This window comes from Janthinobacterium sp. FW305-128, assembly GCF_020858135.1.
Classification (GTDB): Bacteria; Pseudomonadota; Gammaproteobacteria; order Burkholderiales; family Burkholderiaceae_D; genus Janthinobacterium.
Window position 1 is genome coordinate 1 of the sequence record NZ_JACYMK010000005.1, and the last position, 57,671, is coordinate 57,671.

Genomic DNA, 57,671 nt, shown 5'->3' on the forward strand with positions numbered 1-57,671 from the left:
GGCATTCGGCGTGCTCAGGTCGGGAAAAATATTTGATCCGGCCTTGCACGCCGCTTGACGGGGATAACAGTATCTACGTGAGCCATGGTTTCAGCCGATCAGCTTCAAGCCCGGCGGCAGCGCCTCGCCCAGCATGCGCCGGGTAGCTGTTTCATCCAGCTGTGTCACTTCGCTGACCATCGTTTGCCACAGGGGCGGGGCGCCCACGGCTTTCAGGCGGACGAGGATGGTGGCCCGCAGGTCGTCGCCGATGTCGCGCGAGCGGTCGCCCGTCATGCGCGCCAGGTGGGCGGCGGCAAACGCCGCCGGTTCCACTTTTTTCCAGTCCAGCGCCAGCAGCATCGTGAGCCATTCGGCCACGATGGCGCTGTCGACCACTTCGTGCGCGCTGCCGTGGAAGGGCTGGCGCGCGCCGACCCTGGCCAGCGCCCACAGGGTATTTGTGTCCGCCGCTTCGCCCCTTTTATCGGCCTTTTGCAGGCGCTTGATCAGCCAGGCGCCCACTTCGGCCTTGTAGGCGCCGGGGATGCGCTCGAGCGATGCGCCCAGGCGCAGCATGTCGTCGTCGCTGCCGTTCACGAGGGTGACGGGGCGGCTGCCGCGCTGGGCCGCATCGGCTTGCAGGTTGAAAGCGAAGTCGTCGAGCAGGCGCAGCTGCTGCTCCGAACTCAAGCCGCCGGCGACCCTGCGCCACAGGGTCCACCATTCGGCGCACACCTGGTTGTCCTTGTGATGCTGGACGCCCGCGTCGAACAGGGCCCACAACTGCTCGATGCGCCACGGGTCGAGCGCATCGCCATAACCGGGCCGCAAACAGTAGCCGGCCAGATTCAGCCACACCCGCTCATGCTCGGCGGAGCGGCGCCGGCCACGGGCGCGCAGCATCAGGGCGTCGAACAGCTGGCGCAGCAAGGGCGTATCCCAGCTTTCGCGCCCGCCCAGTCCCCGTTCCAGGTGCTGGCGCAGCTGGCGCACTTCCTTGGTCTCGACCTTTTGCGCCTTGCCGCCGAAGATGCGCTCGATCTTCTCGGCCGCTTCCTTCACGCGCGGCGGCACGCTGGACGTGTCGGCCTGCGTTTCCTCCTCGCCACGCAACTGGAATTCCAGCAGCCACCGCTGGTCGGCATCGGCTTCGGCCACGCAGTGCACTTCCAAGGTGCCCACTTCCGTCATCACGGTGGCCAGCTGCACGGTGATCTCGCGCTTGTCATTGCCGTCGCTGGCGTGCAGCACGCTGGCCAGCGGCGGCAGGCGCAAGTATTCTCCGGCGTTCAGGTCGACGATCTCGCCCAACTTGGGCGGCGTGCCCGACTCAAAGAGGGAAGTGGCCAGGTGGAAGCGCACGGGCCGGCCCAGGCGCAGCGCGAACAGGCGCTCCGTCAGGCGGATTTCCTCGCCGCTGGCGCTGCCGCGCGGCAGGATGCACACGGCGCGATGGTCCTTGCCCGCCTCGCCCAGCACGAGGAAATAGCTGCGCGGCGAGCCGCCGCCGATGCGCGGCGCCTGGCCGCGCCGGGCCAGCGCGTAGGCGACGGCGCCACGGGCCACGGCCACGTCGGGGTTATCGTTGTGCAGGATGGTGAGGGGCTGACCCCGCCAGTGCGCCAGCGTCTCGGCCAGGCGGCGCGCCAGCGCGTCGGCGCGGAACACGCCGCCATTGAGCAGCAGGGTGTCGGGCAGTGCCCCTTGATGCTGTTGCAAAAAGCTGGCCAGGTGGCGCGTGATGGCCGCGTCCTGCGCATACGGCAGGCCGAATGCGACGATGCCGGCACGGCCTTTTTTTGCCGTGTCGCCCAGTTCCACCTTCGGAAAGAAGCCGTCGACCACCATGGCCGCAACTTCCTCGCGCGTGACGTCGGCGGAACGGCTGCCGCCGATCAAACGCGATCCCGCGCCCAGCAGGGTCACGGTGACGCTCTCGGGCGCGTCGCTCGACAGCAGCAATTCCTTGGCGGCGCGGCAGCGCTCCATCAGTTGCGACAAGCGCGCGGCGGACAGCTTCATGCCGCCTTCGCTGCCTGCGGCCATGCGCGTTTCCACCAGGTGGGCCAGCGCCAGGTCCATATTGTCGCCGCCGAGGATCAGGTGGTTACCCACGCTGCTACGCGTGAGCTGCGGTGCGCCGTCGGCAAAATCCACGTCGATCAGGCTGAAATCGGTGGTGCCGCCGCCCACGTCGCACACCAGAATGCGGCGCGTATTGGACAAGTCTGCGCGCAGGGTGGCGCGCCGGCGGTGCAGGTAGTCATAAAAGGCGGCCTGCGGCTCTTCCACCAGGCGCAAGGTGGGCAAGCCCGCCATGCGCGCCGCTTCCAGGGTGAGTGCGCGCGCACCCTCGTCGAACGAGGCGGGGATGGTCAGCACCAGTTCCTGCTCTTCGAGGGGCGCCTGCGGGAAGCGGTGATTCCACGCGGCGCGCACGTAGGCGAGGTAGCTGGCGCTGGCCGCCACGGGCGAGACCTTGGCCACGTCGGCATCGGCGCCCCACGGCAAAATCGGCGCCTGGCGGTCCACGTTTGCATGCGACAGCCAGCTCTTTGCGCTGGTGACCAGCCGGCCCGGCACCTGGGCGCCGAGCTGACGCGCCAGTACGCCCAGCACGGCATGTTCCACCTCCTGCTGGGGCCACGGCAGCTGCAAATCGCCCGCCGCCAGTTCGCCGGCGGCGGGGTGGTAGCGCAAGGAGGGCAGCAGGGGGCGTGCGCCCACTTCGCCGGGCGCGACCAGCTGCTCGATGGCGAACAGCTCGATGTCCGCCTGCCCATCTGCCGCTTTGGCCGCATTGGCGTACGCCACCACCGTGTTGGTGGTGCCCAGGTCGATGCCGACCAGGAAGGCCGGCTTGCCCGCAGCCTTGCCCATGGCGCTTATTGCGGCGTGCCGCGCACGTCGAATTCCACCTTCCAGCGCTCGGCGCCGTCAGGGGAAACGGCCAGCAGCTCCAGGGTGCCCGCTTCCGTGACTCTGGCGTGCAGCTTGACCTGCACGACGTCGCCGGCCTGACGGCCTTCGGCGGACAGCGTCGCCTGGATTTCGTTCAGCTCCTGCAATTCATCGGGACCCCAGAAGTCGAGCAAATCGCCGATCTGGTCGTTGCGGCGCGTGGACGAGGCGAAGAAGCGGAAATGCACGGGTTCGCCCACGACGAGGCCGAATTGCTGGCCCGGCAGTTCCAGTTCGCTGCCTTCTTCCATGCCGAACGGCGCCACGCACAGGGCCTGGATCGGCGGTTCCATGCCGGGGATGGCGGGCATGGCCGATTCGATGGCCACATAAAAGGCGCTGGCCGTGCCGCCGCGGATGCGCACGCCGTGGCCGCGCCGTACGTAGCTGTAGTAGGCCGCGCCACGGGCGACGGCCAGGTCCAGGTCGGCCCCGGCCAGCATGCGCGCCGGTTCCGCGCCTTCCATGTACAGCCAGTCGTTGACGGTGGCCATGATGCGCTGCACCAGCAAGTCGGACTTGAAGACGCCGCCGTTGAACAGCACGGCCGTCGGATGCAAGAAGCTGGCGCCTTGCGCCTGGCGGCCGGCAAAGCCTTCCAGTTCGGCCGTTGCTGCCACTTGCCGGCCCAGGAAGGCGGCCAGGTGGCGCGTGATGGCCGCGTCCTGCGCATACGGCAAGCCCAGTTGCGTCAGGCCGGCGCGCGTGCGCACGGCGGGGCGGCTCGATGCTTCCACCTGCGGGAAGAAGCCGTCGAGAATGAAGGTGGACACTTCCGCGCGCGTCAGTTCCGTGCGGATGGAGCCGCCGATCAGCTTCGAACCGCGGCTCGGCACGACGATCGGTGCCACATCGAGGCCGCTGTCGGCCAGCAGGCTTTCCTTGGCGCTGCGGCAGCCGTAGGTCAGCGCGCGCATTTGCCAGGCATCGAGTTGGGTGCCGTTGGCGGCCAGCTTGCGCGCCACCAGATGGGCCAGGGCCAGGTCCATATTGTCGCCGCCAAGCAGGATGTGCTCGCCGACGGCCACGCGGTGCGGTTCCAGCACGCCGTCGCGCTCGAGCACGGCGATCAGCGAAAAGTCGCTGGTGCCGCCGCCCACGTCGACCACTAAAATGATGTCGCCCGGCTTGACTTCCTTGCGCCAGCGGCCTTCGCTGGTCTGTATCCAGCTGTACAGTGCCGCCTGCGGCTCTTCCAGCAGGGTCAGCGAGGTGTAGCCGGCCGCCTGCGCCGCTTCCATCGTCAGCTCGCGCGCGGCAGGGTCGAACGAGGCGGGTATCGTCACCGTGATTTCCTGCTCGGCGAACGGCGCTTGCGGGTGGGCGTTGTCCCAGGCCTGGCGCAAATGCGTCAGGTAGCGCGTGGCGGCCGTGATCGGCGAAATGCGCGCCACTTCGGCTGGCGCGTCGTTCGGCAGGATAGCTGCGCGGCGGTCCACGCCCGGGTGGCACAGCCAGCTTTTCGCGCTCGACACCAGACGGATCGGCGTGGTGGCGCCGCGGCTGCGGGCCATTTCGCCCACGACAAACGGCGCTTCGGCTGCCTCGGTGACCCAGGGCAGGGCCAGGTCGCCCGCCGCCACTTCGTCGGCGTGCGGCAGGTAGACGAAGGAGGGCAACAGCGGCAATTCCTCGACGGTGCCCGGTGCCGACAGCTGCGGCACTTTCAGCACGCCGTGGCTGGACTTTTCGCCGTCGCTCTCGACCAGGTTCACATATGACAGGGCGCTGTGGGTGGTGCCCAGGTCGATGCCGATGGCGTAGCGCGGGGTGTTGTTGGCTTGATCGCTCACAGTTCCACCTCGGCTGGCGCCAGGATGGCGGCGTCGTGTTGCTCGCTCAGTTTCGGCAGGCGCACGCTCGAGGCGCGCCAGCCGCGGTGGCTCAGGGTGCCCGTGAACGGCGCCGAGCCGACCACGTTGCCCGTCAGGCGCACGCTGGCCGAGTCAAAGCCTTCCTGCAGCACGATGCGGCTGCCCTCGGCTTCCTGGCGCACGGCGTCGATGGTGAAGTATTCGCGCATGACCTTGGCGCAGCCTTCATGCACGACGCGGGCGGCCGCGCCGATGTCGGCATCTGCATGGCTGCCCAGGTTTTCCTGGGTAAAGTCGATCAAGCGCGCTTCGCGTTGCAGCAGGGCCAGCAATTGCAGGGCCGCGTCCGGCGTCGCTTCCTTCAAGATGACGGGGGCGGCGGCCGGCACGGGGGCTGGCGCCGGGGCCGGGGCCACTGGCGCCACAGGGGCGACCTCGGGCAGCGACAGCTTTTCCACGCGGGCCGCATAGGCGGCGTCCGACAGGGTGCTGAAGAAGGCGCCGAAGGCCAGCGGGACACGGCGCCAGAACGATGGGTGGGACGATGAGGTGCTCATAGGGAACTCGTTTCTCTGATCTGTAGGGAGGCGTCGGCGGCGCGCCCGGTGGCGGGGCCGCTTCGCAGGGTAGTGCATGTGCCGCGCCAATATGGCCGGCTGCGTTTGCCCGCATGATACCAGCTACCGGGCCGGCGCCAAAGTCACCGGCCCCCGCGCAGCGAGCCTGAGGCGTGGATTTTCTTTGTTCCTGCGCAAAGAAACGCTGAATGTTGCGCCGCTTCGACTAAAATCGCGCATTATCTTTTCGCATTGCCTTTATGCCATGTCTACCGACTTTTCCCCCGACTTTTCCATATATCTAGCCAGCAGCCTGTATATCGATAGCGATCATCCGGCCGTGCGTGCCAAGGCGGCCGAACTGGCGGCAGGCGCCGTAGGCGACGCCGCCATCGCGGCCCGCTGCTTTGCCTTCGTGCGCGACGAAGTCGCCCACAGCTGGGACTACCAGCGCAATCCCGTCACCTGCCGCGCGTCCGACGTCTTGCAACACGGCACGGGCTATTGCTATGCGAAGAGCCATCTGCTGGCCGCGCTGCTGCGCGCCAACGGCATCCCCGCTGGCCTGTGCTACCAGCGCCTGGCCGTGGGGGAAGCGGGCCCGCCGTTTTGCCTGCATGGCTTGAACGCCGTGTATCTGCAGGACTTTGGCTGGTACCGCATCGATGCGCGTGGCAACAAGCCTGGCGTCTCGGCCGCCTTCGCGCCGCCGCAGGAGCAACTGGCCTTTCCCGTGCTGGCGCCGGAAGAGCGCGACTTGCCGGAAATCTGGCCGGCACCGTTGCCGCAGGTGATCGCATCGCTGACCGGCCATGCGACCGTGCAGGATGTGGCCGCGCACTTGCCCGATATCGAATTGTTGCCGCTGCAAAAATAATCTCAAGAAAGAAATCATGAAAAAAGTGTATGTTGGTCTGTTCGGCCTGATGTTACTGGCCGGTTGCGGCGGCAAGGGCGAGAGCGGCGGGCAATCGAGCGCCGCGCGTCTCGACGGCAAGGAAAAAGGCAGCGAGTTTCTTGCCTATGAACACAATGTCAGCGTCGATACGAGCGAGGCGCAAGTGCGGCCCTTGTATGAAAAAGTGGTCGCCGCCTGCAAGGCCGATACGGAAACCGGCTGTTTGCTGCTCGATTCGAGCCTCGACAGCGGCCGCTACGTTCATGCGCGCATCAGCATGCGTGCCAAGCCGGCCGGCATCAAAAAGCTCGTCGCGCTGGTCGCGGCCGAAGGCGACGTCACCAGCCAGGGCACCAAGGTGGAAGACCTGGGCCGTCCCGTGCTCGACAGCAAGAAGCGCCTGGAGATGCTGAAACAGTACCAGGCGCAGTTGCAAGACCTGGAAAAGCGCTCTGGCGCGAATGTCGATGCGCTGATCAAGGTGACCAAGGAACTGGCCACCGTGCAAGTGGAGCTGGAGCAGGCGACGGCGGCCAATGCGCTGTTGATGCAGCGCATCGACACGGACTTGCTGAACGTAATGATCAGCGCTGAAGGCAAGCAATCGTTCTGGCGCCCCGTCAAGCGTGCGCTGGGCAATTTCACGGACAACCTGTCGGAAGGCGTGGCCAACGCCATCACGGCCATGGCTTACATCCTGCCGTGGCTGATCGCTTTCGTGCTGCTGTTCCCGCTGGGCCGCAAGGGCTGGCGCCGCTTGAGAGGCTTGCCGCGCAAGGATTAAAGCCTCCGGCGCACCGTTTTACGGCAATTTGAAACCTGGCTGCACAGTCCTTGTGCAGCCAGGTTTTTTTTCGTGCGGCGAGCGCCGCGTGCACCATGGCGGACAGATGTAGGCGCTGGCACGCATTCTGCTTTAACAACATGGCAGGCCCAGCTCGACCCCACGAACCCATCACAGGAGTCCCCATGTCACGACGCATCATCCTGAAAGCGGCCGCCGCCGGCGCATTCGCCCTGGCCACGTCCACTTATATGCAGGCAGCCCTGGCCGCCGATACGATCAAGGTCGGCATCTTGCACTCCCTGTCGGGCACCATGGCCATCTCCGAAACATCGCTCAAGGATGTGGCGCTGATGACGATTGCCGAGATCAATGCCAAAGGCGGCGTGCTGGGCAAGAAGCTGGAAGCCGTCGTCGTCGACCCGGCGTCGAACTGGCCTTTGTTCGCGGAAAAAGCGAGACAACTGGTGGCGCAGGATAAGGTGGCCGTGGTGTTCGGCTGCTGGACGTCCGTGTCGCGCAAGTCGGTTTTGCCCGTGTTCAAGGAACTCAACAGTCTGCTGTTTTACCCCGTGCAATACGAGGGCGAGGAGCTGGAAAAGAATGTGTTTTATACGGGCGCCGCGCCCAACCAGCAGGCGATCCCCGCCGTCGAATACCTGATGAGCACAGATGGCGGCGGGGCCAAGCGCTTCGTGCTGCTGGGCACGGATTACGTGTATCCGCGCACCACCAACAAGATCCTGCGCGCCTTCCTGAAAAGCAAGGGAGTCAAGGATAGCGATATCAGCGAGGTCTATACGCCGTTCGGCCATGCCGACTATCAAACCATCGTCGCCAATATCAAGAAGTTTTCCACGGGCGGCAAGACGGCCGTCATTTCCACCATCAATGGCGATTCCAACGTGCCGTTCTACAAGGAACTGGGCAATGCGGGCTTGAAAGCGACGGACGTGCCCGTCGTCGCGTTTTCCGTGGGCGAGGAAGAGCTGCGCGGCATCGATACCAAACCCTTGCTCGGTCACCTGGCGGCGTGGAATTACTTTGAATCCGTCAAGAACCCCGTGAATACCGCTTTCATCAAGCAGTGGAAGGCGTACGCCGTGGCGCAAAAACTGCCGAACGCGGATTCGGTGGTGACGAACGACCCGATGGAAGCGACCTATGTGGGCATCCACATGTGGGCGCAAGCCGTGGAAAAGGCGAAATCGACGGACACGGACAAGGTGATCGCCGCCATGGCGGGCCAGAGCGTCAAGGCGCCATCGGGCTTCACCCTGACCATGGATGCAACGAACCACCACTTGCACAAGCCCGTGATGATCGGCGAGATCAAGGCCGATGGGCAATTCAATGTCGTGTGGAAAACCAAGGAACCGATACGCGCCCAGCCGTGGAGCCCGTTTATCAAGGGCAATGAGGGCAAGCAGAAGCTGTAAAAAGCTTGCGCGTCGATTCGTCGCCGCAACCCCAGGCAAAGAGCTGGGGTCAGACCCGGCGGGTCTGACCCCTGTCCTTGTCTTTGGGGGAAGGATACCTATCAAGACATCGGCTTTACTACATGGAATCCATGCACATGCAGCTTCTCCCCAAACTGCTGGTCCTCGCCTGCCTGTTGCTATCCTCGCTGGCGCAGGCCGCCATCTCTCCCGACCTGCTCAAGCCGCTGGCCGGCGACGATCCCGACGCCAGGGTCGCCGCCGTGGCGCAGATCGCCGCCCTGGCCACGCCCGAGGCTGCCAAGGTGCTGCAAGCGCTGCAGGACGACGCCTTGTACGCCGCGCCCGACGGCAAGGTGTACATCGTTGACGGCGAGCAGGCGGTTGACCCGGCAATTGGCCGGAACGTGCCGATGCCCGACGGCATCGACGGCGTGATGGTCAACAACCGCTTGCGCGCGGCTGTGGCAGGCGCCTTGTCGGGTTTGCAGCTGCTGGCGCCGGAGCGCAGCGCCCGCCTGGCCGCCGCGCAAGCCTTGCAAAAGGCGGTCGACCCCGCGCAGCTTCCGTTGATCCGCACCGCGCTGGCGCGGGAAAGCGACGCTGAAATTCAACAACTATTGCAAGTGCTGATCGCCAGCGCCAACCTGCATGCACCCGACGCCGCCACGCGCAAGGCCGCCGTGCAGGCGCTGGCGGGCAGCAGCGATGCGCGCCTGCTGCCGGTGCTGCAAGCCATGCTGGAGCAGGGCGGCGAACCCGACGAAGCCGTGCAGCTGGCCGCCATCGACACCATGCGCCAGATCAAGGGACGAGTGTCGCGCATGGAATTGGCCGGCAATGTGTTTTACGGCATCTCGCTGGGCAGCGTGCTGCTGTTGGCCGCGCTGGGCCTGGCCATCACCTTCGGCCTGATGGGCATCATCAATATGGCGCATGGCGAATTGCTGATGATAGGCGCTTACACGACCTATCTGTGCCAGCTGTTTTTCCGCACCTATCTGCCTGGCCTGCAGGATGCGTATCTGCTGGCCGCCTTGCCGGCCGCCTTTGTCGTCGCGGGACTGGTGGGCGTGGCACTGGAACGCACGGTGATCCGCTGGTTGTACGGGCGGCCGCTGGAAACCCTGCTGGCCACCTGGGGCATCAGCCTGATCCTCATGCAGCTGGTCCGCACGATATTCGGCGCGCAAAACGTGGAAGTGGCCAATCCGGCCTGGATGTCGGGCGGCGTGACGGTACTGGGCGGCCTCGTGCTGCCGTACAACCGGCTGGCCATCATCGTCTTCGCCGTCGTCGTCGTCGTGGCCGTGTGGCTGATCCTCAACAAGACACGCCTGGGCCTGTTCGTGCGGGCCGTCACGCAAAACCGCCGCATGGCCGATTGCGTGGGCGTGGCCACGGGCAAGGTCGACATGCTCACGTTCGGCCTCGGTTCCGGAATCGCCGGGCTCGGCGGCGTGGCCCTGTCGCAGCTGGGTAATGTGGGGCCGGACCTGGGCCAAAGCTATATCGTCGATTCCTTCATGGTGGTGGTGCTGGGCGGCGTGGGCCAGCTGGCCGGCACCGTGATCGCCGCGCTGGGCCTGGGCGAAGTCAACAAATTCCTCGAACCGGTGGCCGGCGCCGTGCTGGCGAAGATCGCCATTCTCGTGTTCATCATCATTTTCATCCAGCGCCGGCCGCAGGGCCTGTTTGCCATGAAGGGACGCAGCGTCGAATGATTACCTCCTACCCGATCAAACAGGGCCTGTTCACGCGGCCCGTGTGGATGGCGATTGCCGCCTGCAGCGTGCTGGCGGCGCTGTTGCCGATTTTTAATCTGGCGTTTGCCGAAGGCCATGCCTTGCATGTGTCCGCCTACACGGTTGCGCTGGTGGGCAAGTTCATGTGCTACGCGCTGGCCGCGCTGGCGCTGGACCTCGTCTGGGGCTATACGGGTATCTTGTCACTAGGACACGGCGTGTTCTTTGCCCTGGGCGCGTATGCGCACGGCATGTATCTGATGCGCGCCATCGGCGACCAGGGCCAGTACCGCAGCAGCTTGCCCGACTTCATGGTCTTTCTCGACTGGAAGACCTACCCGTGGTACTGGGCCTTCACGGAACACTTCTGGTATTGCATGGCCCTCGTCGTGCTGGTGCCGGGCGTGCTGGCCTTCGTCTTCGGTTATTTCGCGTTTCGTTCGCGCATCAAGGGCGTGTATTTTTCCATCATCACGCAAGCGATGACGTATGCCTTCATGCTCTTGTTCTTCCGTAATGACACCGGCTTTGGCGGCAACAACGGTTTCACGGATTTCAAGACGATATTGGGCCACAGCATCACGGCGCCCGCCACCCGGGCCGTGCTGTTCCTGCTGACCCTGGCCTTCCTGCTGGCGGCCTTGATCGGTGCGCGCGCCATCGTCCGCTCGAAGCTGGGCAGGGTGCTGCAGGGCGTGCGCGACAGCGAGGCGCGGCTGATGTTCCTTGGCTACAACCCGCTGTGGTTCAAGCTGTTCGTCTGGACCTTGTCGGCCGTGCTGTGCGGCATCGCCGGCGCCCTGTACGTGCCCCAGGTGGGCATCATCAACCCGTCCGAAATGTCGCCCGCCAACTCCATCGAGATGGTCGTGTGGGTGGCGGTGGGCGGGCGCGGTACCTTGCTCGGTCCGATTCTGGGTGCGTTTACCGTGAACGGCTTGAAAAGCTGGTTCACGGCCGTCCTGCCGGAATTGTGGCTGTTCGCGCTGGGTTTGCTGTTCATCGGCGTCACCCTGTTCATGCAGCAGGGCATGCTCGGTGTGTTGAACAAGCTCAAACTTAAAAAAGTCGCCATCGTGGCAGAGGAGGCCGCATGAGCATCCGCATGTTGCCCGGCATGGCCGGCACCGAGGCTGGCCCCACGTATGCGCGCGTAAAAGGCGAGGGCGTCGATACGACGCATGGCGCGATTCTGTATCTGGAAGACATCAGCGTGTCGTTCGACGGTTTCAAGGCCATCAACAAGCTGAGTCTCGATATTTCCGTGGGCGAGTTGCGCTGCATTATCGGCCCGAATGGCGCGGGCAAGACGACGATGATGGATGTGATCACCGGCAAGACGCGGCCTACGTCCGGCACGGCCTGGTTTGGCCAGACCATGAATCTGGCCACCATGACGGAAGCGCAAATCGCCCATGCGGGCATCGGCCGCAAGTTCCAGCGCCCCACCGTATTCGAGCAGCACACGGTGTTCGACAACCTGGAACTGGCGATGAAGATGGACAAGCGCGTGGCGCCCACCCTGTTTGCGCGCTTGTCTTCCGAGCAGGAAGGCAGGATCGAATCGGTCTTGCGCCTGATCCGCTTGAACGGCCACGAAGCGCGGCCGGCCGGTTTGCTGTCGCACGGGCAAAAGCAATGGCTGGAAATCGGCATGCTCCTGATGCAGGAGCCGCAGCTGATTTTATTGGATGAACCCGTGGCCGGCATGTCGGATGCGGAAACGGCGCGCACGGCGGAACTCCTCAATGAATTGCGCGGCAAGCATTCGATCATGGTCGTCGAGCACGACATGGGTTTCGTCACGGAGATCGCTCAGCAAGGCATCGTTACCGTGCTGCATGAAGGTGCCGTGCTGGCGCAGGGGCGCATGGACGAAGTGCAAGCCGACGAGAGAGTCATCGAAGTCTATCTGGGAAGATAATAAGGGGAGATCGCAGGCCATGCTCGAAGTGCAACAATTAAATCAATACTATGGCTCCTCGCACACATTGCGCGGCATCGACCTGTCGGCGCGCAAGGGCGAATGCCTGGCCTTGCTAGGGCGTAATGGCGTGGGCAAGACGACCTTGCTCAAATGCCTGATGGGCGTGCTGCCCGTGGCGCAGGGCAAGGTGGTGTTCCAGGGGCGCGATATCACGAAGCTGGCGCCGCATGCGCGCGCCAGGCTGGGCATGGCCTACGTGCCGCAGGGGCGCGACATCTTTGCGCGCCTGACGGTCGAGGAAAACTTGCTGATGGGCATGGCGGTGAAGCGGGGCAGGCTGGCCTCGCGCATTGATCCCCACGTGTATGAGCTGTTTCCCGTGCTCAAGGAGATGCTGGAGCGACGCGGCGGCGATTTGTCCGGCGGGCAACAGCAGCAACTGGCCATCGCCCGCGCCCTGTTGGCCGAGCCGCAATTGATCATCTTTGACGAGCCGACGGAGGGTATCCAGCCCTCCGTCATCAAGGATATCGGCAGGGTCATTTCCTTGTTGAAACAGCGGGGCGACATGGCCATCGTGCTGTGCGAACAGTATTTCGATTTCGCCCGCGAACTGGCCGACGAGTTCATCGTGCTGTCGCGCGGCAGCGTGGTGGCCAGCGGAGTGGCGGCGCAGATGGATGGCGATGAGGTGAAGCGGCACCTGGCCGTGTAAGGTCAGACGAGCTGGAACCAGCCCAGCACGGCGCCGGCCGCCAGCAGCCACAATAAATGGATCTTCGTGCGCCAGATGATCAGGCCGGCCACGATGGACAGGCTCCACAGGGGCCAGTCGGTGCGGATGTCATGGTTGGCGCCGCCCAGGATCATGCCCGTGGAAATCAGGAGGGCGACGACGATGGGCGCCATGCCTTGCTTGAAGGCGCGCACGGGGCGCAGGTCGCGGTTGCGGTAGCCCCACTGGGCCGCCACGTAGGTGAGGGTGGTGCTGGGCAGCATGATGCCCACCATCGTGATGAACACGCCGAGATAGGCGGCCGTGTAGCTGCCCGCATTCATGCCCACGTTCCAGCCCATCAGGGCGACGAACAGCACATTGGGGCCGGGAGCGGCCTGGGCGATGGCGATCGACTCGTTGAATTGCGCCTGCGTCAGCCAGCCATGCTGTTCGACGAGGAAGCGGTGCATTTCGGAAGTGGTGGAAATGGCGCCGCCGATCGACATCAGCGACAGCATCAGGTAGTGGCCGAACAGGTTCAGCCAGTCGCCCGCGCTTAACACCAGTTGCAGGGGCGGATTCATCTGGACAGCTTTCGATAGGTGAGCAGGCAGCCGATGCCGCCCAGACCCAGCAGGATGTACAGCAGGGGCCAGCGCAGCACGGCCACCATCAGCACGCCCAGCACGGTGATGGACAAGGTCAGCCACAGGGGCAGCGGATGCCTGGCCAGCGCAGTCGCCAGCTTCACGCCCGTGGCGGCGATCATGCCGGCCGAGACGGCGGCCATGCCGCGCAGTGCGCCCACCATCTGCGGATTGTCGCCAAAGCGCGTGTACAGCACGCCCAGCACAAGCACGATGACGAGCGGGGCGGTCAGCATGCCGGCCAGCGCCGTCAGCGCGCCTTTCAAACCGAAATAGCGCCCGCCCACCATCAGCGACAGGTTGACGACATTCGGCCCGGGCATGATCTGCGCCACGGCCCAGTCCTCGAGGAATTCCTCCTGCGTCAGCCAGCGCTTGCGCTCGACCATCTCGCGCTGGATCACGGCCAGCACGCCGCCAAAGCCTTGCAGGGCCAGCCAGGTGAACGAAAAGAACAGGTCGGCAAGCGAGGCCGGTTCCGGACGGGGCTGGTCGGGTTGGGGAGTGGATGAGGCGGCGGGCATGCACGATTATGGCCGTGCCTGCTCCGCCTTGTCCATGCCTATCTCCATGCCGTCTAGCCGCCGCCCACGCCGGCGATGACCACGCCCGTGCCGCCGCACATGACGCAAGGCTGGCCATTGTCCGTGTTGCCCCTGCCCATGCAATGCGTGCAGACGTTTTCTCCCGTGCCGGGCGTGCCGGGCGGGGCGATGTCGCCAGGATGTTGCTCAGAATCCGGTGTTGTATTCATGTCGTGTCTCCTTTGCATGCAGGGCGGGAGCTGCGCGATGGCGGCCAAATCCCATGGTAGGCCGGCGCCGCATGAGGCGTTTGACCTGCCTTAAGGTGCGCGGCCTTGCATCCCCGAAAAAAACTGCATTGCAATAGCTGGCTGGCATTGACATCGCGCGTTTTTCAGCAATACTTTCGCTGTCGCCTTCCGCGCTGGCCATGCTGGTGCCGGTCCCCGCTGCTGCATCCCGCCACCGTCGCTTTCTTCAGGAGTCATCGATCATGCCTCATTCCACAGAAACGCTGCATATGCCCGCCAAAACCGTGGTGCTGCATGCCCGCATCGACCAGAAGATGTCCGATATCGTCAATCTGGGCATCGCCGTGCAGGCAGCCTTCAGCACCTTGTGCGCGCTGGAATACCTGAAGTCATACAATGTCGCCCCCGACCTGATCGAGCGCGTGCTGCTGCATCCGGAGCAGCGCCGCCAGACCGTGCACTGAGTATCCTCGCGGCAACTGTATTGCCGGCAGCGTTGGCCCGGTGTTGTCGGATTGATCATTACGGCTCAGTTATGCACAAATGATGGGCTAACGAAATTGGCGAAATAATTTTCTTGTGATTATGTGTGACTTTCTAAGTGTTTGATTTTAATGGATTTTATTTTTGCTGTTTGATTGAGCAGTTTATTGAAAGCCGCACGGGCTGTGGCTTTGAAGGCTGTCAATAGGCCCTTATCCACAAAGATATCCACAGTCCGTGTGGATATCTGAAAAAGCGCTTAACAATCCGCCACTTAGGAAAAAGGGGCGGGCCAGCGCCTGCTTTCGGCGCGCGAGATGGGCCAAAATGGGGCATGCCACAAGCCTGTATGCCTATCCAGTGCTCTTGTTTTTATGACTGAAAGTAGCGGCCCCGTTCAGGGCGTGCCGCCGGCTGGCGCCGCTGGCGTGTCGCCGCACTGGGCCAGGGCGGCAGCCAGTTCGGCGACTTGCTGCTCCGCTTCGCGCAAGGTGGCATAGGTGCGCAGCGAGGCGATCACAGTGGTAAACAACTTGCGCGTGGTCAGGTCCGTCTTGCACCAGAAATCGTTGATGTCGTAATCGATGATGATGCGGTGTTCCAGCGCCTGGCCGGGCTGGCCCGTGCGCAGGATGATGCGCACGGCGCTGTTGTGCAGCTCTTCGCGGATCTGGCGTGCCACTTGCAGTCCGGCATCCTGGGTTTCCATGATCACATCGAGCAGCACCACGGCGATATCGGAAGTGCCGCGCAGCAAGGTGAGCGCCTCGGCGCCCGAGTACGCGTGCAAAAAGCTCAGCCTGCGGCCCTGGAAGCTGGCCTGGCTGAGGGCGAACTTGGTCACCACGTGCACGTCGACATCGTCATCGACGATCAGCACGCGCCATGGCGCCGCGGTGGCAGGCTCTGCCGCCGCGTCTGCCCGTTCCAGCGGTTCGTCGACCAGCCAGTCCGGTTCGTCCGCTCCCTTGGCGGCGTTGTCGCTATCCATGTTCATGCGTTTATCCACCGTTGATCGTGCTTGCTACTCCACACTATGCCAGTCTACGGGGTTTGTCAAAACAATGCTGTTCAAGCAAGACGGCCTGGGCCAGGGTTGCTTATGCACAGCAAAATATATTTTCATTGTGGCAAAGTAACTTTGTTCGAGCGCAAATTCGTGATTGCAAGTCATTGATTTCATTGGGGTAAAAAATTGCCTGTGAAATCAGCAAATTGTTGAAACCCGCATCAATACTGGTGTTGCGGCTTGTCAAGAGGGGCTTATCAACAACTTTATCCACAGTTGCTGTGGATATCTAAAAAAGCCGTGCAAAAACCGGGGCTTAGCGCCCGTTCATGCGGCAAGGTCGCAGCATTTCATGCGGCCAGTCCAAGCCCGCCCAGCCGGGCAAAGGCGTGCAGGAAGCGCTGCTTGGCTTCGGCGGGACCCATGGCGTCGATTATACCGGGCAAGGGGGCGATGCCGTCAAGGTAAGCCCAGCGTTCGGCCGAGTGCGGCATCAGGTCGCGCTTTTCCGTGGCCAGCGCGATCAGGTCGGCCCGCTTGATCGGTGCGTAATCGGAAAAATCCAGCCCATACGTGGCGGCGATGATGGCGCTGACCTTGTCTTCCAGCACGGCAAACTCGGGCAGCAATACTTTCAAGGGTTTCACCATGTCGCCCAGGTAGGCTTCGGCCGCGTCGTGCAGCAGGGCGGCCAGGCGCAAATGGGGCGGCACCAGTTCGGCGACGATCAGGCTGTGCTGTGCGACCGAGTAAAACACTTGCGTCTGTCCATTGAAGCGGCACTGGTAGGCGAGGCCGTGGGCAATGTCCTCGATGGCTACCTTGTCGATATGCGGGCGCAAGGGATAAAAACGGTTGCCTGAATAAGTGGAAACGTAGTCGGTGGTAATCATTGCCATGGCATGGTGCTCGGAACGCTCAAGATGCTTCATCGTACACCCGATGGCATGCGCTTGCCCCGGCTGCGGTGCACAGGCGGCTTTCCCGCTGAGCCTATGCATCTTGGCAAAGCCTTTAATTTATTTCATATCATTCATTGTTCTTTCTCAAATACACTATAGCAATCTTGTTTGTCTGAAACTTCATTTAGGGGCAGGGCAATGACGGCGATACCTTCGGCAAGACCTTCGTATATCTATCAGGACGGTTCGGTGATGATGCACTCGCCGCTGCAATTGAAACAGTCGGAAATGTACGGCTATTTCGTCAGGGGCGACCTGGCCAAGCTGCAGGCCACCGTGAATACCACCCTGAACCAGGTGGCCGGCAGCAAGATGACTCTGAAAGCCCTGTCGCCGTATGTGATGCTGACGTTTACACGCGTCAACCATGCGGACTCGGCCAACCCCGTCGACCAGGCCAAGGGCTGGATCACGGAAGTCGACATCGTCACCTGGATCATGGTCGGCCAGATGGATGAACGCGGCAAGCTCGCGCATATCTACTGGTATCCGTGCCACATTTTTGTGGATGACGCCATGGCCCTGATCAACGGGCGCGAACTGTTCGGCTATCCGAAATACCTGTGCGACTACGAGATTCCCGCCGCCGGCAGCGAGCCGCTGCGCTGTTCCGTCGCCGCCAAAGGCTTCCAGCATTTTTCGCCGGAAACGAAGCTGGCCCTGCACCCGCTGCTGGAAGTCAATGCCACCGTGCAGACGGGGCCGCACAAACCCGTCAACAGTTTCCTTGAACTCATCGAGCAGGCATTCGAGATTTTTCTCTCCATTCCCGATTTCTTCGACATGGACCAGGCTGGCTGGGCCGATATTTTGTCCTTGCTGCGCAACCCGCGCATCGACCAGATTTTCCTCAAGCAATTCCCCGACAGCGCGGGCGTGAAAGCCGTGTACCAGGCCCTGGTGGCCGCACCGGCCGAAATCAACCGCCTGCACAGCGCGCGCCTGCTCGGCTATGAATACGAATGCACGGTGCACGCCTTCGACAGCTTCCCGCTGGACCAGACCCTGGGTTTGCAGCTGGGACCGCAGGCGGCGATTTTGCCCTTCAATGTAAATTTCGACTTCACGGCCATGCCGGGCGAGGAACTGGTCGACAATTCCCGCATCGCGCCGGAAAAGATCGCCATTCTCGGCGGCGGCGTGGCGGCCATGACCACCGCGTATTATCTGACGAACCAGCCGGGCTGGCAAAACCGGCACGCCATCACCGTCTACCAGCTGGGCTGGCGCCTGGGCGGCAAGGGCGCCAGCGGGCGCAATGCGCATGCGGGCCAGCGCATCGAGGAGCACGGCCTGCACATCTGGTTCGGCTTCTACGCGAACGCCTTCAGGATGATCAAGGAAGCCTACGCCAGCCTGGAACGCCCGCCCGGCGCGCCGCTGGCCACCTGGCGCGACGCTTTTAAACAACACGATTACGTGGCCCTGTCGGAAGACGTCAAGGGACAATGGCGCAACTGGTCCATCGTCTTTCCCACCTTGCCGGGCGAACCGGGCGAGGGCGGCGAAGACGTCACCCTGTGGCAGATGGCCATCGCCATGGTGGGCTGGATCGAGCAGTGGATACGCCAGATCCGCCAGGTGGCGGACGCCGACGCGCGCATCGTGCGTGCCAGCGCGCAGCCAGGTGACGGCGAAGGCGAAGGCGTGTGGCCGGGCTGGCTGCGCCGCCTGGCCGACGAAGTGGTGGGGCAGGCCGATGAACTGGGGCTGGACGTGGGCCTGTCCGTGGGCGCGCTGGCGGCGCTGGTGGCCGACCTGGCGCCGGACTCCACGCGCCACGACCAGGCCCGCCACCAGCTGCTGGCCAGCACCCTGAACGGCATCCGCGCCTGGCTGCGCCTGCGCTACCGCGCGCTGATCGATGGCGACGATGAATTGCGCCGCCTGTTCACCTGCCTGGACCTGGGCATCACGGTCATGAAGGGCATGTTCGAGGATGGCGTGTTCAAGAACGGCTTTGACGTCATCAACGACATCGATTTCCGCGCCTGGCTGCGCAAGCATGGCGGCGACGAGCAGTTCAGCGTCAATTCGGCGCCCGTGCGCGGCTTTTACGACCTGGTGTTTGCCTACGAGGACGGCGATTTTTCCAAGCCGAACATCGAGGCGGGCACCTTGCTGCGTTCGATGGCGCGCATCGGCCTGGCCTACAAGGGCGGCATCATGTTCAAGATGCAGGCCGGCATGGGCGACACGATTTTCACACCGCTGTACGAGGTGCTGCGCAAGCGCGGCGTGGAATTCAAGTTCTTCCAGCGCGTGGAAGAACTGGTGCCGGGCGCGGGCGACATCGACAGCATCCGCATCACGCAGCAGGTGCAATTGAAGGACCCGGCCGCCGGTTACGCGCCGCTGGTGGACGTGAAAGGCTTGCCGTGCTGGCCCAGCGCGCCCGATTACGCGCAGATCGAACCGGCCCAGGCGGCGCTGCTGCAGGCGCAGGAAGTCAACCTGGAATCGTACTGGAGCGACTGGCCGCAGCAGTATGCGCAGGCGTTCGGCCGCGCGCTGCCCGCCACGGTATTGAAGAAGGGCGTCGATTTCGACAAGGTGGTGTTCGGCATTTCCATCGGCTCGCTGCAAGCCCTGTGCCCGCAACTGCTGGCGCAAAGTCCGGCTCTGCAACTGGCGGCCGACAAGGTGAAAACGGTGGCCACGCAGGCTTACCAGGTTTGGCTCAACAAGGATTTGTCTCAGATGGGCTGGACCACGCAGCCGAAGGGCCAGCAACCGGTGCTGTCGGCCTTCACGGAGCCGTACGACACGTGGGCGCCGATGGATCAATTATTGGCGCACGAGGATTGGCCGGTGGGGCTGGAACCGAAAAACGTTTCGTACTTTTGCAGCGCCTTCCCCGTCGACAGCTACCCGCCCGTCACCGACACGGGCTTTCCCGCCCGCTGCGCGGCCAAGGCGAAACAGGGCGCGCTGCATCAGCTGGAACGCGAGATCGGCGCGCTGTGGCCCGAGGCGGGCGCGCCCGGCGCGTTTCCGTGGCAATGGCTGGTCGATGCGAAGGCCGGCACGGGGCCGGCGCGCTTCGACAGCCAGTACTGGCGCGCCAACGTCGACCCGTCCGAGCGCTACGTGATGTCGGTGGTGGGCAGCACGCAGTACCGGCTGGCGACCGACCAGTCGGGCTTCAGTAACCTGTTCCTCACGGGCGACTGGATCAGGACGGGCTTGAACGCGGGCTGCGTCGAGGCGGCCGTGATGGCCGGCATGCAGACCTCGCGCGCCATGACCGGCTATCCGGCCGTGATCCAGGGCGAGACGGATTTCTAGGCATGCGAGGCCTGATGCTGCTGTGCCTTGTCCTGATCCACCTGCACGCGGGCGCCGCGCCGCCGGGCGCCATTGTGCTGTGGCCCGGCGCTCCGCCCGGCGGCGCGGCGCCGGGTCCGCAGCGCGACAGCGCCAAGGGCTCCATCACGCAGGTGGCGCAGCCTTACCTGATCGCACACCGCCCGGCGCGGCCGGACGGCACGGCGGTCCTGCTGGTCAGCGGCGGCGGCTATGCGCATATCGAGGCGGGCAAGGAAAGCGGCCCCGCCGCCGCCTGGCTGCAAGCACAGGGCGTCACGGCGTTTGAACTCGTGTACCGTCTGCCGCAGGAAGGCGGCGGGGCCGCGCCGTTCCAGGACGGCCAGCGGGCCATGCGCGTGATCCGGGCCCGTGCGGCCGAGTGGGGCATCGACCCGGCGCACATCGGCATGCTCGGTTTTTCCGCCGGCGCGCACCTGGCCGGCATGACGGCCGTCCAGCCGGACGCCGCCCTGTATGCGCCCGTCGATGCGATCGATGGCGTCTCCGCGCGGCCCGATTTCGTCGTGCTGCTATACCCCGTGCTCACCATGCAGCCGCCGTTCGACACGACGCATGCGAAGAAAGAGCTGCTGGGAAGCCACCCCACGCTGGCGGCGCGCGATGCGCTGTCGGTGGAACGCCACGTCGATGCGCGCACGCCGCCGATGTTCATCGCGCAGGCGCTGGACGACCCGATTTCTCCACCCGAGAACAGTACATTGATGGCGGCGGCCCTGCGCCGCGCCGGCGTGCCTGTGGAACTGCACCAGTTCCGGCACGGCGGCCATGGCTGGGGCCTGGGCAAGCCGGGCAGCGAACCGGCCGCGTGGCCGCAACTGCTGCTGGCGTGGCTGCAATCGCGGGGCTGGATGCCTCAGCCTTCGGGCTGAGTTTCCAGGTCGCGCCGCGCCACGTCCAGCGCCGCCCGCAGCTGCGGCAGGAACTGTTCCACATTATCGAGCTGGCCATTCGAGGCCAGGGTTTCCATCTGGTGGCACAGGCCGTGCAGGGTGGGGCGGCTCAGGTAGCCTGCGCTGCCTTTCAAGGCGTGGAAAGCGGCCGCCGCCGCGCTGGCATTGCCGTCGCGCACGGCATGGCAAGCCAGGTCCAGGCGCCGCGGCGCTTCCGTCAGGAACGCTTGCGCGATGCGCTGCAAGTGCTGCGGCGACAGGCCTGCCAGCGGCAGGATGTGCACGGGCGCCGTCATGGGATCGGCCGGCGCCGGCGTTTGCGCCTGCGCGTCGTCGGCATCGTCCAGGCCGAACTGGCGCGCCAGGGTGTCGTCGTCGATGGGTGCGGCCTGCGGCAGCGCGTGGCCGCGCGCCAGCAGCAGGTCGATGATGGCGTCGATTTTCTCGAACAGCAGCGCTTCGTCGACGGGCTTGCTGAGGAAGTCGTCCATGCCGGCGGCCAGGTAGCGTTGCCGGTCATGTTCGCTGGCGTTGGCCGTCAGCGCGAGGATGGGAATCTGCGCGTCGGGAATGGGGAACTGGGCATTGCCGCCGTCGCGGATCAGGCGCGCGGCCTGTTCGCCATCCATTTCCGGCATGCGGCCATCCATCAGCACGCAGTCGTAGGGGCTGGATCCCAGCGCGCGCAGCGCCTGTTCGCCGTTTTCCACGATGGTGACCTCATGGCCCATGCTTTCGAGCAGGGTGCCGATGATGATCTGGTTGGTGCGCACGTCTTCGGCGCACAGGATGCGCAGGCGGCAGGCGTGGCGCGCCTGGCGCACCGGCCGGCGCGCATCGGCCGCCGGCGCGCTGCCGTCTTCCAGCGGCAAGGTGAAGTGGAAGCGCGAACCGATGCCGACCCGGCTTTCCACGCCGATCGTGCCACCCATCAGTTCGACCAGTTCCTTGCAGATGGCCAGGCCCAGGCCCGTGCCGCCGTAGCGGCGCGTGGTGGAATGGTCGGCCTGCTCGAATTTCTGGAACAGGCGCGGCAAGGTGTCCGCGTCGATGCCGGGACCCGTATCGCTGATGAGGAATTCGATCTCGCTGCGGCCATCGCGGCGCGGCGGCGTGCGGGCGCGCCGCACTTCCAGCAGCACTTCGCCATTGGCCGTGAATTTCAGCGCGTTGCCCAGCAGGTTGATCAGGATCTGCCGCAGGCGCGTGGGGTCGGCGCGCACGTAGCGCGGCAGGTCCAGCGCCAGTTCGCGGCGCAGCAGCAGGCTCTTGGCGTCGGCCTGGCCTTGCACGATGCCGGCCGCGTCGCCGATCAGCGCCAGCAAGTCGAAGTCCACCGTTTCCAGGGTCAGCTTGCCCGCATCGATCTTGGAAAAATCGAGGATGTCATTGAGGATGGTCAGGAGCGACACGCCATTGTGCAGGCCGATGCGCAGGTATTCCTGCGTACGGCCACGCACGGACTGGTCGCGCAGGGCGAATTTCAGCATGCCGATCACGCCGGCCAGCGGCGTGCGGATGTCGTGGCTCATGGCGGACAGAAAATCGATGCGGTGGCGGCTGACCACTTCCGCGTGCTCCTTGGCCTTCAGCAGGGCGTCGTTGCTGAGGGTGAGAGCCAGGGTGCGTTCCTGCACCCGCTGTTCCAGGTTGTTGCGCAGCAGGCGGATCTGGTCGGCCAGGGCAAAGGCCAGCAGCAAGCCGTCGAAGGTGCCGCCGAGCAGGGTCACCAGCTGGGCGTTGGCCACCATGGCCGGCATCAGCCCCAGGTTGGCCGGCAGGATCAGAAAGCCGGGCAGCATCAGCGCGACGAAGGCCAGCACGAAGAAGCGCGCCGGCTGGTAGCCGCGGCGCCAGACGACGATGCCGCAGATGAGCGCCAGCAGCATCCAGATGCTGATGGCGATGGTGGCCAGCGTGTGCGCATACGACAGGGCGAAAAAGCAGCTGGGCAGGAGCAGCAAGGGCAATGCCAGGTTGACATTGCTGAGACGGTACAGCAGCAGGGAGTAGTCGCGCAGGCGCAGGAAATGCATGTAGAACAGGGTGCTGAAGACGGGCAGCAGGAAAAACGGCACGTAATGCAGCTGCAGCTGGTGCCAGTCGAATAGGTCGGCAAACACGTGGAAGGTCATGGCCCAGGCCAGGCCGTACGTCAGCACGTACAGCGCGTAATACGCCGACGCCTTTTCCAGGGTGATGGAAAAGATGAAGAAATTGAACAGGCCCAGCGCCAGCAGGGCGCCGATGGAGGCCACCATCAGGAAGTTTTCCTTGCCCACCAGCTTGCGGTAGTCGTGCTGCGTCTTCACGCCGAACAGGGGCGCGCGCGCGTAGTAGGGGCTGGAAAAGCGGATCAGGATGTCGTACGTGGCACCCGGCGCCAGCTGCACGTTCATGCCGTAGTGCAGCAAATAGTCGTGCGGCCGCTGGTAGCCCGTCAGCAAGGTACGCGGCGCCGCGTGCGGCCCCGGGCCATACACGTAGACGTCGACCAGGTCGATCAGGGTGTCGTTCGGGTCGATGACCCAGGCCGCTTCGCTGCTGTCGTTGCGCACCTGCGCATGCAGCCAGTAGGCGCCGCCGAACAGGTCGACCTGGTCGGCCGGGCGCTGGCGCGCCAGCCAGGCGGGCAGGGCGGCGACATCGGCAGGCGCGGCTTCATTTTCGGCAAGAAATAGTTGGCCGCCCTTGCCCAGGTGAGCGAGGCCTTGTTTGCTCAGAGGCAAGGGCGTCGCCTGCGCCGCGCCCGCCAGACCCAGCAGGCCGAACAGCAGGCTGAGCACGAGCGGCCAGCCGCATAGCCAGGCGCTGACGCGGGAGCTGGAAGCGCGGTGGCAGGGAGGGGGCGAGTGGGCTGGCATCGATGGAGTGGGTGATGGTCGCGCGGGAATTGGCGGCAACGCCGTTTGCTGTGGAGTGTCCATTTTAATCGACTCTCGGTGACACACGGGCAAATTCATGTCCTGTCCGCCTGGCGCCCGCTCCGGTATCATGGCGCTTTTGTCCGCGAGATATTCATGCTCAGTCCCGACCAGTTCCTGGCCTTCCTGGCCGCCGCCGTCTTGATCACCGCCAGTCCCGGCCCCGACAACCTGATGGTGCTGGGCGTGGGCATGTCGCGCGGGCGCCGTCAGGGCATGGCGTTCGGCCTGGGCTGCGCCCTTGGCTGCCTCACGCATACCGTGCTGGCGACCATCGGCGTGTCGGCCCTGCTGGCCGCCTCGCCCACGGCCTTTACGGCGCTGAAAGTGGCCGGCGGGCTCTATCTGGTGTGGCTGGGCATCGGCGCCTTGCGCAGCCGTGGCGGCGCCAGAGTCGATGGTGCGGCCGCCTTGCCCGACGAATCCTTGCTGCGTTTGTTCGGCAAGGGACTGTTTGCCAACAGTATCAATCCGAAAGTCGTATTGTTTTTCCTCTCGTTCCTGCCGCAGTTCATCGTCGCGGGCCAGGGCAATGCCAGCTGGCAGACGGCGCAGCTGGGCCTGGTCTTCACGGCGCAGGCGTGCGTGCTGTTCGGCCTGCTCGGCTATTTTTCCGGCGCCGTCGGCCTGTGGCTGAACCGCCGCCCGCGCGCCGGCCTGTGGCTCGACCGCGTGGCCGGCACCATCTTCATCGGCCTGGGCTTGCGCCTGATCCTGGCGCGCTGACCTCTTGCCGGGCGGTGATGCGGAACGCCAGTTCCATCTGGTCCTGCACGGCCATGGCGCCGCCCAGGATGGCGAACGGCACGATGCCGAAGTCGCTCTGCTTCAGCAGCAGGCTGCCGCTGGCCTGCAGGCTGCGCCCGTCGGCCGCTTGCTCGATCCGCACGGGCAACTGCACCGTGCGCGTCACGCCATGCAGGGTGATGTCCGCATCAAACACCTGCTGGTCGCCCGTGCGGCGCGCCTCGATGCTGACCCACGGATAGCGTTCCGCCTCGAGCACGCGCACCAGCATGTTGTGGCGCGTGCCGGCGATGGCATCGGCCGACGGCGTCGTCGCCAGGCCCGCCGCCTGGCGCAAGCTTTCTTCATCCACAGTCATCTCGTCGAGCCGGAAGCGCAACTGCGCGCGCCCCGGCGCGGGCGCCACGATGCCCTGCAGGCTGCGGCTGGCCACCACGTGATCATGCCCGAGCCGCGCCAGCGCGCCGCCACGGCGCACGGTGATGGTCAGCAGCGATTCTGCGGGCGCGATGTGCAGCAGCTGCATGTCTTGCCGCTGCCACGCGGGCGCCGGCACGGCGGCAGGGGCGGCCGGCGCGGAAGCGGGGGCCGGCGCGGGCGGCAAGGGCGTGCAGGATAGCAGCACGGCGCAGGCGCCGGCCAGCAGCATGCGGCGGTGAACAGTGTGCATCGATGAAAACTCCTGGCTGGACATGGACAGCGCGTGCAGAGGCGCAAGGCGCGATGGGGCGATGGGGCGATAGTACGCGATCCAGCCTGCCCGGCGCTAGCCCCTTCGCAGGCGGCCGCGCAAGGACGGAGTACAGGGATAGCGTTTACCGCGCCTGTCCGTCGACAAACATGAGGATGGCGCTGGCGACCACCTGCGGCGCTTCGCGCTGCGGGAAGTGGCCGATGCCTTCGAGCAGCACGCGCTGGTAGGCGCCGCTGAAATGGCGTTCGCGTCCGGCCGAGCTGTCCGGATGGTTGCAGGTGTCGGCCGCGCCATGCAGCACCAGGGTGGGCACCGGCAAGACGGGCGCCGGGTGCAGCCGCGCTTCGTCGGCTGCGTACGCGGGGTCGCCCTCGACAAACGCCCAGCGGTGACGGTAGGAATGCAGCACCACCTCGGCCCAGTCGGGACCGTCGAAAGCGCGGCTGGCCTGCGCGAAATCGGCTTCGCCATACCAGCCGGCGGGCGACCAGCTGTCCCACATCATGCGGGCAAACGCGTGGCGGTCATGCTCGACGGCATGCTGGCCCCGCGGCGTGGCCATGAACCAGTGGTACCAGTAGTTGCGCGCCTGCTGGTAAGACAGTTCTTGCCGTGGGTCATTCGTGCCATAGCCTACCGACAGCATGACGAGGCCGGATGCCGCATCGTGGCGCAAGCCGCAGGCATTGGCGACGGCGCGCGCGCCCCAGTCATGGCCCACCAGCAAGGGCCGATCCAGTTGCATCGCATCGATAAAGTCGAGCAAGTCGCGTCCCAGCGCGGCCAGCTGGCCGCTGCGCGGCGTGTCCGCATGGTGAAAGCGCGTGGGCGCGAAGCCGCGCAGGGCGGGCGCCAGCACGCGGTAGCCAGCGGCGGCCAGCGCCGCCGCCGTTTTGGCCCAGCTTTCCGGGCTGTCGGGCCAGCCGTGTACCAGCACGGCGCAGCGGCTGCCGGCGGCGTTCCATTCCAGGTAGGCCACGTCCAGCAGCGGGGTGGCGATGTAGTGATAGTCTTGCATGGCATTCCTGACGAAGGTGAGGGGAGAACTGCATGGTAGCGCCGGCAATGCATTTGATTCGTGAGCAATTCATCGATATTATGAGCATATCTTGATGAATTGGAGCGTACCATGCACGCCTTGCCGGCAATGACCCTGGACATCGTCCTCCTGCGCAGCCTGCTGGAAGTGGTCGATACGGGCGGCTTCGCGCTGGCCGCGCAAAACCTGGCGCTGACGCCGTCGGCTGTCAGCGGGCATATCAAGCGCCTGGAACACAGCGCCGGCAAACAGTTGCTGGCGCGCACGACGCGCAGCCTGGAGCTGACGGCGGCCGGCGAACTGCTGTACATGTATGCGCGCAATATCGTCGACCTGGAACGCGAGGCGCGGGCCAGGCTCAGCGGTGTATCGGTGCAGGGGCGGCTGGTCCTGGGGGCGTCGGAAGATTTCGCGGGCACGTGGCTGCCGCAAGTGCTGCAGACGTTCCAGCGCTGGCATCCGCAAGCGTCGATCGAATTGAAGGTGGGCATCACGGCCGACCTGCTGCGGCGCCAGGCGCACGAGCAGATCGATGTCATTTTCGGCAAGCAATGCAGCCGCACGGAAGGGGCCGGCGAATTGCTGTGGGCCGAGCCGCTGGTATGGGCGTATGCGGCCGGCCGCCTGCCCGATGCGCAACTGCCCGTGCCGCTGGCGCTGTTTCCCTCGCCGTGCGTGTACCGCGAAGCGGCGCTGGCCGCTTTGGCGCAGGCGGGCCGTGCCTGGCGGCTGGCGTTTGACAGCGGCAGCATGGCCGGCTGCGTGGCGGCGGCGCTGGCCGGCTTTGCCGTGACGCCCGTGGCGCGCAGCCAGTTGCGCGACGGCTTGCGCATCCTGGGAGCGGAAGAGGGCTTGCCGCCATTACCCGATGCCCGTTTTTATGCCTTTCCACGCAACAATACGCCGGCCGTGCTGGCGCTGGTGGACGCCGTGCGCGGCGCGGGACAGCGGCACCAGTTTCACGCGTGATGCCGGCGGCGCTGAAATGCCGATGAAAGCGTGAAAGTTTAGCCTGCGTCATAAGGCGGTCATATGCCGCTGTTATGATGCTTTCGTTGGCACACAGCATGCATTGCGCAGATCACTACGCTCCGGGAGCGATAGGATGCAGGCATGACTCAACAGCTTAGCCGGTGAGCTCAACCATCGGCACCAGACATGTAAAAATTGTTTTATGGCAGTATTTGCAGGGTGGGGCAGGGGAAATGCAGGAATCGGGCGGGGCTTTAATGAAGTCCTAAGCCTGCCCGAGGGAAGGACTGGCATAGTGGATACATGGCGCACGGAGACCCCGGGCGCAAGGTTGCCGGACACCTCAATGACCGGCACGATTTCCACGTTTTCATGTGTTTCCCGTTTTATCCCTGCGCTCGAAACAGCGTTTCAACCGGCTACCGCACTTTGCGAAGCCGGTTTTTTTTTGCCTGCGTTTTCATCCGTTCCCGGCGCCGCGGCGCCGGGAAAGCCAATCAGCCCGCCTGTTTCGCCAGCCATGCATCGACGGCCGGCAGCCGTTCGGCGCGCAGCTTGATGCGGTACTTGATGCCGGCCACGGAACTGTCGGCGTCGCCGCGCGCGCCGGCCGGCAGGTGCGCCTGCGCGTATGCTTCCAGCTTGGCGATCATGTCCGGCTGCGCCGAACCGGCGGCCAGGCGCGGGAAGTAGCGGCTGCGCGAGCTGGCGTCAATGCGCGCATTGACTTGCTCCAGGTGCGCCAGCGCAAAGTCGAAGGCCAGTTCCGGATGCGTGCGCGACACGCGCGAGATCATGGCCGGGCTGTTGGTCACGCCCGGTTCATCCGTCAGCGCCAGTGCCAGCGCGCGCTGCGCCAGCGCGGGATCGTCGCTCGAGGCCAGCAGGTCGTACAGCTGGTTCTTCACCAGCGGCGTCTTTTCCTGCTGCGCCCTGGCGTGCAGCTGCTCCCAGGTGGCGGCGTCCGCATGCTGGGCCACCACGCCCAGGATGGTGCGGCGCAGCGGTGCGGGCATGGCGGCGGGATCTTGCTCGCTGGCCGCATGGCGGCGGCGCGCCTCGGCGATCACGCCCGGTTCGCCCATGTCGCCGAGGATGGCGATCAGCTGTCCGCGCAGGGTCGCCACGCTCGACGCTTCGCCCGCGCGCGCTTCCCAGCCCGTCTGCGCCATCATCGGCGCCAGGCGCGCCATGGCAAAGCGGCCGAAGGCCTGCTGGCGCGCTTTGCTTTCCGCGCTATCGCCCGCATATTGTTCGTACAGGCTGCCCAGGGAGGCGGCCACCTTGCCCAGCACCTGCGGATCGGCCGACAGCGGCGTCGCTTTCACCAGTTCCAGGAAGTCGGCCAGGTTTTGCGCGCCGGCCAGGCCCAGCGACTGGCTGTCCGCCAGCAAGCCCAGTTGGTCGATCGGCGCCAGGCGCGCGAAGCTGCGCGCCAGCGCGCGCGTGTTGGCAGGCGCGTACACGGTGCGGTAGTAGCCGCTCTGGCCCGCGTTCACCAGCAGGGCGCCGCAGCCGGGCACGTTCAAGGTCGCCTTGCCATTCCTGACCAGCACCGTGGCCAGCTTGCCGTTGCCGACGGTCGAGGCGATGACGGGCACTTTCCACGACAGCGGTTTCTTGTTCGGCTGGTCCTTGGAAAATTCCGTCTGCGTCAGGCGCACGCGCGTATTGCCGTTCCGGCACACGGCGTTGTCCACCGTGATCATCGGCACGCCCGGCTGCAACGTGAAATCATGGGCGATGGCGCTGACCGGCTTGCCGGCGGCCGCATCGACTTCGCGCCACAGGTCGTCGGACACCGTATTGCCATACGCATGCTTGCGCATGTAGCTGCGCACGGCCGTGCGCCACGTGTCGGCGCCGACATACGCTTCGAGCATGCGGATCACCGCTTCTCCCTTTTGATACGTGATGCCGTCGAAGGCCTGGCTGGCCTGCTCCACGGTGGCGATGCGCTGCACCACCGGATGCGTGGTGCGCAGCGCGTCCTGGCTCATGGCCGACTCGCGCCCGCCCACGCTGGACAGGGCAGTGTTCCACTCGGGGTGCAGACGCTCCGTGGTGCGGCTTTCCATCCACGACGCAAAACCTTCGTTGAGCCACAGGTCGTCCCACCAGCGCATGGTGACCAGGTCGCCGAACCACTGGTGCGCCATTTCATGCGACAGGGTGGTGTAGATGTTTTCCTTGTCGGCCTGGGTCGAGATGGCCGGGTCAAGCAGCAGGCCATATTCGAAAGTGAAGACGGCGCCCCAGTTTTCCATGGCGCCGAAGAACTGGCTGCGGCCCGGCGCGGCGATGTTGTCGAGCTTGGGCAGCGGATAGCGCACGCCGAAATAATCGTTGTATTCGCGCAGCAGGGCGCTTGACTCGTCGAGCGCGAAGCGGCTTTGCGCCAGCGCGCCTTTCTTCGTGATGACGCCGATCTCCGTACCGTCGGCCATCGTTGTCGCCCGCTCGAAGTCGCCCAGGCCGAAGAACAGCAGATACGTCGACATGCGCGGCGTGGTGGCGAAGTACACGTGCTTCATGCCATTGCCCAGTTCCTCGCTGCTGGCGATCGGCATGTTGCCGACGGCCATCTGGTTGCTCGGCACGACCACGTTGAGATCGAAGGTGGCCTTGTAGTCCGGTTCATCCCACGATGGCAGCATGCTGCGCGCGTCCGAATTTTCGAACTGCGTGTACAGCGCGCGCTGGCGGCCTTGCGGCGTGTCGTAGTCGAGCGAAAACAGGCCCGTGGCCTGCGTGCCGATCTTGCCGCTGTAATCGATGCGCAGCAGGTACTCGCCCTTCGCCACGGGTTCGGCGAAATGCACGGTGGCCGTCTGCTTGTCCGCGTCGAACTCGATCTTGCGCGTCACCTGCTTGCTGCCGCCCGCGCCTTCGATGGCGGCGGCCGCAAACGTCAGGTTCAAGGCATTGAAGGTGATGCTGGCGGTCGGCGCGTCGACCGCCACCTTGATGGCCACCTCGCCCTTGAAGGTAGAGGCGGCGGCGTCCGGCGTGATCGACACGATATAGTGCAAAGGCGTGACGCCGCGCGGCAGCTGCGTGGTGGTGCCGGGCGCATGGCTGGCCGAGACGTACCTGGCGGCGGGAGCGGCGTTGTCCGCATGGGCTGCGGTGATGGAAGCCAGTGCCAGGACGGCGGCGGCCAGTTGGCTGCGCCGGAAGCGCGGAGTCGGTGTGCGATGCATGGTATGCCCTTGGTTCATGGATAAAACGCCCGCCAGCCGGATAGGCTGCGGGCGTTGATGACGTGTGGGGGACATCGCTGGAACTGGCGGCCAGCGTTCCCGTACAGCAATCTAAGGCGAAACGGGAGCAAAGTCAACGCGCCAGGGGCGCCGCACCATGCCGGTGCGCTGGTATGATGGGCGTCTGACTGCATTGCCACAGGCTGCCGCCGCGCCTGATTGGCCACCACCATAACGAGACGAGACCTGCACATGAAACTCACTATCAGCCCCCGCACGCCCAATCCGCGCCGCGTCACCATGTTCATCGCCGAGAAGGGCATCACCGGCATCGAGGAAGTGGCGCTCGACCTGATGGCCGGCCATCACCGCGATCCCGCCTTCCTGGCGAAAAACCCGCTGGGCCGCGTGCCCGTGCTGGAACTGGACGACGGGCGCGTGCTGACCGAGACGCGCGCCATCTGCACCTACCTGGAAGGCTTGCAGCCGCAGCCGAACCTGATGGGCGAGGGATTCGAGGAGCGCGCCTTCATTGAAATGGCCGACCGCCGCGTGGAACTGCATTTGTTCAGCGCCGCCGCCAACTGGGTGCGTCACGGGCATCCGGCCCTGGTGGCGCTGGAAAACCCGCAGTTTCCCGATTTCGCCACGGCGCAGGCGGGCAAGCTGCGCGAGACGGCGCAATGGCTGGACCAGGTGCTGGCCCACCAGCCCTACATCGCCGGCGAACGCTTTACGATTGCCGACATCACGGCCTTCTGCGCACTGGAATTTGTACGCGGGCTGATGAAGTACCGGCCGGGCGCGGAAGGGTTGTCCAACCTGCAGGCTTACCGCGACCGCATCGCCGAGCGGCCCAGCGCGCAGGCGAAGTAGGCCATGCGTGCGGGCCGCTTCAACAATGTTGTCGGCTTACGCCCGTTGGGCTAAGCCGACCTACGCCGACCTACGCCGACCTACGCCGGCCGACAGCCCGGTAGCCGGGTAGGTCGGATTAGCGCGTGAGCGCGTAATCCGACATCACCACTTACTTCAGCTGCTCGTGCAGGAAGGTGTAGGTCAGCGCCCACATCAGCGCCTGCTGGTCGTTGTTGGCGGCGCCCGCGTGGCCGCCTTCCGTGTTTTCCCAGTACAGCACGTCGTGGCCTTGCTCTTCCATCTTCGCCACCATCTTGCGCGCATGGCCTGGGTGGACGCGGTCGTCGCGTGTCGAGGTGGTAAACAGCACGCGCGGATATTTCTTGTCCTTGAAGACGTTCTGATACGGCGAGTACTTGCTGATGTAGGCCCATTGTTCCGGCACGTCCGGATCGCCGTACTCTCCCATCCACGAAGCGCCCGCCAGCATCTTGTTATAGCGGCGCATGTCGAGCAGCGGCACCTGGCTGACGACGGCGTTGAACAAATCGGGACGCTGCACCAGCACGGCGCCCGTCAGCAGGCCGCCATTGCTGCCGCCCATGATGCCCAGGTGGCGCGGACTGGTGACCTTGCGCTTGATCAGATCCTGCGCCACCGAGATGAAATCGTCATACGCGCGCTGGCGGTTTTCCTTCAGCGCCGCCTGGTGCCAGCGGGGGCCGAATTCGCCGCCGCCGCGGATATTCGCCAGCACATACACGCCGCCCTTTTCCAGCCACGCCACGCCCGTGGTGCCGCTGTAGCTCGGTTTGAGCGACACTTCAAAGCCGCCATAGCCATACAGCACGGTGGGGTTGCTGCCGTCGAACTTCGTCTTCTTGTTCATGATGGCGAAGTAGGGCACCTTTGTGCCGTCCTTCGACGTCGATTCGAACTGCTCCACCTTGTACGGCGCCGCATCGTAGTAGGCGGGCAGCGACTTGATTTTCGTGCGCTGGTCGCTTTGCGCCGTGGCCAGATACAGGGTGGTCGGATTGAGGAAGTCGGTCACCGTCAGGAAGTACTGGTCCGAATCGACCGGGTCGAGCGCGCTGACGGCCAGAGTGCCCAGCTTCGGCGCGTCGACGGCGCGGCGCTGCCACTTGCCGTTCACGTGGCGCAGTTCCGTCAGGCGGTTCTTGACCTTGTCCAGGGTGGTGACGAGGATGGTCGATTTCGTCGCCGTGACATTGTCCAGCGACGAGGTGGCCGTGGGCGCGTACAGCAATTCCAGCTCCTGCTTGCCCTGCATGAAGGCCTTGAAGTCGGACGCCAGCAGCGAGCCTTGCACGTAGGTCTTGCCGTTCACTTTCCAGTCCGAGCGCAGGGTGATGATCAATTGATCGCGTACGGTGAAGGCCGTCGCGTCGTCCGGCTTCGGCACTTTTTTCAGATCGGCGCCTTCGCGCAGGAACATTTCGCCGCTGTAGAAATCGATTTGCCGCTCGATGAACTGGTGTTCGTGGCCGGGCGTGAAGTCCTTGTAGGCGCCCGCGCTCATGTCGTCCGGTTTGGCTTCATACAAGGTGTGCGCCTGCGCCAGCGGCGTGCCGCGCTGCCACTGTTTGATGATGCGCGGGTAGCCCGAGCTGGTCATCGAGCCGGGGCCGAAATCGGTGGACACGAACAAGGTGTCCTGGTCGATCCAGCTGGCGCTGCCTTTCGCTTCGGGCAGGGTGAAGCCGCCGTCGACAAAGGCGCGCTTGGCCACGTCATATTCGCGCACCACCTTGGCGTCGCCGCCGCCGCGCGACAGGGAAATGAGGCAGCGTTCGCCCTTCGGATACAGGCAGGAGGCGCCGCCCCAGACCCAGTTTTCGTTCTCGCCGGCGGCCAGCTGGTCGAGGTCGATCACGGTTTCCCACGCGGGTTCGGCCAGCTGGTACTGCGCCAGGGTGGTGCGGCGCCAGATGCCGCGCACGTGCTGGGCGTCGCGCCAGAAATTGTAGTAAAACGCGCCTTCCTTGCTGACGTAGGGAATGCGTTCCTTTGAGTTGAGGATGGTTTTCAGGCGCGCCTGCAGGGCCGCGAAGCCGGGTTGGGCTTCCAGCTCTTTGGTGGTGACGGCATTGTGCTGCTTGACCCAGGCCAGCGGCTTGTCGCCGAGGACTTCTTCCAGCCACAGGTGGGGATCGGTGTTGGCGGCGGCAGGGGCGGGGGCTTGCGCGTGGGCGATGCCCGCTGCGGCCAGGCCGAGCAGCATGCTGCCGGCGAGAGTGCGATATGACGACATGTAAGGTTCCTGGTTGGTCCGGTGGAGGCCGCGTTGCAGGCAAAACGGCGCAGCCATGGTGCCATGGATTGCTGTGAGGAACCAGTGTCTATGGACGGCTACCTGAAAAAATAGTTACTTTTCCAATATTGTTTGCTGGAAAAGAGCAGGGCCGTAGAATCTGCGGCACTTGGTGTACCAGTCCGTGCCGTTGCCGTGCCCTGATGCGCGGCGTTCACGGCAGCTGATTGACCCACACGGGCGCCGACCAGACGATGTTGCCGTCGTCCTGCGTCAGGCGCGCGTAATAGACATGGGGGCCGGGCGCGGGCGTGACGGTGAGCTCGGCCTGGTCCGACAGTTGCGTGACGGAGCCGTTGCCGCCCGGTACGCCGTGGAAAATTGCGACGGCCGCCGCTTGCCGGCCCGCGCTGTTGCTGAAACTGGTAGACAGTTGCAAGGGCCCGTGGTTGTCGAAACGCTCGCCCATCAGCTTGCCATTGGCCGTGAACAGCAGCTGCGCGTGCTTGTCCATGGTGGCAAAGACGCGGCGCGCGCGCAGCGCGTCGAGGAAGCTGTCGCGTGACACGGGCATGCCGGCGGCCGGGCTGGCCACCAGCACGGCCGTGCGGTTGCCGTACGACGCGCCCCAGTTGGCGCAGTGGTTGTCCTGGTTGCTGCTGAAGGCCACGTGGTAGCCGGCCGCCAGGGCACGGTTGCAGGCCGCCTCGTAATTGCTGCGCCGCGTTTCCGTTTCCTGGTCGTTGGTGGAAAACGCGGATGTATTCATCACTTCGCACAGCACCATGGCCGCATCGCCGTCCGGCGTGTAGCCGAGCGGCTGGCCATCGACGAGAAACTGGCCCGCATAGGCAGGGTGGTTGAACTGGCCTATCCAGCCCCGTTCGCGCATCAGCGCATACAGGGCGGCGTAGTCGTTTTTCGGCGTTTCCAGGTCGGCCAGCAATTCGCCCCGGGCATTCCTTTCCCAGCCCAGCAATTGGTCGCTATTGAAGATGTTCAGGTGGCCGCCCTTGTTGATGACGCCCCATTCCATGCCGTACAGGGCCAGGAAACCGGGGTGGGCGTTTGTATAGGCGGCCGCTTCGGCCAGCCCCGTCTGGTACAAGGCCTTCGCTTCGGCAGGCGTGGCTGCGGGATTGGTTCCGTCCGAACCGTCATACATATGGTTGTGCTCGGATGTCAGTAGGGCGTCCAGGCCGTGATCCTGCGCATATTTATAGGCGTCGATGGGGCCGAACGGCGCCGTTTGCGGCTCCTGCGCGCCATGGCAGGCATCAAGCGCCGCGCCGCCGTCGCTGTGGCGCGTCTGGCTGTGCAGGTTGGCGTAGACGATGCGGTAGCCGGGCTCCTCATCCAGGCGGGACAGTTGTTGCAGGCCGGCCTGGAAGGCGGGCACCCGGGGCGCCGTGCTGGCGCCCCGCTGCACCGCGATTTGCCATTGCTGTTCCACCTGCGCTTCGCGCGGCGTGCCGGCATCGGCCACGGCCAGCAGGCGCAGCGCGTACAAGCCGTCCGGCGCCAGCATGCGCCGTTCGCGCGCATCGGCATCGGCGCGGCCATCCCAGGGCAAGTTGACGCGCTTGCCGCCGGCGCCCACCTGTTCCATGCCCGACCAGCGCCGCAGCACGGCGCCTTGCGGACCTGGACCGGACAAGGTCAAGGTCCAGCGCACGGCATGCGGGCGGCCTTCGTCCGGATACGTGAGGCGCACGACGAATGTGCGCGCCTGCGTGATCCGCTCGCCGCGCGCCGCGTGGAACGGTGCGAACACTGTCGCGTCCAGTTCGCTGTGCTCCCTGGGTTCGGGAGAGCCATCTTGCGCTGCGGCAGTGTTACTCCAGGCGATCAAGAGCGTACCCACGCAGACGCATGCCAGTGCGCGCGCCAAGCCGCGCCGTGGCTGCCATTGCCGCAGTTGCCCGAACATGCCGGCCTCCGCTTCATGAACTCAATATCAATTAGACAAACATTGCACTTTCGAGTTCCCCGACGCACCAAGAAGAGGCGTGCCTGCACCGCCAGGTGCCATGACCTGGCGCAAAGTCCGTACAAATAGGCACCCTGCCCCTTGGACGGGCCTGGCACGGGGCTTGCTAAACAGAAGGGACGGATCAACGGCGATCCCCTGAATAAACGCACAACGGTCCAACGACGGACCACCTGGACAACGGCGTCCGCTCTGGCTGATTTTTTCATCGGCGGGGGCGGGCGCCGTTTTTGTTTGCATCTTTGTTATTTTCGGGATACTTCGGGAAACCATCATGGCCAGCCAAAAAGCAACGCGCATCGCGCTCTTCTCCCTCGCCACGCCGCCCATGCGGGCATTCCACCTGACGTGGATGGCATTTTTCGTGTGTTTCTTCGCCTGGTTCGCCTGCGCACCCCTGATGCCGGTCATCAAGGGCGAGTTCGGCCTTTCCTTGGCGCAAGTGGCAAACATCAATATCGCGGCCGTCGCCATCACCATCCTCGTGCGCCTGATCGTCGGGCCCTTGTGCGACCGCTACGGCCCCCGCAAGACGTACACGGGCTTGCTGCTGCTCGGCGCCATTCCCGTGCTGGGCGTGGCCGCGTCGCAAAGCTATGAAAGCTTTCTGTTCTTCCGCCTGGGCATCGGCGCCGTCGGCGCCAGCTTTGTCATCACGCAATATCACACCTCCGTGATGTTCGCTCCGCGTGTTGTCGGCACGGCAAACGCGGCCGCCGCCGGCTGGGGCAATGCGGGCGGCGGCGCGGCGCAGGCGCTGATGCCGCTGCTGCTCGGCGCCGTGCTGATGTTGGGCGTGTCCGAATCGCTGGGCTGGCGCGTGGCCCTGCTGGTGCCGGGCGTGCTGATGCTGGTGATGGCCGTGCTGTACTGGCGTTATACGCAGGATTGCCCTGAAGGTAATTACTCGGACTTGCGCGCCGCCGGCACCGCCATCGAAGGCGGTAAAGGTGGTGGTAAAAGCGGTGGCTGGGCCAGCTTCAAGGCCGCCAGCAGCAATTATCGCGTCTGGCTGCTGTTTGTCACCTACGGCGCCTGCTTCGGCATCGAAATCTTCATCCACAACATCGCCGCCGTCTATTACGTCGACCATTTCGGCCTGTCCTTGAAATCGGCCGGCCTGGCCGCCGGCAGCTTCGGCTTGCTGGCCCTGTTTGCCCGCGCCCTGGGCGGCTGGCTGTCCGACAAGCTGGCCCTGCGCGGCAACCTGAACAGCCGCGTGACCCTGCTGTTCATGCTGATGATAGGCGAAGGCGTGGGCTTGCTGTGGTTTGCCAAGGTCGACAGCGTCACCTGGGCCGTCATCGCCATGCTGGTCTTCGGCCTGTTCACCCACATGGCGTGCGGCGCCACCTACGCGCTGGTGCCCTTCATCGACAGCAAGGCTCTCGGCGGCGTGGCCGGCATCATCGGCGCGGGCGGCAACGTGGGCGCCGTGGCGGCCGGTTTCCTGATGAAAGGCACGGGCGACATCCGCCAGACCTTGATCATCCTCAGCGCGCTGGTGGTGATTTCGGCCCTGTGCGCCATCGCCGCCCGTTTCACGGGCCTGGCGGCCGAACCGAACATGGCCGCGGCCTGAGGAGAGCGCAATGAACCACCCCTTGAACATCGTCGTCCTTGGCCATGGCATGGTCGGGCATAAATTCCTCGAACGCCTGGCCCTGGACAACGCGCCGCACCTGTCCGTGACGGTCTTGTGCGAAGAGCCGCGCCCCGCTTACGACCGGGTGCACCTGTCCGAATTTTTCAGCGGCAAATCGGCCGAGGACCTGTCGCTGGTGGCGCCCGGCTTCTTCGACAAGGGCAACGTCGTGTTAAAGCTCAATGCACGCGCCGTGTCCATCGACCGCGCGGCGAAAACCGTCACTGCCAGCACGGGTGAAGTGCTGGCCTACGACAAACTCGTGTTTGCCACCGGCTCGACGCCGTTCGTGCCGCCGCTGCCGGGCAAGGAGCGCGATGGCTGCTTCGTCTACCGCACCATCGAAGACCTGGAAGCCATGCTGGCCTGGGGTGCCAAGTCGAAAACGGGCGTGGTCATCGGCGGCGGCTTGCTGGGCCTCGAATGCGCGAAAGCCTTGCGCGACCTGAAACTCGACACCCACGTGGTGGAATTCGCGCCGCGCCTGATGGCCGTGCAGGTGGACGAGGGCGGCGCGCGCGTCTTGCGCCGCAAGATCGAGGAGCTGGGCGTGACCGTGCACACGCAAAAGAATACGCTGGCCATCGTTGACGGCGAAGCTGCCACGCACCGCATGCAGTTCGCCGACGGCAGCCACCTGGAAGCGGACATGATCGTCTTCTCGGCCGGCATCCGCCCGCGCGATGAGCTGGCGCGCGCCTGCGGCCTGGAGGTGGGACCGCGCGGCGGCATCGCCATCGACGACAGCTGCGTCACGTCCGACCCGGACATCTATGCGATCGGCGAATGCGCGCTGTGGGGCGGCCTGGTGTTCGGCCTGGTGGCGCCCGGCTACGAAATGGCCCGCATCGCTGCCCGCCACCTGCTGCAGGAGGAAGAAGGAGAAGCGGGCGAAGCGTCGTTCAAGGGCGCCGACATGAGCACCAAGCTCAAACTGATGGGCGTGGACGTGGCCAGCCTGGGCGACCCGCACGGCAATGCGCCGGGCAGCCGCTCCTACCAGTTCATGGACGAGCGCAAGCAGATCTACAAGAAGATCGTCGTTTCCGACTGCGGCAAGTACCTGCTGGGCGGCGTGATGGTGGGCGACGCCAGCGAATACGGCACGCTCTTGCAGATGATGCTCAACAAGATCGAGCTGCCGGCATCGCCGGAATTCCTCATCCTGCCGCAGGCGGACGGCCAGCAAAAGGCGGGACTCGGTGTGGATGCCTTGCCCGAGTCGGCGCAAATCTGCTCGTGCAACGACGTGTCGAAAGGCGCGCTGTGCGCGGCCGTGGCCGATGGCGCCACCAGCATCGGCGCATTAAAATCCTGCACGAAAGCCGGCACGGCCTGCGGCGGCTGCGTGCCGCTGGTGACGCAGATCATGAAGGCGGAAATGCAGAAGCAGGGCCTGGCCGTCAACAACCACGTGTGCGAACACTTTGCGTACTCGCGCCAGGAATTGCACCATCTGGTGCGCGTGGGGAAAATCCGCAGCTTCGGCGCGCTGCTGTCCGCGCATGGAAAGGGTCTCGGTTGCGACGTGTGCAAGCCCGTGGCGGCGAATATCCTGGCGTCTTGCTGGAACGATTTCGTGCTGTCGCCCGTGCACGCCAGCCTGCAGGACAGTAACGATTATTTTCTCGGTAATATCCAGAAGGATGGCACGTATTCCGTCGTGCCGCGCATGCCGGGCGGCGAAGTGACGGCCGACGGCTTGATCGCCGTGGGCATGGTGGCGAAAAAATACGGTCTCTATACGAAGATCACGGGCGGACAGCGGGTCGACCTGTTCGGCGCGCGCGTGGACCAGTTGCCAGCCATCTGGGAAGAGCTGATCGCGGCCGGCTTCGAGTCGGGCCACGCCTACGGCAAGTCGCTGCGCACGGTGAAATCGTGCGTCGGCTCCACCTGGTGCCGCTACGGCGTGGCCGACAGCGTGGGCTTCGCGATTCAACTGGAGAACCGCTACAAGGGCTTGCGCACGCCGCACAAGATCAAGTTCGGCGTCTCCGGCTGCACGCGCGAATGCGCCGAGGCGCAGGGCAAGGACATCGGCCTGATCGCCACGGAAAAAGGCTGGAATTTGTACGTGTGCGGCAACGGCGGCATGAAGCCGCGCCACGCGGAACTGCTGGCATCCGATCTCGATGAAGCGACCCTGGTGCGCTATGTCGACCGCTTTTTGATGTTTTACGTGCGCACGGCCGACCGCCTGCAGCGCACCAGCGTGTGGCGCGACAACCTGGAAGGAGGCCTCGACTACCTGAAAGCCGTCGTCGTGGCCGACCGCCTGGGCATCGCCCACGAGCTGGAAGCGGACATGCAGCACGTGGTCGACACCTATGCCTGCGAGTGGAAGGAAGCCGTCTCCAACCCTGCCGTGCGCCAGCGTTTCCGCCATTTCGTCAACAGCGGGAAGAACGATGAAAACGTGGTGTTCGTGGAAGAGCGGGGCCAGATCCGGCCCGCCACGCCCCTTGAACGCCGCAACACCGTGATCCCCATCCTTGCCGTGGAGGCGTGAGCCATGAATGCAATGAATGAATTGAACAGCGCCAGCGCCGACAACTGGGTGGCCATCTGCCCCTTGACGGACATCGTGCCTGACACGGGCGTGTGCGCGCTGCTGGGCGGCCGGCACGTGGCCGTGTTCCGCGTCGGCGATGCCGCGCCGCGCGTGTACGCCATCGACAATGTCGACCCGAACGCCGGTGCTTCCGTGCTGTCGCGCGGCCTGGTGGGCAGCATCGGCGAGCGCGTCGTGGTGGCGTCGCCCATCTACAAGCAGCACTTCGACCTGGCCAGCGGCGAGTGCATCGAAGCGCCTGAACACTCGGTGGCCGCCTGGCCGGCGCGCGTGTTCGGCGGCATGGTGTGGGTGGCCATATGAACACCGCCGCACGGCCGTCTTTAGTCGTGGTCGGCAACGGCATGGCCGGCATGCGCACGGTCGAGGAATTGCTGAAACTCGCGCCGGACCTGTACGACATCACCGTCTTCGGCGCCGAACCGCACGGCAATTACAACCGCATCCTGCTGTCTCCCGTGCTGGCCGGCGAAAAGACGGTGGACGACATCATGCTGCACACGCGCGACTGGTATGCCCAAAACGGCATCACCCTGCACGCGGGCGACCCCGTGGTACACATCGACCGCCAGGCGCGCACCGTGCAGGCGCTGTCGGGCATCGAGGTGCGCTATGACCGCCTGCTGCTGGCCACCGGTTCCACGCCCTTCATCGTGCCCGTGCCGGGCCACGAACTGCCCGGCGTGATCGGTTTTCGCGATATCGACGATGTCGACACCATGCTGCGGGCGGCGCGCCAGCACCGCCACGCGGTCGTCATCGGCGGCGGCTTGCTGGGACTGGAGGCGGCCAACGGCCTGCAGCGCCAGGGCATGGACGTGACGGTGGTGCACATGAGCGGCGCCCTGATGAACCAGCAGCTCGACGCGCCCGCATCGATGCTGCTGAAATCGGCGCTGGAAGCGCGCGGCCTGCGGTTTTTGATGCAGGCGCAAACCTCCGCCATCATGGGCAGCACCCGCGTGGAAGGCGTGCAGTTTGCGAACGGCAGCAGCATTCCCGCCGACCTGGTGGTGATGACGGCCGGCGTGCGCCCCAACATCGCGCTGGCGCAAGCGGCCGGCCTGCACTGCGAACGGGCCATCGTCGTCGACGACTGCCTGCAAAGCTACGACCCGCGCGTGTACGCCGTGGGCGAATGCGTGCAGCACCGGCGCGCCACCTTCGGTCTGGTCGCGCCCATATGGGAACAGGCGCGCGTGTGCGGCGCGCATCTGGCCGGCGCCGGGCACCGCCGCTACGTGCAGCAAGCCAGCGCCACCAAATTGAAAGTGACAGGCATCGACCTGTATTCGGCCGGCGACATCATCGGCGGCGAGGGCAGCGAAGACCTGGTGCTGCGCGATCCGAGGCGTGGCGTCTACAAACGGCTCGTGGTGCAGGGCAGCCGCCTGGCCGGCGCCGTGCTGTATGGCGACGTGCAGGACGGTCCGTGGTATTTCGACCTGATCCAGCAGCGCCGCGACATCAGCAAGCTGCGCGCCCATTTATTGTTTGGCCAGGCGCTGTGCGCCCAGGCCGCCTGACAGCGACCAACAGGATACGCCCATGACCAGCTGCACGCCCGTGAAAACCACTTGCCCGTACTGCGGCGTCGGCTGCGGCGTGGAAGCGACACGCCTGCCCGACGGCGCCATCCGCATCGCCGGCGATACAACGCACCCGGCCAACCTGGGCCGCCTGTGCGTGAAAGGTTCGGCCCTGGGCGACACCCTGGACCTCGACCAGCGCCTGCTCTACCCGCAGGTACGCACCGACGGCGTGCTGCGGCGCGCTTCCTGGGATGCCGCGCTGGACCAGGTGGCCGGCGGCCTGCGCGCCATCATCGATGAGCACGGCCCCGACGCCGTCGCCCTGTATGTCTCGGGCCAGCTGCTGACGGAAGACTATTACATCGCCAACAAATTCATGAAGGGCTATGTGGGCAGCGCGAACATCGACACCAATTCGCGCCTGTGCATGTCCTCGGCCGTCGCCGGCCACAAGCGCGCGTTCGGCGAAGACATCGTGCCCGGCTGCTATGAAGACCTGGAGCTGGCCGACATGGTCGTGCTGGTGGGCTCGAACACGGCCTGGTGCCACCCGATTTTGTTCCAGCGCATCGCCCGCATCCGCGAAACCCGGCCGGAGATGAAGCTGGTGGTGATCGACCCGCGCCGCACGGCCACCTGCGAGCTGGCCGACCTGCATTTGCCCGTGAAACCGGGCACCGACGTGTGGCTGTTCAACGGCTTGCTGTGCTATCTGGCGAAGGAGGGCGTGATCGCCGGCGAGTTCGTCACGCGGCACAGCCGCGGCCTCGACGCAGCGCTGGCGGCCGCCCACGCGGACTGCGGCGACCCGCTGCAGGTGGCGCGCATCTGCAAGGTCGACCCGCAAGCCCTGCTGGCGTTTTACCAGGCGTTTGCCGCCACGCGCAAGGTCGTCACGGCCTTTTCGCAGGGCGTGAACCAGTCGTCCTCCGGTACGGACAAGGTCAACAGCATCATCAACTGCCACCTGGCGACGGGGCGCATCGGCCAGCCCGGCATGGGACCGTTTTCGCTCACGGGCCAGCCGAACGCCATGGGCGGGCGCGAAGTGGGCGGGCTGGCCAACATGCTGGCGGCGCACCTTGAACTGGACAATCCGCTGCACCGCGACACCGTGCAAACCTTCTGGGACTCGCCGCGCATGGCGAACAAGCCGGGCTTGAAGGCGGTGGACCTGTTCCACGCGATCGAAGCGGGCAAGGTCAAGGCCGTGTGGATCATCGCCACCAATCCCCTGGTCAGCATGCCGGACGCCGACCAGGTGCGCCGCGCGCTGGCCAGGTGCGAGCTGGTGGTGGTGTCGGACATCAGCGCGCAGTCGGACACGAACGTCCATGCCGACGTGCTGCTGCCGGCCCTGGGCTGGGGCGAGAAGGACGGCACGGTGACCAATTCCGAGCGCCGCATCTCGCGCCAGCGCGCGTTTCTGCCGGCGCCGGGCGAGGCGCGCGCCGACTGGGACGTGCTGTGCGACGTGGCGCGCCGCATGGGTTATGACGGCTTCGATTTCGCGGCGCCGCAAGCCATTTTTGCCGAACACGCACGGCTGTCGACCTTCCGCAACGGGGCGGAAACGGCGCGGCTGTTCAATCTGGCGGGCCTGGACAGCCTGGATGCGGCACAGTACGACGCCCTGGCGCCGCAGCAGTGGCCGCAGGGCCGGGCGCGCCTGTTCGGCGACGGCCGCTTCGCCCATGCGGACGGGCGCGCCCGCTTCGTGCCCACGGCGCCGCGCGCGCCGCACAACATGCCCGGCGAGGACTATCCGCTGATCCTGAACACGGGCCGGGTGCGCGACCAGTGGCATACGATGACGCGCACGGGCAAGGCGGCCAAACTGTCGGGCCACGTCGCCGAAGCGTTCATCGACCTCCACCCGCAGGATGCGCTGCTGTACGGCGTGCGCGAAGGCGAACTGGCGCGCATTTCCAGCGCCTGGGGCGCGATGGTGGCGCGCGTCGTGCATGGCGGCGGCATCGCGCGCGGCCAGGTCTTCGTGCCCATCCACTGGAGCGACGCGAATGCGTCCGACGCGCGCGTGGGCGCCGTCGTCAATCCGGTCGTCGATCCCGTCTCGGGCGAGCCGGAATTCAAGCACACGCCCGTGCGCATCGAGCAGTTCAGCGTGCACTGGCATGCGTTTGTCCTGAGCCGCACGCCGCTCAACCTGGGCGGTGTGGCGCACTGGACGCGCATCCAGGGCGAGCAGTTCCTGCGCTACGAACTGGCGGGCCGCCAGCGCATCGATGATCTCGGCGCCTGGGCGCGCGCGCTGCTCGGCGTCACGGACGACAACGCCGACTGGCTCGATTACGCGGATGCCAGCGCCGGCGTGTACCGCGCCGTGCACCTGGACGAGGGACGCATCGCGCAATGCGTGTATGTCTCCCCCCGTCCCGACCTGCCGTCGCGCAGCTGGCTGGCCGGCCTGTTTGCGCATGCGCAAATGGATGCGCTTGATCGCGCCGGCGTGCTGCTGGGCCAGCCCATCGGCAAGGGCGTGGACGCCGGTCCCATCGTGTGCTCGTGCTTTGGCGTGGGGCGCAACACCATTTGCGCGGCCATCGCCGGGCAAAAACTGGAGACGACGGCGCAGGTGACGGCCTGCGTCAAGGCGGGCGGCAATTGCGGCTCCTGCGTGCCGGAGATACGACAGTTGCTGCTTGAAGCGCGCAGCGCGGCCTGATCATCTGTCCTTTCCCGCGCGGCTTTGCTATATTGCCAGCTCTACAAGGGGAGAGGCAATGTGATGACGGCAGGACAATACGACACGGTCTGGCTGACGGGCTTGAGCGGCGCCGGCAAGTCCAGCATCGCCGACGCGCTGGCGCGCCAGCTCAAGGCGCAGGGGTGCGCCGTGGCAGTACTCGATGGCGACCAGCTGCGCCATGGCTTGAATCGCGACCTGGGTTTTACGCCCCAAGACCGGCATGAAAACATCCGCCGCACGGCCGAAGTGGCGCGCCTGATGAACGGGGCGGGCTTGACCGTCATCGCCGCCTTCATTTCTCCCTACCGCGCCGACCGGGCCATGGCCGCCGCCATCATCGGCGCGGCGCATTTCATTGAAGTCCACGTCAGCACGCCGCTGGCCGTGTGCGAGGCGCGCGACCCGAAGGGCCTGTATGAAAAGGCGCGGGCAGGGCAGCTGGCGCAATTCACGGGCGTTTCCGCACCCTATGAAGCGCCGCTGGCCGCCGCGCTGACCCTGGACACGGGCACCTTGGCGCTGGACGAGTCGGTCGAGCGCATTTGCCGCTACCTGCGGCAGCGGCCGTGACGACCTGGCGCAAACGATTGCGCCGGCGCCTGCCGGCCAGCCTGAAGGCGCGCATGAGCGTGGTCGTCTTCCTGCTCGTGCTCGCTGCCGTGGCTTCGCTGGCGCTGGCCACCCTGTCCGTGGCCGAGCGCGGCATGCGCGACGTGACGGGGCGCCAGCAGTACGTATCGCTGTCCAGCGCCGCCGTCTTCATCGATGAGGAACTCGACGCGAAGCGCAACGTGCTGCGCGCCATTGCCGACAGCCTGCCTGCCGGCGGCGCGCACGACGGCGCCAGCCTGCAGCGTTTCCTGGCTGCGCAAACGGTGCTGCGCAAGGAATTTTATTCGGCCGGCGTGGTCGGTATCGACGGGGCCGTGCTGGCCAGCGTGAGTCCCTTCAAGCCGCAGGCGGGGCTGAACGTGAAGGGCCGCCCTTACTTTGAACAGACGCTGGCGACCCGGCGCTCGGTGATTTCCGCGCCCCTCAACGGCAGCATTTCCGGCATGCCCATCGTCGTGGTCACGCAACCCGTGTTCGACGCGCAGGGCGCCGTGCGTTATGTGCTGGCGGCCAGCGTCAACCTGCGCCAGCCCGATTTCCTGGGCCGCCTGGGCGCCCTCAAACCGGGCACGGGCGGCTACCTGTACATCATGACCGGCGAAGGCATCATCGTCGAGCATCCCGACAAGTCGCGCATCATGCAGCATATCGAGGCGCATGGTCCCATCAGCATGTCCGCGCGGCGCGCCTTGCAGGGTTTCGAGGGCTGGCTGACGGGCACCACCACGCAAGGCGTCGATGCCCTGTTTGCCTACCACCGCATCGCGTCGACGGGCTGGATACTGGCGTCCGTGTATCCCATGCGCGACGCGTTCGCGCCGCTGCACGCCATCCGCAGCAAGATATTGCTGGCCGCCGTGCTGCTGGCGGCGCTGGCGGGGCTGGCCGGCTGGCGCGTGGTGCTGCGCCTGCTGCTGCCTTTGGCGCGGCTGCGCCACCATGTGCATGAAATCCGCCGCCAGCGCCTGGGCATCGAGGCGCTGCAAATTGAGCGGCGCGACGAGATCGGCGACTTGAGCCGCGATTTCTACTCGCTGATGGCCGAGCGCGAAATTGCCGTGGCGCAGACGCGCGACAGCGAGCGGCGTTTGAAACTGCTGACGGACCACGTGCCCGTGGTGATCGTCTATATCGACCGCGAGCACCGCTACCAGTTCATCAATGCGACGTTTGAAAAATGGTTCGGCAGATCGCAGCAGGAAAGCATGATGCAGTCGATCCGCGAGGTGCTGGGCGAGGAAGCCTACCAGTTGCGCGAACAATACCTGCGGCGCGCCTTCTCGGGCGAGGAGGTTGAATATGAGTTCACCATCGGCGGCGACGGAGACGCTGGCCAGCGCGCCTTCCAGACCAGTTACGTGCCCGATGTGGGCGAGAGCGGCGCGGTGGAGGGCGTGTACGGCCTGATCCACGAAATCACCAAGACCAGGGCCGTGCATACGGCGCTGCAGTTCGCCGCCGCCACGGATATCCTGACGGGCATCGCCAACCGGCGCCGTTTCGACGAACAGCTGGAGTTGAGCATGCAGCGCACGTGGGCCGCGCGCGCGCCGATGGCGCTGGCCTATCTTGATATCGACCGTTTCAAGGCCATCAACGACAGCCTGGGACACAAGGCGGGCGACGAGGTGCTCAAGGAGTTCGCCGCGCGCCTGGTGCGCAGCGTGCGCGCCAGCGACCTGGTGGCGCGCCTGGCCGGCGATGAATTCGTGATCATTCTCGAAGGGGTGAACGGCGCGGCCGAAGTGCGCCAGGTCGGCGCCAAGATCGTCGAGGCCATCCGCCAGCCGTTTGCGCTGGCCGGCGGTCCGCTGCCGGTGACGACCAGCGTCGGCATGGCCATCTTCCGCGAGGGCACGCTGACGCCGGCGCAGCTGCTGGATCTGGCCGACCAGGCCCTGTACGCCGCCAAGGGGCAGGGCCGCGACGGCGTGGCGCTGCGCGAGGCGGCGCCGTAGCCACTACAGGATGGCGCTCCAGTGATCGAGCTGCTGCGTGGTGGCCGTCACGCCGCCGCACACGATGACGAGCACATTGCGGTAGGGAGCCAGTTCCGGCGCCTTGCCGTAGACGGCCGCCAGCGCCGCTCCGCAGGCCGGTTCCACCACCAGGCGCTGGTCGGCGACAAAGCGCTGGCAGGCGTCGACGGCGGCGCGGTCCGACACCACCACGCTGTGCAGCGGGCGAGTCTGGCTGATGGCGTATGCCTGGGCGCACACCTGGCGCGCGGCCAGCGACGTGGCGATGCTGCTCACGGCCGGCAGGGCCACGTGTTCGCGCGCGGACACGGCCGCCGCCAGCGAAGCGGCGCCTTGCGTTTCGACGGCCACGATGGCCACGTCATCCCAGCCGTTGCGCTGCAAGCCTTCGGCCACGCCGGCCAGCAGGCCGCCGCCGCCCACCGACAGCACCACCGCGTCCGGTTTCAGGCCCGCGCGCGCTACTTCATCGATCATGCCGGCATGGCCCTGCCACAGCAGCGGGTCGTCGAACGGGTGCAAAAAAGCGTCTTGCGGCGTGAGCATCGATTGGGCCAGCGCGTTCGCTTCCTGCCAGGCGGCGCCGTGCACGATGACTTCGGCGCCTTCCTGGGCGATCAGGGCCTTGGCCCGTTCGCTCGTCGTTTCCGGCACGACGACGATGACGGGAATACCGAGCTGGCGTCCCGCATAGGCGACGGCGATGCCGGCATTGCCGCCGGAAGAGGAAATGAAGCGGCTGGCGCCGCGCCGCGCGTATTCTTCGCAGGCGAGGCCGATGCCGCGGATCTTGAAGGAGCCGGGTGGCTGCAAGGCTTCGAGCTTGAGCCAGATGGCGCGTTCGCTGAGCAGGCTCAGGGCGCGCGAGTTGAGCAAGGGAGTTTCGATGTGCAGGGCCATGCGTGTTCCTGGTAAACAGTCAGGCCAGCATCATAGCCGAAGCGCCCGCGCCACCGTGTCATCCTTGCCGGCAGTGCGCTGGCTGTCAGTTCAGCGGGACGCTTTTGAGGTGGTGCGTGCGCGCCACTTCCTTCATCGCTTCGAGCAGATCGTCGCGCAGCTGGCGCGGCAGCTTGCCGAAGAATTCCTCGTCGTTCTGGTCGGCCATTTCGGCCAGCACCGGTACCAGCGCCTCGCCTTCCGTGGTCAGTTCGATCGAATGCTGGCGGCGGTCGGCCAGCAGGATGGATTTGCTGACCATGCCCTTGCTTTCCAGGCGGTCGATCAGTTTCGACACGGCGCCCTTGCTCATGCCGGACACCTGCGCCAGCACCGTGGGCGAGGTGCAGCCCAGGCGGAACATTTCGCGCAGCACCACCCATTCGGACACCGTCACGCCATTGGCTTCGGCTTTCTTCTGGAAGCTGTGGGACACATGGTTGGAAACGAAACGCAGCCAGTAACCGAGATGGGCTTCCAGTTCGCTGACGGGAACGCTGTTGGGACGGGCGGCTTGCGTGGCGGCCGATTCAAAATTATGGCTCATTTCTCTTCCTTCACTGGGCGGCGTTGCCGGCATGGTTAAGGCCTTCACGCTTGCTGTCGAGTGGTTTGTTTGGGAACAATCGTCGTGCTTGAGGTATTTCTAACACTGTTTTCACAGGAAATCATTCAGCGGCAAAAAGTTTTTCCTTTTTCTCTTGCTCTAAATATATAAAAAGCAATATCAAGCAAATAATCGTATTGCTAGAGAGGAAGATTAAAAAAATAACTCATGTTGTATCAATGGTAACATGAATTTTGCCGAATTGATAAATATTTCAAGCGCGATCACTGCCGCATGGCACAGGTGTGTTGCCGGCGCCAATCAGCTGAACCGTTCCACGAGAAAATCGACGAAGCTGCGCAGCTTGGGCGAGCGATAGCGGTCCGGCAGGTAGACCACGTTCAAGGGACGGCTGGGCAGCGCATGCGCGGGAAACAGCTGGACCAGGCGGCCCGCCTGCACGTCCGTTTCCAGCAGGAAGGCCGGTTGCAGCACAATGCCCATGCCATGCAGTGCAGCAACGCGCAGCGCCTGGCCGTGGTTGACTTGCAGGCGGCCCGCGACGGGCACGCTGCAGACGCCGTCCTCGCCTGTCAGGCGCCAATGCGCCAGGGCGGCGGGCGAGAAGGACAGGCATTCGTGCCGGCTCAGCTCGGCCGGGTGGCGCGGCGTTCCCCTGCGCGCCAGATAGTCGGGAGCGGCGCAGATCATCAGCCGGTAGGGCGCCAGCGGTCTGGCGATCAGCAAGGAATCGGGCAACTGGCCGATGCGGATGGCGGCCTCGAAACCTTCCTCCACCAGGTCGGCCACGCGGTCGCTCAGCGACACATCGATGCTCACGTCGGGATAGCGCTCCAGGTATGCGGCCATGGCGGGCATCAGCGCTTCCGCGCCGAAGGTGAGGGGCGCCGTGATGCGCAGCTTGCCGGCGGGCGCCAGTTGCAGGTTTTGCGCCTGGACATCGGTTTCGGCCACCAGCCTGAGGATTTCCTTGCAGCGCGCATAGTAATCCTCACCGAAGGCCGTCAGGTGCTGGCGCCGGGTGGTGCGCTGGAGCAACTGCATGCCCAGGCGCTTTTCCAGCGTCCGCAGGTGGTTGCCGGCCATCGTCGCGGAGATCCCGCAGGCGGCCGCGGCGGCGCTCAAGCTGCCTTTTTCCACGGCCAGTACATACACCTTCATGCTGTCGAGCAAATCCATTGGCAATCCCTGCTGTCAAATCATTGAATCAAACCATAGTTTATCTATTAATGATTTTAAATGACACTGCTGTTTGTCCCGCCAGCGCGCGGCCACCCTGACCCATTGCCCGAGAACAGACCATGCAAGCCATCCAACTGACCGCTCCTTCCCTCACCGCGTTTCGCCAGACCGAGCTGCCCGAGCCGCAGGCCGGCCGGGGCGAGGTGCTGCTGCGCCTGCGCGCCGCCACGCTGAACTTTCTCGACGTGGCCATTGCGACCGGCAACTTTGCCGGCGCGGCCTTTCCGCTGATTCCCGTCGCCGACGGCGCGGGCGAAGTGGCGGCGCTGGGCGAGGGCGTCAGCGGCCTGGCCGTCGGCGACCGCGTCATCCCGCACTTCATGCCGCGCTGGCAGGGCGGTGCCATCGCGCCGCACAACGTGGGCGCGATGCGCGGCGTCACCTTGCCGGGTTCGCTGGCCGAATACGTGGCCGTCCCTGCCGCCAGCCTGGTCGCCTTGCCGGCCCACCTCGATTTTATCCAGGGTGCGGCCCTGCCGATTGCAGCCACGACGGCGTGGAATGCCGTGCGTTCGGCGCAAGTGCGCCCCGGATCGGTGGTGTTGCTGTTGGGGACGGGCGGCGTCAGCCTGTTTGCCTTGCAGTTCGCCAAGGCGTCGGGCGCCACGGTGATCCTCGCGTCGTCCAGCGATGACAAGCTGGAACGGGCGCGCCAGCTGGGCGCCGATCACCTAATCAACTACCGGGCCACGCCGGCCTGGGATGCGGAAGTGCTGAAACTGACGGGCGGGCGGGGCGCCGACCTGGTGGTCGAGACGGTGGGCGGCGCCACCATCGTGCGCTCGCTCAACGCGGCGGCCGTGGGCGGCACGGTCTTCACGGTGGGTTTTGTCGGCGGCACGGCCGCCAGCATCGACTTGCTGCCCATCATCGTCAAGGCTTTGCGCATCGTCGGCAACAACACCGGCTCCGTGGCGGACCTGGCGCAGGCGGCACAGGCCATCGCCGCGCATGGCATCGTGCCCGTCATCGACCGCGTGTTCGGCCTCGGCGACACGGCCGAAGCGTATGCGCAGCTGGCTGCCGGCGGCCGCCATTTCGGCAAGCTTGCCATCGCGCACTGAGCCGGCCGCAACACTGTTGCCGTCAGGCGGCGACGTGCACTTTCACGTTCGCGTCGCGCAGCACCTCGGCAAAGCGGGGCGGCGGCGGCGCGTCCGTAAACAGGATGTCGACTTGCGCCAGGTCGGCCAGGCGCACCAGCGCCTTGCGGCCGAATTTATGCTGGTCGGCCACCAGCCACACTTCGCGCGACTGCTCGATGATCGCTTGCGCCACTTTCACTTCGCGCGCGTCGAAGTCGCGCAGGCTGCCGTCTTCGTCGATGCTGGAAATGCCGATGATGCCGATGTCGACCTTGAACTGGCGGATGAAGTCGATGGTGGCTTCGCCGACGATGCCGCGGTCGCGCCCGCGCACCACGCCGCCGGCCACGATGACTTCGCAGGCGGCGTTGTCGGCCAGGATGGCGGCCACGTTGAGGTTGTTCGTCACCACGTGCAAGCCCGTGTGCCGGCCCAGCGCGCGCGCCACTTCCTCGGTCGTCGTGCCGATATTGATCAAGAGCGAACAGCCGTGCGGCACCTGCGCCGCGACGGCGGCGGCGATGCGCCGCTTGGCGTCGCTGTTGAACACTTGCCGCTGGCTGTAATCGATGTTTTCCACGGAAGAGGGCAAGCCCACGCCGCCGTGGTAGCGGGCCAGCAGGCGCGCTTCTTCCATCTGCTTGACGTCGCGGCGCACGGTCTGCGGCGTCACGTCCAGCTGCTGGGCCAGCTCCTCGACGGACATGGTGACCTTCTGGCGCACCACTTCGAGCAAGCGGCGCTGGCGGGGATTCAAAATCATGGGCTTGTCTCTTTAAAAAACACAAACGAACAAAAACGAACAAATAGTGATAAAAATATGTTGCTATCGATTCGCAATCTGGCGTATCTTATCCATATTGCATTCGAATTACAGCTGTATTGATCTTAACGACAGTCGCCGGCGATGCCTAGTCTTTCCTCGCCGGCCTTTCCCGACAGACACGGAGTCCCGATGGCGGCAGCACAGCAAGGTGTGGAGACAACGATGGCATGCGACGTGCTGGTGGTGGGCGGCGGCATCAATGGCGCCGGCATCGCGCGCGACGCGGCCGGGCGGGGCTTGTCCGTGGTGCTGTGCGAAAAGGACGACCTCGCTTCCCACACCTCGTCCGCTTCCACCAAGCTGATACATGGCGGCCTGCGCTACCTCGAATACTATGAATTCGGCCTCGTGCGCAAGGCGCTGATCGAGCGCGAGGTGCTGCTGCGCTCGGCGCCGCACATCATGTGGCCCTTGCGCTTCGTCATGCCGCACGCCCAGGGCCAGCGCCCCGTCTGGCTGATATGCGCCGGCCTGTTTCTGTACGACATGCTGGCCAAGCGGGAAATCCTGCCTGGCTCGCAGGGCATCGACCTGACGCGCCACGCGGCCGGCAAACCGTTAAAACCCGAGTTCAAGCGGGGCTTCGTGTATTCCGACGGCTGGGTCGACGATGCGCGCCTGGTGGTCTTGAACGCCATCGACGCGGCGGACAAGGGGGCGACCATCCTCACGCAGACGCGCTGCACGGCCCTGCGGCGCGACGGCGCGGGTGCGGACGCTTCCTGGCAGGCGACCCTGCTGCAAGGCGACGGACGTCAGCTGTCCGTGCGCGCGCGCAGCGTCGTCAATGCGGCCGGGCCGTGGACGGCCGAGTTCCTGCAGCAGGCGGCGCCGGGCGGACAGGGCCGGCATTTGCGCCTGATCAAGGGCAGTCACATCGTCGTCAAGCGATTGTTCGAGCACGATCACGCCTACATCTTCCAGCATCCGGACGGGCGCATCGTGTTTGCCATTCCGTATGAGCACGATTTCACCCTGATCGGCACCACCGATCTCGACTACCACGGCGACAGCGGCAAGGTGGAAATCGACGACGAGGAAATTCGTTACTTGTGCGAGCTTTCCAGTTACTATTTCAGCAAGCCCATTGTGCCGGCCGACGTGGTGTGGACGTATGCGGGCGTGCGCCCGCTGGTGGAAGACGCGGCGGCCGACGCCAAGGCCGTCACGCGCGATTACCGCTTCGAGCTGGACCGGGAAGGGGCGCCGCTGCTCAGTATTTTCGGCGGCAAGATCACCACGTTCCGCAAGCTGGCGGAGGAAGCGCTCGATGTGCTCGCACCGTTGTTGGCGCCGGTGCCGGGCAATGCGCGGCCGGCCTGGACGGCCAACGCCTGCCTGCCCGGCGGCGACGTGTTCGGCAGCACGCCGCAGAACAGAGCGGTGCGCGAGTTCGGCCAGTTCGTGCAGGACTTGCAGCGCGACTATGCGTGGCTGCCGGCGGCGCTGGTGGCGCGCTATGCACGCGCCTACGGCACGCGCATCCACGTGCTGCTCGCCGGGCGGACGGATGTGGCGGCCATGGGCGAGGAAATCGCCGCCGGCCTGTACGCGGCGGAAGTGGACTATTTGCGGCGCCACGAATGGGCCGTCAGCGCGGCCGACATGCTGTGGCGGCGCTCCAAGCTGGGCCTGCACCTGCCGCGCGAAACGGCGGACACGCTCGACGCCTGGCTGTTGCAACACCCGTTGTCGTTGTAGGCAGCACACGTAAGCGACAGCGCCCCGCAGAGGGTGCGGCGAAGAATAAGAAACCATCACTGGAGGAGAAGCGCGTGCAACTGGTACTGGACAAGATCAGCAGGAAGCAGGGGGCTGACGATTTTTTATATCCGATGTCGCTGGCATTGGTGCCGGGCGCCATCAACGTCTTGCTGGGCACCACGCGTGCCGGCAAGACGACCCTGATGCGCGTGATGGCGGGGCTGGACAAGCCCAGCGGGGGCACCGTGACGGCCGACGGCGTCGACGTGACGGGCGTGCCCGTCAGCAAACGTAACCTGGCCATGGTGTACCAGCAATTCATCAACTATCCGGCCTTTACCGTCTACGACAATATCGCTTCGCCCTTGCGTTTGCGCAAGGTGCCCGAAGAGCAGATCCGGACGAAAGTGCTGGCGCTGGCCGAGCGCTTGCACATCACGCCCTACCTGCAGCGCACGCCCGGAGAATTGTCGGGCGGGCAGCAGCAGCGCACGGCGCTGGGACGCGCGCTGATCAAGGACGCATCGTTGCTGCTGCTCGACGAGCCCCTGGTCAACCTCGACTACAAACTGCGCGAGGAATTGCGCCGCGAATTGACGGAACTGTTTTCCAGCGGCAGCACGACGGTCGTGTATGCCACCACGGAACCGCTGGAAGCACTGCAGCTGGGCGGCCACGTGGCCGTGCTGCACGAGGGACGGCTGCTGCAGCAGGGGCCGACCCTGGACGTCTTCAACGCCCCCAATTCCATCAATGTGGCGCGCACCTTCAGCGACCCGCCCATCAACCTGATTCCCGCCCGCGTGAGCGCCGATGGCGTGGCGCAGGCGGCTGACGGCCTGGCCATCCACCTGAGCGGCGCACAGCGCGCCCGCCTCGGCGAGCGGCGCGACGTGATCCTCGGCGTGCGCGCGCACAGCCTGCATTTATCTCCCCAGTCCGAAGGCGACGTGGCCATCGCAGCTACGGTGGACCTGGCGGAAATCAGCGGCTCGGAAACCTATGTGCATGCGCGCCGCGGCGACCTGGCCCTGGTGGCCCAGCTCGGCGGCGTGCACAACCTGGAGATCGGCAGCGCCTGCACCGTGTATTGCCAGCCGCATGCCTTGCTGATCTTCGCCGACGATGGCGGGCTATTGTTCGCTCCTGTGCAAGGAGGGGTGTGACATGGCGCGCATCGAACTGGTGGACCTGGCCCACGCCTACAAACCGAACCCGGCGGCTCCGGCCGACTATGCGCTGCGGCCCATGAGCATGGAGTGGCATGACGGCGGCGCCTATGCCTTGCTGGGGCCGTCCGGCTGCGGCAAGACGACCTTGCTCAATATCATCTCCGGCCTCGTGAAACCGTCGCATGGCAAGGTGCTGTTCGACGGCAAGGACGTCACGCAGCTGCCGACGGAAGCACGCAATATCGCGCAAGTGTTCCAGTTTCCCGTCATCTACGACACCATGACCGTGCACGACAATCTGGCGTTCCCGCTGCGTAATCGCGGCTGGAAAGAGAGCGAGGTGAAAAAGCGCGTGCAGCAGGTGGCGCAGATGCTGGAGCTGACGGGCGACTTGAAACTGCGCGCCAGCGGCTTGTCCGTGGACGCCAAGCAAAAGATTTCGCTGGGACGGGGGCTCGTGCGCCCCGACGTGGCGGCCGTGCTGTTCGACGAACCGCTGACGGTGATCGATCCGCATTTGAAATGGCTGTTGCGCAGAAAGTTGAAGGAGATCCACCACGAACTGAAATTGTCCCTGATCTACGTCACGCACGACCAGGTGGAAGCCTTGACCTTTGCCGACCAGGTGGTCGTCATGACGCAGGGCGAAGTGGTGCAGACGGGCAGCGCGCAGGCGCTGTTCGAGGAACCCGAGCATACGTTCGTCGGCTATTTCATCGGCAACCCGGGCATGAATTTGCTCGATTGCACCCTGGACGATGGCGGCGTGCGCGTGGCGGGGCAGGCGCTGGCCGTGTCCGCCTCCGCCCGCGAGGCCCTGGCTGGCGCGCAAGGGAAAATCACGCTGGGCGTGCGGCCGGAATTCGTCGCATGCCTGAAGGCGGGCGAGAGCGGTGCGGGTAGCGATCATTGCCTGGACGCCACGGTGACTGCCGTGCGCAATATGGGTACGCATTACCTGGCGGAATTCCAGCTGGGCGGCGTGACGGTGGCGGCCAAGCTGCGCGCCATCGATGCCGTCGCCGGGGATGCTGTGCGGCTGCATTTTCCGCCGCAACGCACCCTTTTCTATGTCAACGATAAGCGGGTGGCCTGATGATACATAACGGTAAAACCGATAATAACCGCCGCGCCTGGCTGCTGATCTTGCCCGTGCTGCTGTGCGTGGCCTTTTCCGCCATCCTGCCATTGATGACGGTGGTCAATTATTCCGTGCAGGATATTCTGAGCCCCACGCAAAAGGTCTTCGTGGGCACCGAGTGGTTCCGCATGGTCATGCTCGACGGCGACTTGCACAGCGCCTTGTTGCGCCAGCTGCTGTTTTCCGGCTCCGTGCTGGCCATCCAGATTCCGCTCGGCATCTTGATTGCCCTGTGCATGCCGGCCGATGGCTGGAAGGCATCGCTGGCGCTGGTGCTGATCGCGCTGCCCTTGCTCATTCCCTGGAACGTGGTGGGCACCATCTGGCAAATCTTCGGCCGCGGCGACATCGGCCTGATGGGCTATACCCTGAATCAGCTGGGATTCGACTACAACTACAACGGCAATTCGCTCGACGCCTGGCTGACCGTGATGGTGATGGATATCTGGCACTGGACACCGCTCGTTGTGCTGCTGTGCTATGCGGGTTTGCGCGCCATTCCCGACGCGTATTACCAGGCGGCACGCATCGACGGCGCCTCGCGCCTGGCCGTGTTCCGCTACATCCAGCTGCCGAAACTGCGCAATGTGCTGATGATCGCCGTCTTGCTGCGCTTCATGGACAGTTTCATGATCTACACGGAACCGTTCGTGCTGACGGGCGGCGGACCGGGCAATGCCACCACGTTCCTGTCGCAATACCTGACGCAAAAGGCCGTGGGCCAGTTCGACCTGGGGCCGGCCTCGGCCTTCTCACTGATCTATTTCCTCATCATCCTGCTGTTCTGCTTTGTGTTGTACACCTGGATGCAGAGAGTCGGCACGGGAGACCAGAAATGATGCACAAGAAAATGAGCAGCGCCATCCTGATCGTCTTTTTGCTGGGCTCGCTGTTGCCCATCTACTGGATGCTCAATATGTCGCTCAAGACCAACGAGGAAATCGTGGGCGTGCTGAGCCTGTGGCCGCAGCAATGGACGTTCGCCAACTACCACACGATTTTTACCGACCGTTCCTGGTACAGCGGCTACATCAATTCCATGATTTACGTGGCCTTGAACATGGTCATGTCCGTCACCGTCGCCTTGCCGGCAGCCTACGCTTTTTCCCGCTATAACTTTGTCGGCGACAAGCATTTATTCTTCTGGCTCTTGACCAACCGCATGACGCCGCCCGCCGTTTTCCTCGTACCGTTCTTCCAGCTGTATTCGACGGTGGGCCTGATGGATACGCACCTGGCCGTGGCGCTGGCGCACATGGTGTTCAACGTGCCGCTGGCCGTGTGGATTTTGGAAGGTTTCATGTCCGGCGTGCCGAAGGAAATCGACGAGACGGCGTATATCGACGGCTACAGCTTTCCCCGCTTCTTCATCCGCATCTTCTTGCCGATGATTAAGTCGGGCGTGGGCGTGACGGCGTTCTTCTGCTTCATGTTCAGCTGGGTGGAACTGCTGTTGGCGCGCACCTTGACCTCCGTCAATGCCAAGCCCATTGCCGCCACCATGACGCGCACCGTGTCGGCGGCCGGCATGGACTGGGGCGTACTGGCGGCGGCCGGCGTGCTGACCATCGTGCCCGGCGCGCTGGTGATCTGGTTCGTGCGGCATTACATTGCCAAGGGTTTCGCGATGGGGAGGGTGTGACATGGAAAATACCGATAGCACAGCCAGCCTGTTCGGCTGGATGGCGTGGACGCCGGAAGTGGCCATCTTCTTCATCTGCATCGGCTTGATGCTGGCCGGCATGACGGTGTGGCAAATCCGCTCGCCCAGCATAGCACGCAAGGGCTTTTTGCCCATGCCGACGACGCGCGGCGACCGCCTGTTCATCGGCTTGCTCACGGCGGCCTACGTGAATCTGGCCTGGGCGGGGTTCACGGAAATGCAGCAGGCGATAGGCGCCGCCATCAGTTTTGTCATTTTATTAGTGGTAATGCGTTGGGGATGACCGGCTTGCCGGTGTTGATGGAGGCCGGACCGTCAGCAGGCGGCCGGCAATAAAATAAAAGGAGATTCACGATGAAATTGAAGTTCACGGTCTTCGCGGCTGCGGCCATGCTCGTGTCGAACGCGGCCCTGGCCGACGCCAAGCAGGCGCAAACCTGGATCGACAAGGAATTCCAGCCATCCAGCCTGAGCAAGCAGCAACAGCTTGCTGAAATGAAATGGTTCATCGATGCGGCGGCCAAGCTGAAAGCCAAGGGCATCAAGGAAATTTCCGTGGTCTCGGAAACCATCGACACCCACGTCTACGAGTCGAAGACCCTGGCCAAGGCCTTCGAGGAAATTACGGGTATCAAGGTGCGCCACGACATCATCC

General features: G+C 65.0%; 46 protein-coding genes (1 of these 46 running past the window's edge). 28 read left to right on the plus strand and 18 right to left on the minus strand.

All coding sequences use genetic code 11. From position 1 onward, the window contains the following. Nucleotides 1-90: 90 nt before the first annotated feature. From IGS60_RS11895 to IGS60_RS11905, 3 genes are read right to left on the minus strand one after another with little or no spacing between them, the layout of a single operon-like run. Nucleotides 91-2,862 carry an Hsp70 family protein gene (locus IGS60_RS11895; RefSeq protein ID WP_230504524.1) on the minus strand — a complete coding sequence of 924 codons (2,772 nt, stop codon included), beginning with the start codon at nt 2,860-2,862 and terminating at the stop codon, nt 91-93. 5 nt (nt 2,863-2,867) lie between these two features. After that, on the minus strand, nt 2,868-4,736 hold the full coding sequence (locus IGS60_RS11900; RefSeq protein ID WP_230504527.1) for an Hsp70 family protein: 1,869 nt from the start codon (nt 4,734-4,736) through the stop codon (nt 2,868-2,870). Beyond that, nucleotides 4,733-5,314 (minus strand): DUF2760 domain-containing protein, encoded by a 582-nt coding sequence (locus IGS60_RS11905; RefSeq protein WP_230504529.1) that lies wholly within the window; start codon nt 5,312-5,314, stop codon nt 4,733-4,735. Before IGS60_RS11905 ends, IGS60_RS11900 begins: the two co-directional genes overlap by 4 nt. A 265-nt stretch (nt 5,315-5,579) precedes the next feature. On the opposite strand from IGS60_RS11905, the gene IGS60_RS11910 reads away from it, so the two are divergent. From IGS60_RS11910 to urtE, 7 genes are all read left to right on the plus strand, one after another. Next, nucleotides 5,580-6,191: a transglutaminase family protein gene (locus tag IGS60_RS11910; protein ID WP_230504531.1), complete on the plus strand. Its 612-nt coding sequence runs from the start codon at nt 5,580-5,582 to the stop codon at nt 6,189-6,191. A gap of 16 nt (nt 6,192-6,207) precedes the next feature. Then, nucleotides 6,208-6,996 carry a DUF4349 domain-containing protein gene (locus IGS60_RS11915; RefSeq protein ID WP_230504533.1) on the plus strand — a complete coding sequence of 263 codons (789 nt, stop codon included), beginning with the start codon at nt 6,208-6,210 and terminating at the stop codon, nt 6,994-6,996. A 185-nt stretch (nt 6,997-7,181) separates the two neighbouring features. Continuing rightward, entirely contained in the window at nt 7,182-8,435 is a 1,254-nt protein-coding gene (gene urtA / locus IGS60_RS11920; protein WP_070222267.1) for an urea ABC transporter substrate-binding protein, read from the plus strand. Between the two features lie 137 nt (nt 8,436-8,572). Further along, on the plus strand, nt 8,573-10,159 hold the full coding sequence (gene urtB / locus IGS60_RS11925) for an urea ABC transporter permease subunit UrtB (protein ID WP_230504535.1): 1,587 nt from the start codon (nt 8,573-8,575) through the stop codon (nt 10,157-10,159). After that, a complete protein-coding gene (urtC, locus tag IGS60_RS11930) occupies nt 10,156-11,277 on the plus strand; it encodes an urea ABC transporter permease subunit UrtC (protein ID WP_230504536.1) in 1,122 nt (373 codons plus the stop codon). The genes urtB and urtC overlap by 4 nt, the downstream gene beginning before the upstream one ends. Further along, nucleotides 11,274-12,104 carry an urea ABC transporter ATP-binding protein UrtD gene (gene urtD, locus IGS60_RS11935; RefSeq protein ID WP_230504538.1) on the plus strand — a complete coding sequence of 277 codons (831 nt, stop codon included), beginning with the start codon at nt 11,274-11,276 and terminating at the stop codon, nt 12,102-12,104. The genes urtC and urtD overlap by 4 nt, the downstream gene beginning before the upstream one ends. A 19-nt stretch (nt 12,105-12,123) precedes the next feature. Then, a complete protein-coding gene (urtE, locus tag IGS60_RS11940; RefSeq protein ID WP_230504540.1) occupies nt 12,124-12,822 on the plus strand; it encodes an urea ABC transporter ATP-binding subunit UrtE in 699 nt (232 codons plus the stop codon). 2 nt (nt 12,823-12,824) lie between these two features. On the opposite strand, the gene IGS60_RS11945 is transcribed toward urtE, so the two are convergent. Genes IGS60_RS11945 through IGS60_RS11955 form a run of 3 tightly spaced genes read right to left on the minus strand, consistent with a single transcriptional unit; the run spans nt 12,825 to nt 14,226 of the window. Next, nucleotides 12,825-13,409 carry a chromate transporter gene (locus IGS60_RS11945; RefSeq protein ID WP_070222258.1) on the minus strand — a complete coding sequence of 195 codons (585 nt, stop codon included), beginning with the start codon at nt 13,407-13,409 and terminating at the stop codon, nt 12,825-12,827. Then, complete coding sequence (locus IGS60_RS11950) at nt 13,406-13,996, minus strand: chromate transporter (protein WP_230504542.1); 591 nt, start codon at nt 13,994-13,996, stop codon at nt 13,406-13,408. The genes IGS60_RS11945 and IGS60_RS11950 overlap by 4 nt, the downstream gene beginning before the upstream one ends. Before the next feature lie 53 nt (nt 13,997-14,049). Continuing rightward, entirely contained in the window at nt 14,050-14,226 is a 177-nt protein-coding gene (locus IGS60_RS11955; RefSeq protein WP_175444697.1) for a hypothetical protein, read from the minus strand. 263 nt (nt 14,227-14,489) lie between these two features. Here IGS60_RS11955 and IGS60_RS11960 point away from each other — a divergent pair, with 263 nt between their 5' ends. After that, entirely contained in the window at nt 14,490-14,711 is a 222-nt protein-coding gene (locus tag IGS60_RS11960) for a hypothetical protein (protein WP_070290717.1), read from the plus strand. Nucleotides 14,712-15,127: 416 nt separating this feature from the next. Here IGS60_RS11960 and IGS60_RS11965 read toward each other — a convergent pair whose 3' ends face one another. Both IGS60_RS11965 and IGS60_RS11970 read right to left on the minus strand, forming a co-directional pair. Further along, nucleotides 15,128-15,727, minus strand: a complete 600-nt coding sequence (locus IGS60_RS11965) for a two-component system response regulator (RefSeq protein WP_227742005.1) — start codon at nt 15,725-15,727, stop codon at nt 15,128-15,130. A gap of 362 nt (nt 15,728-16,089) precedes the next feature. Beyond that, complete coding sequence (locus IGS60_RS11970) at nt 16,090-16,638, minus strand: phosphohydrolase (RefSeq protein ID WP_230504544.1); 549 nt, start codon at nt 16,636-16,638, stop codon at nt 16,090-16,092. Between the two features lie 201 nt (nt 16,639-16,839). On the opposite strand from IGS60_RS11970, the gene IGS60_RS11975 reads away from it, so the two are divergent. Further along, on the plus strand, nt 16,840-19,989 hold the full coding sequence (locus tag IGS60_RS11975; protein ID WP_230504546.1) for an NAD(P)-binding protein: 3,150 nt from the start codon (nt 16,840-16,842) through the stop codon (nt 19,987-19,989). A gap of 2 nt (nt 19,990-19,991) precedes the next feature. Then, nucleotides 19,992-20,900: an alpha/beta hydrolase gene (locus tag IGS60_RS11980; protein WP_230504549.1), complete on the plus strand. Its 909-nt coding sequence runs from the start codon at nt 19,992-19,994 to the stop codon at nt 20,898-20,900. Here the strand turns inward: IGS60_RS11980 and IGS60_RS11985 are convergent. After that, on the minus strand, nt 20,885-23,785 hold the full coding sequence (locus tag IGS60_RS11985; protein ID WP_230504550.1) for a hybrid sensor histidine kinase/response regulator: 2,901 nt from the start codon (nt 23,783-23,785) through the stop codon (nt 20,885-20,887). The two genes, IGS60_RS11980 and IGS60_RS11985, sit on opposite strands and share 16 nt — an antisense overlap. 156 nt (nt 23,786-23,941) lie before the next feature. Between IGS60_RS11985 and IGS60_RS11990 the strand changes: the two genes are divergently transcribed. After that, entirely contained in the window at nt 23,942-24,571 is a 630-nt protein-coding gene (locus IGS60_RS11990) for a LysE family translocator (RefSeq protein ID WP_034754929.1), read from the plus strand. Here IGS60_RS11990 and IGS60_RS11995 read toward each other — a convergent pair. Next, a complete protein-coding gene (locus tag IGS60_RS11995; RefSeq protein WP_230504552.1) occupies nt 24,534-25,262 on the minus strand; it encodes a YceI family protein in 729 nt (242 codons plus the stop codon). The genes IGS60_RS11990 and IGS60_RS11995 overlap by 38 nt on opposite strands. Before the next feature lie 145 nt (nt 25,263-25,407). After that, on the minus strand, nt 25,408-26,304 hold the full coding sequence (locus tag IGS60_RS12000; RefSeq protein ID WP_230504554.1) for an alpha/beta fold hydrolase: 897 nt from the start codon (nt 26,302-26,304) through the stop codon (nt 25,408-25,410). A gap of 111 nt (nt 26,305-26,415) precedes the next feature. Between IGS60_RS12000 and IGS60_RS12005 the strand changes: the two genes are divergently transcribed. After that, nucleotides 26,416-27,294: a LysR substrate-binding domain-containing protein gene (locus IGS60_RS12005; RefSeq protein WP_230504556.1), complete on the plus strand. Its 879-nt coding sequence runs from the start codon at nt 26,416-26,418 to the stop codon at nt 27,292-27,294. Nucleotides 27,295-27,794: 500 nt separating this feature from the next. Here IGS60_RS12005 and IGS60_RS12010 read toward each other — a convergent pair whose 3' ends face one another. Further along, entirely contained in the window at nt 27,795-30,500 is a 2,706-nt protein-coding gene (locus tag IGS60_RS12010; protein ID WP_230504558.1) for a M1 family metallopeptidase, read from the minus strand. 252 nt (nt 30,501-30,752) lie between these two features. On the opposite strand from IGS60_RS12010, the gene IGS60_RS12015 reads away from it, so the two are divergent. Continuing rightward, nucleotides 30,753-31,376, plus strand: coding sequence for a glutathione S-transferase family protein (locus IGS60_RS12015; RefSeq protein WP_070222237.1), 624 nt, complete (start codon nt 30,753-30,755; stop codon nt 31,374-31,376). A gap of 151 nt (nt 31,377-31,527) precedes the next feature. Here the strand turns inward: IGS60_RS12015 and IGS60_RS12020 are convergent, their stop codons facing one another. Together IGS60_RS12020 and IGS60_RS12025 are read right to left on the minus strand one after the other, a co-directional pair. Then, a complete protein-coding gene (locus IGS60_RS12020) occupies nt 31,528-33,633 on the minus strand; it encodes a prolyl oligopeptidase family protein (RefSeq protein WP_230504560.1) in 2,106 nt (701 codons plus the stop codon). 214 nt (nt 33,634-33,847) lie between these two features. Further along, nucleotides 33,848-35,563: a CehA/McbA family metallohydrolase gene (locus IGS60_RS12025; protein ID WP_230504562.1), complete on the minus strand. Its 1,716-nt coding sequence runs from the start codon at nt 35,561-35,563 to the stop codon at nt 33,848-33,850. A gap of 334 nt (nt 35,564-35,897) precedes the next feature. Between IGS60_RS12025 and IGS60_RS12030 the strand changes: the two genes are divergently transcribed. The 7 genes from IGS60_RS12030 to IGS60_RS12060 all read left to right on the plus strand — a co-directional run bounded on the left by IGS60_RS12030 (nt 35,898) and on the right by IGS60_RS12060 (nt 46,655). Next, entirely contained in the window at nt 35,898-37,205 is a 1,308-nt protein-coding gene (locus tag IGS60_RS12030; RefSeq protein ID WP_230504564.1) for an MFS transporter, read from the plus strand. 10 nt (nt 37,206-37,215) lie between these two features. Continuing rightward, entirely contained in the window at nt 37,216-39,780 is a 2,565-nt protein-coding gene (nirB, locus tag IGS60_RS12035; RefSeq protein WP_230504566.1) for a nitrite reductase large subunit NirB, read from the plus strand. A 12-nt stretch (nt 39,781-39,792) separates the two neighbouring features. Beyond that, the gene (gene nirD / locus IGS60_RS12040) at nt 39,793-40,146 is read left to right on the plus strand and encodes a nitrite reductase small subunit NirD (RefSeq protein WP_230504950.1); all 354 of its coding nucleotides are present in this window, start codon (nt 39,793-39,795) and stop codon (nt 40,144-40,146) included. Continuing rightward, the gene (locus tag IGS60_RS12045; RefSeq protein WP_230504567.1) at nt 40,143-41,369 is read left to right on the plus strand and encodes an NAD(P)/FAD-dependent oxidoreductase; all 1,227 of its coding nucleotides are present in this window, start codon (nt 40,143-40,145) and stop codon (nt 41,367-41,369) included. Before nirD ends, IGS60_RS12045 begins: the two co-directional genes overlap by 4 nt. 22 nt (nt 41,370-41,391) lie before the next feature. Then, a complete protein-coding gene (locus IGS60_RS12050) occupies nt 41,392-44,061 on the plus strand; it encodes a nitrate reductase (protein WP_230504569.1) in 2,670 nt (889 codons plus the stop codon). A gap of 63 nt (nt 44,062-44,124) precedes the next feature. Further along, entirely contained in the window at nt 44,125-44,655 is a 531-nt protein-coding gene (gene cysC / locus IGS60_RS12055) for an adenylyl-sulfate kinase (RefSeq protein ID WP_230504570.1), read from the plus strand. Then, a complete protein-coding gene (locus tag IGS60_RS12060; RefSeq protein ID WP_230504572.1) occupies nt 44,652-46,655 on the plus strand; it encodes a diguanylate cyclase in 2,004 nt (667 codons plus the stop codon). Before cysC ends, IGS60_RS12060 begins: the two co-directional genes overlap by 4 nt. A 3-nt stretch (nt 46,656-46,658) precedes the next feature. On the opposite strand, the gene IGS60_RS12065 is transcribed toward IGS60_RS12060, so the two are convergent. From IGS60_RS12065 to IGS60_RS12075, 3 genes are all read right to left on the minus strand, one after another. After that, complete coding sequence (locus IGS60_RS12065) at nt 46,659-47,576, minus strand: pyridoxal-phosphate dependent enzyme (protein ID WP_230504574.1); 918 nt, start codon at nt 47,574-47,576, stop codon at nt 46,659-46,661. Between the two features lie 85 nt (nt 47,577-47,661). After that, the gene (locus IGS60_RS12070; RefSeq protein ID WP_070290701.1) at nt 47,662-48,162 is read right to left on the minus strand and encodes a MarR family winged helix-turn-helix transcriptional regulator; all 501 of its coding nucleotides are present in this window, start codon (nt 48,160-48,162) and stop codon (nt 47,662-47,664) included. A gap of 321 nt (nt 48,163-48,483) precedes the next feature. Beyond that, the gene (locus IGS60_RS12075) at nt 48,484-49,362 is read right to left on the minus strand and encodes a LysR family transcriptional regulator (RefSeq protein ID WP_230504575.1); all 879 of its coding nucleotides are present in this window, start codon (nt 49,360-49,362) and stop codon (nt 48,484-48,486) included. 122 nt (nt 49,363-49,484) lie between these two features. Between IGS60_RS12075 and IGS60_RS12080 the strand changes: the two genes are divergently transcribed. Beyond that, nucleotides 49,485-50,489: an NAD(P)-dependent alcohol dehydrogenase gene (locus IGS60_RS12080; protein ID WP_230504578.1), complete on the plus strand. Its 1,005-nt coding sequence runs from the start codon at nt 49,485-49,487 to the stop codon at nt 50,487-50,489. Nucleotides 50,490-50,511: 22 nt separating this feature from the next. Here IGS60_RS12080 and IGS60_RS12085 read toward each other — a convergent pair whose 3' ends face one another. Then, complete coding sequence (locus IGS60_RS12085; protein ID WP_175444698.1) at nt 50,512-51,273, minus strand: DeoR/GlpR family DNA-binding transcription regulator; 762 nt, start codon at nt 51,271-51,273, stop codon at nt 50,512-50,514. 192 nt (nt 51,274-51,465) lie between these two features. Here IGS60_RS12085 and glpD point away from each other — a divergent pair, with 192 nt between their 5' ends. The 7 genes from glpD to IGS60_RS12120 form a co-directional block, all read left to right on the plus strand. Beyond that, nucleotides 51,466-53,037: a glycerol-3-phosphate dehydrogenase gene (glpD, locus tag IGS60_RS12090; RefSeq protein WP_230504580.1), complete on the plus strand. Its 1,572-nt coding sequence runs from the start codon at nt 51,466-51,468 to the stop codon at nt 53,035-53,037. Between the two features lie 74 nt (nt 53,038-53,111). Beyond that, entirely contained in the window at nt 53,112-54,206 is a 1,095-nt protein-coding gene (locus tag IGS60_RS12095) for an ABC transporter ATP-binding protein (RefSeq protein WP_230504582.1), read from the plus strand. A 1-nt stretch (nt 54,207) separates the two neighbouring features. Beyond that, nucleotides 54,208-55,308, plus strand: a complete 1,101-nt coding sequence (locus IGS60_RS12100) for an ABC transporter ATP-binding protein (RefSeq protein WP_230504584.1) — start codon at nt 54,208-54,210, stop codon at nt 55,306-55,308. After that, nucleotides 55,308-56,192, plus strand: coding sequence for a carbohydrate ABC transporter permease (locus tag IGS60_RS12105; protein ID WP_034754965.1), 885 nt, complete (start codon nt 55,308-55,310; stop codon nt 56,190-56,192). Before IGS60_RS12100 ends, IGS60_RS12105 begins: the two co-directional genes overlap by 1 nt. Continuing rightward, complete coding sequence (locus IGS60_RS12110; RefSeq protein WP_176741241.1) at nt 56,192-56,995, plus strand: carbohydrate ABC transporter permease; 804 nt, start codon at nt 56,192-56,194, stop codon at nt 56,993-56,995. The genes IGS60_RS12105 and IGS60_RS12110 overlap by 1 nt, the downstream gene beginning before the upstream one ends. Before the next feature lies 1 nt (nt 56,996). After that, a complete protein-coding gene (locus IGS60_RS12115) occupies nt 56,997-57,299 on the plus strand; it encodes a DUF2160 domain-containing protein (protein WP_230504586.1) in 303 nt (100 codons plus the stop codon). A 71-nt stretch (nt 57,300-57,370) separates the two neighbouring features. Then, nucleotides 57,371-57,671 carry the 5' portion of an ABC transporter substrate-binding protein gene (locus IGS60_RS12120; protein ID WP_034779106.1) on the plus strand. It continues 1,427 nt past the right edge of the window, so only the first 301 of its 1,728 coding nucleotides appear in the window; it begins with the start codon at nt 57,371-57,373; its stop codon lies beyond the right edge, outside the window.

Coding starts and splice junctions, on each gene's coding strand:
- IGS60_RS11895 (WP_230504524.1), bottom strand. CDS start 2,862: ATGGGCAAGGCTGCGGGCAAGCCGGCCTTCCTGGTCGGCATCGACCTG.
- IGS60_RS11905 (WP_230504529.1), bottom strand. CDS start 5,314: ATGAGCACCTCATCGTCCCACCCATCGTTCTGGCGCCGTGTCCCGCTG.
- IGS60_RS11910 (WP_230504531.1), top strand. CDS start 5,580: ATGTCTACCGACTTTTCCCCCGACTTTTCCATATATCTAGCCAGCAGC.
- IGS60_RS11915 (WP_230504533.1), top strand. CDS start 6,208: ATGAAAAAAGTGTATGTTGGTCTGTTCGGCCTGATGTTACTGGCCGGT.
- urtA (WP_070222267.1), top strand. CDS start 7,182: ATGTCACGACGCATCATCCTGAAAGCGGCCGCCGCCGGCGCATTCGCC.
- urtB (WP_230504535.1), top strand. CDS start 8,573: ATGCAGCTTCTCCCCAAACTGCTGGTCCTCGCCTGCCTGTTGCTATCC.
- urtC (WP_230504536.1), top strand. CDS start 10,156: ATGATTACCTCCTACCCGATCAAACAGGGCCTGTTCACGCGGCCCGTG.
- urtD (WP_230504538.1), top strand. CDS start 11,274: ATGAGCATCCGCATGTTGCCCGGCATGGCCGGCACCGAGGCTGGCCCC.
- urtE (WP_230504540.1), top strand. CDS start 12,124: ATGCTCGAAGTGCAACAATTAAATCAATACTATGGCTCCTCGCACACA.
- IGS60_RS11945 (WP_070222258.1), bottom strand. CDS start 13,409: ATGAATCCGCCCCTGCAACTGGTGTTAAGCGCGGGCGACTGGCTGAAC.
- IGS60_RS11950 (WP_230504542.1), bottom strand. CDS start 13,996: ATGCCCGCCGCCTCATCCACTCCCCAACCCGACCAGCCCCGTCCGGAA.
- IGS60_RS11955 (WP_175444697.1), bottom strand. CDS start 14,226: ATGAATACAACACCGGATTCTGAGCAACATCCTGGCGACATCGCCCCG.
- IGS60_RS11960 (WP_070290717.1), top strand. CDS start 14,490: ATGCCTCATTCCACAGAAACGCTGCATATGCCCGCCAAAACCGTGGTG.
- IGS60_RS11965 (WP_227742005.1), bottom strand. CDS start 15,727: ATGAACATGGATAGCGACAACGCCGCCAAGGGAGCGGACGAACCGGAC.
- IGS60_RS11970 (WP_230504544.1), bottom strand. CDS start 16,638: ATGGCAATGATTACCACCGACTACGTTTCCACTTATTCAGGCAACCGT.
- IGS60_RS11975 (WP_230504546.1), top strand. CDS start 16,840: ATGACGGCGATACCTTCGGCAAGACCTTCGTATATCTATCAGGACGGT.
- IGS60_RS11980 (WP_230504549.1), top strand. CDS start 19,992: ATGCGAGGCCTGATGCTGCTGTGCCTTGTCCTGATCCACCTGCACGCG.
- IGS60_RS11985 (WP_230504550.1), bottom strand. CDS start 23,785: ATGCCAGCCCACTCGCCCCCTCCCTGCCACCGCGCTTCCAGCTCCCGC.
- IGS60_RS11990 (WP_034754929.1), top strand. CDS start 23,942: ATGCTCAGTCCCGACCAGTTCCTGGCCTTCCTGGCCGCCGCCGTCTTG.
- IGS60_RS11995 (WP_230504552.1), bottom strand. CDS start 25,262: ATGCACACTGTTCACCGCCGCATGCTGCTGGCCGGCGCCTGCGCCGTG.
- IGS60_RS12000 (WP_230504554.1), bottom strand. CDS start 26,304: ATGCAAGACTATCACTACATCGCCACCCCGCTGCTGGACGTGGCCTAC.
- IGS60_RS12005 (WP_230504556.1), top strand. CDS start 26,416: ATGCACGCCTTGCCGGCAATGACCCTGGACATCGTCCTCCTGCGCAGC.
- IGS60_RS12010 (WP_230504558.1), bottom strand. CDS start 30,500: ATGCATCGCACACCGACTCCGCGCTTCCGGCGCAGCCAACTGGCCGCC.
- IGS60_RS12015 (WP_070222237.1), top strand. CDS start 30,753: ATGAAACTCACTATCAGCCCCCGCACGCCCAATCCGCGCCGCGTCACC.
- IGS60_RS12020 (WP_230504560.1), bottom strand. CDS start 33,633: ATGTCGTCATATCGCACTCTCGCCGGCAGCATGCTGCTCGGCCTGGCC.
- IGS60_RS12025 (WP_230504562.1), bottom strand. CDS start 35,563: ATGTTCGGGCAACTGCGGCAATGGCAGCCACGGCGCGGCTTGGCGCGC.
- IGS60_RS12030 (WP_230504564.1), top strand. CDS start 35,898: ATGGCCAGCCAAAAAGCAACGCGCATCGCGCTCTTCTCCCTCGCCACG.
- nirB (WP_230504566.1), top strand. CDS start 37,216: ATGAACCACCCCTTGAACATCGTCGTCCTTGGCCATGGCATGGTCGGG.
- nirD (WP_230504950.1), top strand. CDS start 39,793: ATGAATGAATTGAACAGCGCCAGCGCCGACAACTGGGTGGCCATCTGC.
- IGS60_RS12045 (WP_230504567.1), top strand. CDS start 40,143: ATGAACACCGCCGCACGGCCGTCTTTAGTCGTGGTCGGCAACGGCATG.
- IGS60_RS12050 (WP_230504569.1), top strand. CDS start 41,392: ATGACCAGCTGCACGCCCGTGAAAACCACTTGCCCGTACTGCGGCGTC.
- cysC (WP_230504570.1), top strand. CDS start 44,125: ATGACGGCAGGACAATACGACACGGTCTGGCTGACGGGCTTGAGCGGC.
- IGS60_RS12065 (WP_230504574.1), bottom strand. CDS start 47,576: ATGGCCCTGCACATCGAAACTCCCTTGCTCAACTCGCGCGCCCTGAGC.
- IGS60_RS12070 (WP_070290701.1), bottom strand. CDS start 48,162: ATGAGCCATAATTTTGAATCGGCCGCCACGCAAGCCGCCCGTCCCAAC.
- IGS60_RS12075 (WP_230504575.1), bottom strand. CDS start 49,362: ATGGATTTGCTCGACAGCATGAAGGTGTATGTACTGGCCGTGGAAAAA.
- IGS60_RS12080 (WP_230504578.1), top strand. CDS start 49,485: ATGCAAGCCATCCAACTGACCGCTCCTTCCCTCACCGCGTTTCGCCAG.
- IGS60_RS12085 (WP_175444698.1), bottom strand. CDS start 51,273: ATGATTTTGAATCCCCGCCAGCGCCGCTTGCTCGAAGTGGTGCGCCAG.
- glpD (WP_230504580.1), top strand. CDS start 51,466: ATGGCGGCAGCACAGCAAGGTGTGGAGACAACGATGGCATGCGACGTG.
- IGS60_RS12100 (WP_230504584.1), top strand. CDS start 54,208: ATGGCGCGCATCGAACTGGTGGACCTGGCCCACGCCTACAAACCGAAC.
- IGS60_RS12105 (WP_034754965.1), top strand. CDS start 55,308: ATGATACATAACGGTAAAACCGATAATAACCGCCGCGCCTGGCTGCTG.
- IGS60_RS12110 (WP_176741241.1), top strand. CDS start 56,192: ATGCACAAGAAAATGAGCAGCGCCATCCTGATCGTCTTTTTGCTGGGC.
- IGS60_RS12115 (WP_230504586.1), top strand. CDS start 56,997: ATGGAAAATACCGATAGCACAGCCAGCCTGTTCGGCTGGATGGCGTGG.